We start from the raw sequence: 57671 nt of genomic DNA, 5'->3' as shown, positions 1-57671 counted from the left end.
TGGCCGTGTCCTGGCTGGTCAAGACGGTCGGCAGCGGGCTGTACCTGACCACCGGCACCCTGTTCTTCACCCGGGTCGTGGGCCTGCCCGTGCATCAGGTCGCCTCCGGTCTGACGATCGCCGGGACCGTCGCCCTGGCCGGTGCCGTGCCGCTGGGCGGACTGGCGGACCGGTTCGGCCCACGGCGGACGTACACCGTCCTGCTCGGCGTCCAGTTCGTCACGATGGCGGCGCTGGCCTTCGCCCGTACGTTCCCGGCGATGCTGGCGTCGATGCTGGTGTTCCTCGTCGCCGAGCAGGGCAGCACCGCGGCCCGCGGCGCCCTCGTCGCCACCGTCGGCGAGGGCACCGAACGGGTCCGGCTGCGGGCCTATCTGCGGGTGGTGACCAACATCGGCATCACGATCGGCGCGGCGGCCTCGGCCCTGGTGGTCCAGGCGGACTCCCGGACCGGTTACACCGTCCTGCTGTGGTGCACGGCGCTGACCTACGCGGGAGCGGCGGTGCCGCTGCGGTGGCTGGAGGCGCCCCCGTCCCGGCCGGCCCCGACGGCGGCGCGCACCGGTTCCGGCCGGCAGGTCCTGCGCGACGGGCGGTACGCGGCCCTCACCCTGATCTGCGGTGTGCTGTCCCTCCAGGCCCAGGTGCTGTCGTTCGCCGTGCCGCTGTGGGTGATCGGGCACACCGAGGCCCCGCCGCTTCTGGTGTCCGGCGTCGTGGCGGTCAACACGGTGATGGTGATCTGTCTGCAGATCCGGTTCAGCCGTGGTGCCGAGGACGACCGCCGGGCCGCCCTGATGTGCCGGGGCTCGGGGATCGCGCTGTTCGCCGCGTGCGCGCTGATGTCGTTCACCGGCGGGCTCGGCGGCGAGGCGGCGACGGTGGTGCTGCTGCTGTTCGCCGTGGCCCTCACGCTCGGCGAACTCTGGCTGTCGGCGGGCTCGTTCGGGCTGAGCTTCTCTCTGGCCCCGGAGGGCATGCACGGCCAGTACCAGGGTTTCTTCTCCCTGGGCCGCGGCGCGGCGGCCGCGGTGGCGCCGGCACTGATCGCGGCGCTCTGCCTCGGCGGGCACCCCCGGGAGGGGTGGCTGCTGCTGGGCGCCTTGTTCGCCGTGGCCGGGGCGGCGGCTCCGGCGGTGCTGCGGATGCGGGCACCGGTGGCGCACGAGGGGTCTTTGACGACCGCCACGAAGTAGACGGCAGGCGTTCGGAGCGGCCCCGAGGTGCCTTGGGCCGCTCCGAACGAAGGCCGCTTCGAGCCCGGCCGCTTCGAGCCCGGCCGCTCCAGGTCCCGGCCGGTCGGTCCCGGCCGGTCGGTCCCGGCCGGTCAGGCTCGGCCGGTCAGGCTCGGCCGGTCAGGCTCGGTGTTCCGTCTCGGTGTCGGTCGGGGCCGGGCCCGTCAGGGCGTCGCTGTGGGGGGAGCGGGTTTTGACCGCCACGGGGACGGGGGGTCCGGGGGCGGTCTCGGTGTCCGGGTACAGCAGGGCGTGGCGTCTGCGGGCCTCGGCCGCGGCCTCCGCGCGCGACACCGCGGTGTGGTCGGCCCGGCCGTCCGCCCGCAGGGTGGTGACCAGGCACAGACCGTCGAGCAGTCGCGCGTCACGCACATACCGGGCGGCGCCTGGCGTTCCGGACGGCACCGCGAGACACGGCCCGGAGGCGGTGTCGAACGCGATGGCGTTCAGGCCCTCGGCGCGCAGCCGCGCGCCGGCCGACCGGCGCCGCGGGCCCGACGGGAAGCACCACACGTCGGTGTCCCGGCGTACGACGACCGCGGCCGCCGCCGGACCCGTCCCGACGACCGTCCCGCCCTGCGGGGCCCCGCTCCAGGGAAAGGGACGGCACAGCAGCCGCACCCCCGAGCGCTCCGCCCAGTCCACGGCGCCCTCGTGGACGACCTTGGCGCCGTGCCGGGACATCCGGCGGACCCCCTCGTAGCCGATCCGGGGCAGGGTCCGTGCCCGGGGCACGAGGTAGGGGTCGGCGGTGCACACCCCGGGCACGTCGGAGAACAGCTCGCAGGTGTCCGCGCCGAGCGTCGCGGCCGCCGCCACCGCGGACAGGTCGGAGCTGTTGCGGCCCAGCATGACGGTCCGCCCGGCCGCGTCGACCGCCTGCCCGCCGGGGACGACCGCGACCGGGCAGGCGGCCAGGGCCGCGGCCAGGCCCCGGGGACTGGCCGAGACCAGCTCCGCCCGGTCGCCGGGCCCCTCGGCGAGGAGGCCGGTGGCCGCGGCCGGCAACGGGGTCCCGGGCAGTCCCTCGGCGTCGAGGGCGGCCGCGAGCAGGGCGACGCTGACCGTCTCGCCCGCGGTCAGGAGCATCGCGGCGGCCGGGGCGGGCGGGTCGGCGGCCAGTGCGTCCAGGGTCTGCCGCAGCCGTCCCGTCGTACCGGACATCGCGCTCACGACGACGACCAGCGGGCGCCCGTCCTCGGCGTGGCGGCGGACCGCGTACCGGGCGACGCGGCGGTAGCCGTCGAGGTCGGCGAAGGCGGAACCGCCGAACTTCAGCACCAGCGGCCGGAGTTCCGGCGCGGGACCGCCGCTCATGCGAGCCAGCCGTTCTTCGCGGCGAGCGCGACGATCTGCAGCGCGTTCAGCGCGGCGCCCACCCAGAGGTTGTCGGCGACCACCCACAGGGCGAGGGCCCGATGGTCCTCCGGATCGACACGGACGCGGCCGACATGGACCAGCGCCCGGTCCTCGCGCCGGGCGAAGACCGTCCGGGGCATGGGGTACGAGGGGCTGTGCGCGCGCCGGTGGACGCGCAGGCCCGGCGTCGCCTCCAGCGCGTCCTCGACCGCCGCGGCCGTGACCGGCTCGCGCAGCCGCAGGTGGACGGCCTCGGAGTGGCAGTCGAAGACCGGTACCCGTACCGCGGTGGCGCTCACCCGCAGGTCCGGCAGACCGAGGATCTTGCGCGGCTCGCGCACGAGCTTGCGTTCCTCGTGGGTGAACCCGTCCTCGTCCGGCAGTCCGATCTCGGGGACGAGGTTGAAGGCGAGCGGCTGTCCGAAGCGCCCGCCCGGGGCGCCCTGCGCCGCGGGGTCGTCCAGGACCGCCCTCGACCCGTCCGCCAGTTCCCGCAGGCCGCGCACCCCGCCGCCGGAGGCCGCCTGGTAGGTCGCCACCACGACGCTCTCCAGGCCCGCCAGTTCGTGCACCGGGTGCAGGGCGCGCACCAGCTGGATCGTGGAGCAGTTGGGGTTCGCCACGAGTCCCGGGGCGGGGCGGTCGTCGAGCGCGCCCGGGTTGACCTGGGGCACCACGAGCGGGACGTCGGTCCGCATCCGGAACGCCGAGCTGTTGTCGACGACCAGCACCCCCGCCGAGGCCAGCCGCTCCGCCTGACGGGCACTCACCTCGGCGCCGGCGGAGAGGACCGCGACGTCCAGGTCCCCGGGGTCCAGCTCGTCGAGGGTGACCAGGTCCGCGAGCGGCAGGGACAGTCCCAGCTCGCCGCCCAGGTCCCGGCCGGCGCTGCGCGCCGATGCCACGGGCACCACCCGTTCCACGGGCACGATCCCGCCGTCGAGCAGGGCCAGGCATTCCCGTCCCACCGCTCCGGTGGCGCCGACTACCGCGATGCGCAGCATTCCCGTCCTCCTGCCGGCCCCGTGCGGGGCTCAGTACGTGGTCGCGTCCGGCGACCGGCCCCGGAAGGCCCGCCGGTACGCGTGGGGGGTGGTGCCGAGGAAGTGCACGAACTGGTACCGCAGGGCGGCCGCGTTGGCGAATCCCGTACGGGCCGCCACGGCCTCCATCGTCTCGTCGGTGTTCTCCAGCAACCGCTGGGCGCTCAGCACCCGCTGGGCCAGCAGCCACCGGTAGGGCGTGGTGCCCGTCTCCGCCCGGAAGCGGCGGGCGAACGTGCGCGGCGACATGCAGGCCCGCGCGGACAGCTGCTCGACGCTCATCTCCTGGTCCAGGTTCTGTTCGGCCCAGGTCAGCACCTCGCGCACGCCGTCCTCCCCGTACTGCGCCACCGGCCGCTCGATGTACTGGGCCTGGCCGCCCTCCCGGTGCGGGGGAACCACCATGCGCCGGGCGATGGCGTTGGCGACGTCGCTGCCCTGGAGCTTGCGCACGAGGTGGAGGCAGGCGTCGATCCCCGCGGAGGTGCCGGCCGAGGTGAGGATCGGGTCCTCGTCGACGTACAGCACGCCCGGTTCGACACGGGCCTTCGGATAGCGCTCCGTGAGGGCCTCGGCGTAGCGCCAGTGGGTGGTGCAGCGGCGGCCGTCGAGCAGCCCCGCGGCGCCCAGGACGAAGGCCCCGACACAGACGCTGACCACCCGGGCCCCGCGGGCCACCGCCTGGCGCAGGGCCTCCAGCAGGGCGGGCGGAAAGTCCCGGGTGTGGTAGTCGTCGCCGACCGGGATGGCGATGAGGTCGGCCTCCTCCAGCCGGTCGAGGCCGTAGGGCGTGCTGATGGTGAATCCGGGCACCGCGCGCACCGAGGGGGATTCCGCGGCGACGAGCGCGAAGTCGTACGCGGGCAGCCCCTCTTCGCGGCGGTCGATCCCGAAGACCTCACAGACGACGCCGAGCTCGAAGGGATGGACGTTGTCGAGCAGGACCGCGGCTACGTTCTTCAGCATGTTTTCCAATGTGGCAGTAATGCATGGTCTTCTGACAGTCAGTCCGCTGTCGTCTGGCCGGATCGGCCCTCATACTCACGGCAGGGCCCCGGGGGCCGCCGGGCCTTCACCGGCGGCGCTCAGGGGTGCGAGACATCGTCGACGGGCCGGCCGATGGACACGATCCCGCTGCGGATGCCCATGACGACGGCCTGCGTCCGATCGGACGCGCCGACCTTCATGAAGACCGCGGACAGATGGTTCTTCACCGTCTTCTCGGATATCCCGAGCGCCTTGGCCACCCGCCGGTTCGAGTTCCCCTGGGAGATGAGCACGAGGATCTGGCGCTCGCGGGCCGTGAGCACGGCGAGGGCCTGCGGCGGCGCCGGCGCCTCCACGGCGGGCGGCGGAGCACCGCGGCGGCCGTCGGCCCGCAGGTCCTCGATCAGCTGCTCCTGGGCCTCCAGGGCGTCCTGGGCCTCGCCCAGGGCCTTGTGCACCCTGGCGACTCCCTCGGCCAGGGCCGTCACGGGCTGGGCCGGTGCCCCGCAGACCGCGCAGCACTGCCGCGTCCTCGCTCCCTCGACCGACCCGTGCACAAGTGGCGACATCGGATGAACTCCCTCCACCGGGGGTGAATTGAACGAGACCGCTCTGCTCCGTAGGACCGAGGACGGGGGAAACGGACGACGACGCCCGGGTCAGGAAGGAAGCTGTGCGTGGATCGCCACCGTCTTGCACCGCGTGTACTCGCGCAGCGCCTCCAGTCCCTTCTCCACTCCGATTCCCGAGCGCCGGTAGCCGCCGAAGGGCAGCTCGACTCCCCCGGCCGCGCTGTAGTTGTTCACGAACACCTGCCCCGCTCTCAGCCGCCCGGCGAGCCAGTGGGCCCGGGTCACGTCGGAGGTCCAGACTCCGGCGGCCAGCCCGTACGTGGTGTGTTCCGCGAGGGCGAGCGCCTCCTCCAGCGAGTCGAAGACCGAGACGCACAGGACCGGGCCGAAGATCTCCTCCTCGAACACCCTTTGTCCGGGGACGACTTGGTCGAGGATCGTGGGCTCCACGAAGAACCCCCTGGTGTACGTCTCCCCCTCGGGGACGCCGCCGCCGGTCCGCAGCACGGCGTCCCGCCGGCCCCCGGCGAGGTGGCCGAGCACCCGCTCGCGCTGGCGCGCGGAGATGAGCGGTCCCATGTCGGGATCGGCCGCGCCCGGTCCGATGGTCAGGGCGCGGAACCGTTCGACGAGCGCGTCCACCAGGTCGGCGTGGACGGAGCGGTGGACGAGCAGCCGGCTGCCGGCCGAGCAGTTCTGCCCCGCGTGCTCGGTGATCGACTCCACGATCTGCGGGACCGCGAGGGCGGCGTCGTAGTCGGGGAACACCAGGTGCGGGGACTTCCCGCCGAGCTCCAGGGTGACCGGCACGATGGAGCGCGCCGCCGCGGTCATCACGGCCTCGCCGACCTCGCGCGAGCCGGTGAAGGCCAGCCGGTCCAGGCCGGGATGGGCGGCGAGCGCGGCGCCCGCCTCCGCTCCGTAGCCGGGTACGACGTTGAGGGCGCCCGGCGGCAGCCCCGCCTCCTCGGCGATCTCCACCAGCCTCAGCGAGGTGAGCGGGGCGTCCTCGGCCGGTTTGAGGACACAGCAGTTCCCGGCCGCGAGGGCGGGTGCCAGGGTCCGGGCGGCGATCTGCAGCGGGTAGTTCCAGGGGATGATGTGCCCGCACACTCCGTAGGGTTCGCGCAGCGTGAAGGCGGGCCGGTCAGGACGCAGCTGGATGGTCTCGCCGCCCAGCGCCTCCACCGCTCCCGCGTAGAACTCGAAGTAGCGGGCGGCGACGTCGGCGTCGGCCCGGGCCTGGCGCAGCGGCTTGCCGGTGTCGAGCGTCTCCAGGGCGGCGAGTTCCTCGCGCCTCTCGCGCAGGAGCGCGGCGACGCGGTGGCAGACGCGCGAGCGCTCCACCGGTGTGGTGAAGCGCCACACGCTCTCGTGGGTGTGGCGGGCCGCTTCCACGGCCGCCCGGACCTCGGCCGGGCCGCAGCGGGCCACGCGCGCGACGGTCCGGGCGTCGGAGGGATCGAGCACGTCGATCCACCGGTCGGTGGCCACCCGCTTCCCCGCGATGACGGCCGGGTGTTCCGGTATCGGTGCATCACTCACGGGTGCATCCAGCTCCTTGGCGTGGGGGCGCGCTGCTTTCGGCGGTTCAGTGGGTCATCGAGCCGGCGATGACCCGTTCGAGGTCGCGTGCTGTGACGTCGCGCGGGCAGCACACCAGCAGCCGCCGCTGCTTGAGCGCGCCGTCGACGAGTCCGGGCAGGTCCTTCGCCGAGTAGCCGAAGTCCCGCAGCCCGGTGGGTCCTCCGGTGTCGGCCACGATGCCCAGCAGCGTGGCCGGAAGGACGTCCGAGCCGTTCGCCACGGTGACGCCGGCGAGGTTCGCGCCGAGCAGCTCGGCCGCGCGCAGATGGCGTTCGGGCGCGGTGGGATAGGTGAACTCGAAGGCCGCGGCGGCGGTGGCGACGACCGCCGCCCCGTGCGGGACCATCGCGTGGCCGACCTCGTACCCGGCGGGCCGGAAGTCCCGCACCAGGCCGGCCACCGGATAGGCGCAGGCGTGCGGGATGTGTGTCCCCGCGTTGCCGAATCCCATCCCGGCGAAGCTCGCCGCCCGGCTCATGCCCGTACGGGCCTCCAGGTCTGCGGAGTTGAGGACGGCGCGCCTGAGGTAGCGCCCGACCAGTTCCAGGGCCTGTTCCGCCCACACGTCGCTGATCGGATTGGCTCCGATGTACAACGGGCGGTCCCCGGGCGTGGGATAGGGAGGACGCCGGTCGTAGGGGCGGGCCGTGTACGACTCGCAGGCGTGGGTCAGCACGTCGTAGCCCGAGGAGGCGGTGACGGCCGGGGGCAGGGTCAGCGTGTTCGCCGGGTCGACGAGCGCCAGGGAGGGCATGAGCCTGAGGTCGCTGATGCCCGTCTTCACGTTCAGGTCCGTGACGCCGAGGGCGACCATGGCGGTGCACTCGCTGCCGCTGCCGGCCGTGGTCGGCACCGCCACCAGGGGCCGCAGTGGGCCGGGGATCCGGGCCCCGGCGCCGATCGGGGCGTTCAGATAGTCGCGCACCGGGCGTCCGGGGTGGCTGAGCAGCAGGTTCAGCATCTTGGCGGTGTCGATCGAGCTGCCGCCGCCGAGTCCGACGAAGCCGTCCACCGCGAGGTCGCGGAGTTCGCGGGCCGCCTCGGTGACGCTGGTGTCGGTGGGCTCCACCCGGGCCCGGTCGAAGAGCGTGACCGAGATGCCCTCCTGCTCGATGTGCTTGGCCACCCGGGCGGGCAGGCCGAGGGAGGCCAGGACGGGATCGGTCACCAGCAGCACCGACGCGACGCCGGCCGCGCGCAGTGCGTGTCCGATCTCCCCGGTGGCGCCGACGCCGAATTTCAGCGGCGGAGCCTGCCAGCTCACGATGCGTTCGTGCTCCGGCAGATCTCCGCCCCACCCGCGCGATTCCACAGTCCGTCCCCGCCTTCATCGGCCTGACTTGGAAAACCGGTCGGAAAAATTGGTTTTCGAACGGCGACGCGCACCCCCCGGACGTCTCGGCCGGCTCGGCGAATCGACGTCACCTTCATACAGAATTTCGACCGGGCGTGGGCCACAGTAGCCAGTCGTCCTTGGCGCCGCCATAGGTCCCTTGCCCTATGACAGAAACGGCTCAATCACAACCACCGGCGCATATCGGAAGCCAGTGGACCAACACCCCGGCTCCGCCCTCGTCGGCGGCCCGGCCGCGGACGGCCGCCGGGGCGGCGACTGGCAGGAAATCGTGGTCGGCTGTCAGTTCCGCCACTGTCGCCGGAGGCGTCCCGGCCAGCAGAGTTGAGTCATGAAGTCCACTGGGCGGCAGTACGTGATCGTCGTAGACGGCTACCACATCAGGGACGGGGACGACCGGGGCTTCGCCAGCGCCTTCCGGGCCCGGGGCGTGCTCCCGGTCACCGTCATGAGCACCCCGCGGCCCCTGGCGAAATTCGTCAAGAAAAACATCTGGTACCCCGACGACTTCGAGGCCGTGCACTATTACGACGGCGACTTCGAAGCAATGGTAAAACTTGTGGAATCCTATGACCCGGTGGCGATCGTCACCGGCAACGAGAGCGGTGTCGAATTCGCCGCCCGCCTCGTCGAACGCCTGATGCCGCAGTTCCAGAACGTACCCGGCAGTGCCAAATGCCAGCGCCACAAAGGGGAGATGGCGCGGGCCCTGGAGCGGGCCGGAGTACCGGGCCCGCGCACCCTGTCGACCGCCGACCCCGCCGAGGCCGCCGCCTGGATCGAGGCGAACGGGCTCACCGGCCGGCCGCTCGTCCTGAAGCCGCCGCACAGCGCCGGGACGGACAACGTGCACCTCGTGCCGGCCGGCGGCGAGTGGCTCGGCCACTTCACCCACATCCTCGGCCAGGTCAACGGGTTCGAACTGCGCAACGACACCGTCATCGTGCAGGAGTTCCTGGAGGGACCCGAGTACATCGTCGACCTGTACTCGGTCGACGGGCGGCACGGTCTGGTCGACACCTGCGTCTACGCCAAGCACGACCGGGGCCCGCGCATCGGCATCTACGACGTCGCCGACTTCCTGGCCCCCGACCACCCCGACGTGAAGGTCCTCGCGCCCTACGTGATGCGCGCCGCCGACGCCGCCGGTATCCGCAACGGCTCCACCCACGCCGAGGCGATCATGACGCCGGACGGGCCCCGCCTGGTGGAGCTGGCGGCCCGCTACTCGGGCAGCTGCATGATGATCTCCGGCTCCCTGGCCACCGGCGACAACCAGATCGAACGCACCGTACGGCACGTCCTCGACGGGGAGTTCGTGCCGTCGTTCGACCTCGTCCGGCAGGTCCGCACGCTCTGGCTCTGCTCGGACCTGGCCGGCCCGGTGCGGAACATGGAGATCCTCCGGGCGATCGCGGACCTGCCCACCACGTACTCCATGGCGCTCCCGCCCGAGGGCCGGGACATGCCGGTCACCAACGACGTGACCACCAGCCTCGGCTGGGTCGTCCAGGGCGCCGACGACTGGGACGCCATCGAGAAGGACTCGGCCCGCATCCGCGAGCTGGAACGGGCGTGGAACGCGGCCCGCGCCGAGGACGCGGCCGGCGAGGGGAGGACCGCCTGACATGCCGGGCCAGTCCAACGGGGCCCCCGTACCCCACCTTCTGCTCGTCTGCCCCCGCCACGACGTCCTCGGCAAGTTCGTCGGCCTGCCCGTCGCCCTCACCGTGGTCCACCGCCCCGGCGGGGACCGGGAGCTGGAGGCCTCGCTCTCCCTCGACGTGGTCGACGCCGACTTCACCGACGCCGACGCCCTGCTCGCCGTCGCCCGCGAGGTGCACGCCCGGCGCCCCGTGGACGCGGTGCTCGGGCTCACCGAACTCTCGCTGCACCCGGTCAGCGTGGTCGCCGAGGCACTCGGCGCCCGCGGCAACCCGCCCGCCACCCTCGCCCTGACCCAGGACAAGGCCGCCATGCGCGCCCGCCTGCGGGACCGGGGGCTCGGCACGGTGGCCCACCGGGTGTGCGCGGGCGTCGAGGAGGCCCGCGCGCTGATCCGGGGCTGCCCTGCCGGGGTGGTCCTCAAGCCCGTCGACGGCAACGGCGGCACGGGCGTCCATCTCGCGCGCACCGAGGAGGAGCTGGACCGGGCGTGGGCCTGGGCCAGCGGCGCCAGAACCGGATTCGCCTGGCCGCAGGGCGAGTCGCCGTCCCGTGTACTGGCCGAGGAGTTCCTCACCGGACGGGAGTTCAGCGTCGAGTCGCTGTCCGCCGCCGGGCGCCACCGGGTCCTCGCGGTCACCCGCAAGCACACCTCGGGCGCCCCGCACTTCGTGGAGACCGGCCACGACCTGCCCGCGCCGCTGCCGCCCGACCGCTACCGGGCCGTCGCCGACGCGGCGGTGGACGCCCTGGACGCGGTCGGCTACGCCTGGGGCCCCTGCCACACCGAGGTGATGCTCGCCGAGGACGGCGAGCGCGCCACCGTCGTCGAGATCAACGCCCGCCAGGGCGGCGACCAGATCTGGGAGCTGGTCCACCACGTCACCGGCGTCGACCTGCTGCAGGGCGCCGTCCTCGCCCTCGCGCACGGCGTGCTGCCGGGACCGGCCACGGGCCTCGCGGGCGGTGCCTCGATCCGCTACCTCACCCCCCGGCCCGGCCGGGTCACCGAGGTCACGGGCGTCGCCGAGGCCCTGGCCGTGGAGGGCGTCATCCGGATCGGCGAACTCCCCTCCGTGGGGGACGAACTGGCGCCGCTCGGGGACTCCTGGAACCGGGCCGGGCACGTCGTCGCCGCGGGCCCCGACCCGAAGAGCGCCGCCGACGCGGCGGACACGGCGGCCGCGCTCCTCGGCGTCCGCACCGACGGGAGGGGGACGCGGTGACCGCCGGGAAGGGAGAGGGGGTGCGGCTCGCCGGGACCGCCGCGACGCGGGCGAAGGACACCCGGGGGACGCGCTCCGGCCGGTTCCTCGCGGGCCGGGGGCCGGCGTACGTCGTCATCCTCGGCCGCTTCGTCACCAACATCGGCTTCTTCATGGTGGTGCCGTTCCTCGCGGTGCACCTGACCCGGGACGAAGGGCTGAGCAGCTTCCGGACCGGTGTGCTCTTCGCCGTCATGGAGTTCACCCGGCGCGGCCTCGGCATCCCGTCCGGCTGGGTCAGCGACCGCTTCGGCGCCGCCCGGATCCTGACCCTGGGGCTGGCCGTCGAGGCGGGCGCGTACGTCGTGTTCACGGTGGCGGGCGGCAGCTTCGCCGTCTGGGGCGCGGCGGTCGCGCTGCTCGGCGTCGGCGGCTCCCTCAACAACAACGGCGCCCGCAGCGTCCTCGCCTCCAGCAGGTCCGGCGGGGTCGCGGCCGATCTCAGCCGCTACTACGTGTCCATCAACGGGGCCGCCCTGATCGGCCCGTTGATCGGCACCGCGCTGATGGCGGCCGGCGCGATGAAGGCCGGGTTCCTCGTCGCGGCCGCGCTGCACCTGGGGTTCGCGGCGGTCTCCGCGGTGCTGCTGCGCGGGCTGCACGCCGTGAACGCGGCGCCGATCAGACCGGCCGCCATGGCCGAGGCGCTGCGCGACCGCCCGCTGATGGTCTTCTGCGCGCTCGCGGTCGGCGGCTGGTTCCTCGTCACGCAGTACCGGGTCGCGCTGCCGCTGACCGTCGTCCACCAGAAACTCTCCTCCGACCTGGTCGGCGTGCTCACCGCCGGCAACGCCGTCGTGGTGATGGTGACCGTGTGGCTGATCGGCGCCCGCGTCGAGAAGCGCTCCACCCTCGGCCGCCTCGACCTGTTCACGGTCTCCGGGGTGCTGCTCGGCGGCGGCTGGCTGCTGTGCTCGGTCGACGGGATCAGCCCGGTCGTCGCCGCCGTCGTCGTCACCTCGATCGGGGAGTCGCTCTTCTGCGGCGTGGTCGACGCGGTCGTCGCGGGCCTCGCGACCGAGGGCCGCACCGGCCTGTACCTGGGCTACTCCACGATGGCCTGGGGCGTCGGCGGCATGCTGGGCGGCTTCGTCGGCGGCGGCTTCGACCTGGCCGCCGACCGGGGCGCGCTGCCCCTGTTCTGGCTGGTGCTGGCCCTCGTCGGGCTCGGGTACGGGGCGGGCACCCGCGGGGTGCGCCGCTCGCTCGCCGACGCGGTCGACCGACGCCGGGCCGCCGGCACCGTGCCGGACGCCACCACCTCCCCGTCGGCCTGACCGGCTCCCGGGCGCCCCGCTCCACGCGCCCGGGAGCCCGTACGCAACGACCCGGAACACCCACCCGAACACCGACCGAGAAGGAGGCCGCATGCCGCCCAAGGCGTTGCGCGCACGGGTACGCGAACTGATGGGCCGGGCTCAGGAGGACCTGCGGGACCTGGTCGCGCACCGGTCCGTCGCCGACCCCCGGCAGTACCCGGTGGAGGAGTGCGAGAGTGCCGCCGGCCTGGTCGCCCGGCTGTTCACCGAGGCCGGCGTCCCCGCGATGCGGCTGCTGGACACACCGGACGGCAGCAAGGCGGTGTTCGGTCATCTGCCGGCCGCGCCCGGCTTCCCCACCGTCCTGCTCTACAGCCACTACGACGTCCAGCCACCGCTCGACGAGCCCGCCTGGACCACCCCGGTGTGGACCCTGACCGAGCGCGCCGACGGCCGCTGGTACGGGCGCGGGGCCGCCGACTGCAAGGGCAACATCGTCATGCAGCTCACCGCGCTGCGGGCGCTCGGCGACCCGGCCCGGCTCGGGGTGGGCGTGAAGATCGTCTCCGAGGGCGCCGAGGAGCAGAGCACCGGCGGCCTCGCCGCCCTGATCCGGGAGAATCCCAAGCTCCTGTACGCCGACACCGTGCTCGTGTGCGACACGGGCAACTCCGCGGCCGGGGTGCCCACGACCACCACCGACCTGCGGGGTGTCGTGCACGCCACCGTCGCCGTCCGCTCACTGGCCGGGCCGGTGCACTCGGGATCGTTCGGCGGGCCCGCCCCCGACCCGCTCAACGCGCTGATCGCGATGCTCGCCACGCTGCACGACGCCGAGGGCAACACCACGGTGGACGGCCTCGACAACAGCGGGCGCTGGCAGGGCGCGGAGTATCCCGTCGACCGCTACCGCCGGGACATCGGGGTGCGGGACGGCGTCCGGCTGGCAGGCGACGGCAGCGTGGCGGACATGCTGTGGGCCAGGCCCGCCCTGACTGTCGTCGGCATCGACTGCCCGCCGGTGGTCGGCTCGGCCCCGGCCGTGCTCGGCGAGGTCACCGCCAAGCTCAATCTGCGCATCCCCTACGGCACCGAACCGGACGCCGCCTGGGAGGCGCTGCGGACCCATCTGACCCGGGCGGCCCCCTGGGGCGTCGAGGTGGAGACGGTCCGGATCTCCTCCAGCCGCCCCTTCCGGGCCCGCACCGACGGCCCGGCGTACGCGCAGCTGACCGGGGCGCTGCGGGAGGCCTTCGGGCAGGAGCCGACGACGGCGGGGCAGGGCGGTTCCATCCCCACCTGCGACGCGCTCCAGGAGACCTTCCCGGACGCGGAGATAGCGCTGATCGGCGTCGAGGAGCCGCAGTGCCTGATCCACGCGCCCGACGAGAGCGTGGACCCCGAGGAGATCGAACGCATGGCACTGGCCCTCGCGCTCTTCCTGGAGTCCGCGGGAGGGCGGCCGTGAGCGGACTGACGGAACATCATGTGACGTTCGGCGAGGCCGACATGGCGGATCATCTGAGCCGGCTCGGCCGGGCCGCCCCTGACCTGCACGCGTGCGTCGACCCGGCACGGGCCCGCGCCTTCGCCCGGCTGCCGGCCGCCGGATTCCGCGACGACTTCGACGAGGACGCGGCCGGCGGCCGGGGTTCCTCCTACATCCGCGCGCAGGCCCGCAACCTCACCGCGCGCGCCCGGGGCATCCACCACCTGCTGTCCCTGGTGCCCGCCCGGACCGACCGCCGGCCCTCCGTCGTCGTGGACGTGCTCGGCGGCGACGGCCTGGTCCGCCGGGTCGCGGACGCCGGACGCCTGACCGGTCTGTCCGTGCTGACCTGCGACGCCTCCCCCCACATGGTCCGCGCCGCCTGGGCTGCGGGCTGTCCGGCGCTCGTGCAGCGCGCCGACCGGCTGCTCCTGCGGGACGGCAGTGCCGACACGGTCCTCGTCGCCTACGGATCGCACCACATCGCCGCCGACGAGCGCGCCGAACTCGTCCACGAGGCGTACCGGGTGCTGCGGCCCGGCGGTGTGCTGCTGCTGCACGACTTCCTCGTCGGGTCCCCGATGGACACCTGGTTCCGGGACGTCGTCGACCCGTACTCGCGGACCGGTCACGACTTCGAGCACTTCACCCGGGAGGAGCTGCGGGGCTATCTGACGAAGGCGGGCTTCGACTCGGGCGAGGTGACCGAGATGGCCGATCCCTACACCGCGACCGGGGCCACGGCCGGGGAGGCCGAACGGGAACTGGGACGCTATCTGCTGGACATGTACGGTCTCGCCGGGATCGAGGAGGGGCACCCGGCGGACGCGGCCCGCCACACCCTGGAGCTGGCCGGCACGATCTTCCGCGAGCGGCGCCCCGACGGCACCGTGGAGTCCCGCTCCCTCGCCCACGATCCGGCGGCCGGAACCTGGACCTGCACGGTACCGAGGACGGCCGTCCTGGCGATCGGCCGGAAGTCCTCCTGAGACCCGCCCGCCACGCCTTGTCGGGCCCGGCACCCTGCCCGGCCCGACAGGGCGCCCGGCGTACGCCGGGCGGGGACCGGAGCGGGCAGCGCGAAGCCCCGGCGGCCGCCCGGGAGGGCGGCGGCCGGGGCGCGGTCGCGAGGTGGCCGCAAGGTGGTCGGGGCGCGGGTCGGTCGGGAGCGGTCGGGGTCGCGGGGCCGTCAGGCGGGATCGCCGGGCTTGGCGTCGGCCAGACCTGTGAGGGCCTGGGCGAAGACCTCGCGGGCCCGTCGGAACACCTGCTCGCGCCAGCGGGCGTCCTCCGCGGGACAGAACGCGGCGCGGATCAGTTCCTTGAGGCCGGAGCGGACCGCCTCGGCGGGCGGGAGGTGCCGGTGCAGCCAGGTGTCGGCGCACAGCGCCAGCAGCACCTCCGGCCCCGGCCGGGTGCCGAACTCCAGGGTGATCGCGGTGAGCAGACCGCCCGCGCCGAGGCCGTCGGCGACCGCGGTCGCCGTGTTGCCCACGATCGGGGTGGAGGAGGAGGTGCCCTCCTCGGAGGCGGTGAGCGCGTCGCCGTACCACCGGTGCGCCCGCTCACGGGCGCCGGCGTCACGGCCGCCGCGGAAGATGGGCTCGCCCGCGCCGCGCTCGCCGAGACCGGTGTGCAGGTCGATGTAGCCGACGTGGGCGGCACCGGCGATCTGTTCGGCGACCACCGTCTCGAACACCCGACGGGACCAGGAGGGGGCGTGTCCCCCGTAGAACAGCCCGTCGGGATGGCGGTACTGGCCCCGGGTCACGGCCTCCTGGAGGTGCTGGGGGCCGAGCCGTTCGCGCAGCGCGGTGAGCGCGGTGACCAGCGCGCCGGGGTCGAAGGCGGCCGCGTCCGGCGGCACCAGGGTGCGGTGCACCGCGTCGTAGGCGTCGTTGTGCGGCGGGGCCGCGTGGTCGACGAAGTTCCGGTTGAGGTCGACGTTGTCCTCGTTGACACGCCGCAGGTGGGCGAAGCCGTAGGGGTTGAGGGAATGGACGAGCAGGACGCCGGTCCCGGCCCCGGCGGCGGCCCTCGCGACGCCCTCCCCGAGCAGGACGCCGGTCTGGAGGGCCGAGCCGCAGAAGCCCTCGACGCCATGGGTCCCGGAGACCGTCACCAGGAGCTTCGTCGCCGAGGGTGGCCCCAAGTAGGCGGTGTCCACGCAGAGTTCACCGCCGTCGGGCCCGAGGTGCCCCGGCAGGGCGAAGGTCCGCAGCCGTGCGCCGGCCTCCTCGGCGGCGCCCAGGAAAGCGGCGCGGGCCCGGGAGTAGTCGGGGGGAAAGGTGTCCGCCATGCTGCCTCGCGTTCCTGGAGAGCCTGACCTGCCTGGACCGTCCGGAGCCGTACGCCGGGAGACGGAGGCGGCGCCCGTCCGGGGCGCCGGGAACCGTCCGCCGGCACGGCTCAGTTCCTGCCGGAGGGCAACGGCACCCCCAGGGCCGTGAGGATCGCGTCGGCCCCGGCCCGTGTGGGCACGTCCAGCAGGCACAGCACCCGGTCCCCCGGCCGCGTGTGCTCGGCGAAGTACCGGTTGGCCTCGGGCACGTGGCTCAGCGGCCGTTCCCGGTAGAGGTCGAGCGGACGGCCGATGCCCGGGAAGACCCCGCGCACCGGGTCGAACGCTGCCCGGGGGGCCAGCGCCGCGGCCACCTCGGCCGCCAGGCCCTCCCGGCTGTCGTCCTTGCCCGCGAGGTCCGGGTACAGGGTGATGTCCGGGTGACCGCTGAACGCCGCCATCGCGCAGTACGCCACCGGGTTGTACGTCTTCAGCGCGATCACCTCGGGGAACGGGCGGCCCTCGGCGAGCAGCCGGGCGAAGTGCAGCGCCCAGCTCTCCTTGAAGACGGTGGCGCCCCGGTACGCGTCCCCCACGAACTGGATCATGATGTGCAGACAGGGCCGCCCGGACGGGAGCTCCGCCCAGCGGGAGGTCAGCAGCGACACGACGCGGTCGCGCTCGCGGTCCACCCCCGCGACGACGTGGTCGGCGTCGGTCAGCATCTCGCGGCGGAGCGTGAACAGTTGGCGGGTGTGGAGTCCCGGCATGGCGAGGACCAGACCGTCCACGATCCACTTCTCGGTCGCGGTCGGCAGCTCCCGGCCGGGCGGCAGGGCCAGTACCTCGGCCCCGGGCCGCCCGCCGGGCCGTGCGGCACGGTCGTCGTCGGCCACCGCTGCCCCGCTCAGACCTCGGACGCGGTGGGCAGCGGGATCTGGGCGTCGCTCTTGCCGAGCACGGTGAGCTGGTGCAGTTCGACGAAGTAGAGCTTCCACAGCCAGTAGACGTTGTGGAGGTGCTCGACGACCCTGCGCTCGTCGGCCTCGGAGTGGATCAGCGTGGACAGCACGCGCCACACGAAGTCGTCGTGGTCGTCGTCGAGGTCCGTGTTGACGTGGGCGCGGGCGCCCTTGACGTTCTCCTCGCCGAGGACGTCCCCGAGGTTGTCCAGCCAGTCGGGCTGGGTGCGCGTGGTGACGTACTCGACGAAGTACACGCTGGTGATCAGCGCCATCGGGCTGTCCTCGAACTCCATGCCGAACTGGAGGTATCCGGTGAGGAGTTTGGTGGAGAGCAGGGGTTCCGTGGAGTAGATCTGGTCCTTGGTGACCCCGACCTTGGCGAGGTCGGCGGCGAACAGCCGGTCGTGCAGCATCTCGTCGTCGGTGTAGTGCGCCCACGCCTTGGCCTGCACCGGGTCGACCTTGGTGAAGTACTTGATGGCCAGCGCGTCCACGGTCCGCTTGCGCCGCAGCCGCAGGATCGTCTCGATGTTGTGGCGCTTGTAGTAGTCGAGGTTCAGCTCCGAGGCGTTCTTCTGGTGCTGGGCGTAGGGGACCGTCTCGTAGAAGTCCTTGATGAAGGTGTCGAGGACCGCGTCGACCTTCTTGCGCAGTTCGGGGTTGGTCGTCATGGCGTGCTTCCCTCCTTGGGGTCAGTGGCAGCCGCAGCCCGCGCTGGAGACGCGCCGCATCCGGCCGCGGCGCACCGCCTTGCGGGCGCCGAGGACGGCGGTTCCGTCCGATGTCAGCAGGGAGCTGCGGGGGCAGAGGAAGGCCAGGGCGAAGCGCGTGGCCGGCGTGATCCCCAGGCCCAGGTTCACGACGCCGCCGGTGGCGCCGTACACCTCGTTGGGGCCGCAGTTCGCCGGGACGATCTCCGTGATGGTGTTGATCCCGAAGCCGAGTTCCCAGATGACGCGGTAGCGCGGATCGTCGGTGAGGAGTTTCTCCAGCTCCACGGCGGCCGGGGCCGCGCCGGGTGTCTGCGGGGTGACGTCCTCGATGCTCCCGGCGGCCACCCGCAGCGTCACGGCCTCGGTGACGAGCGGGGTGAGCGCCTCGAACAGCCGCCGCTGGTCGGCGCCGTCGGCCGGGTCGCGGTGGCGGTGGACGATCGGCCAGCCGCGCAGGGTCAGGTCCCCGCGGAGGCCGAGCAGCCGGGCTCCGGGGTCGAAGGTGGTGATCTCGGCGGCGGTGACGCTCAGTTTGCCCGACGGGAAGATCTGCTGGTCGCCCTCGTCCAGGACGCCCGCCTGCTGGTTCCACACGCAGGCGCCCGCCGTGTGGTCGAACTCGGCCTCGGTGCCGGAGACGTCGTCGACGATCGTCAGCCGGTCGCTGTCCCCCACCAGGTCGAAGAAATCCTCGGCCACGCGGGCGTGTTCGGCGGCGTCGGTACGGGCGGCGGTGCGCAGGAAGGCATGGACGTGCTCCTCGGTCAGCGGGGTGGACCCGGCCGGCAGCACGGCCAGTCGGCGCCCGCCCAGTTCCCGCGGGGTCGGCGAATCGAGGAACTGCCCGGGGCAGACCGCCAGCACGCTCGCGTCCTCGGGGACGCTCCGCTCGATCAGTTCGCCGAGGCGGGTGCCGGGGGAAAGCGTCAGCCGGAGCACACGGGAACGGCCGTCGCCGGAACGCAGGGAAAGGGATTCGCCGCATTGTTCGTTCGTGATCAGACAGAATGTCCCGGCCGGCCGGCCGAACTGGTCGAAGTCGTTCGTCGTGAGTTCCAGCGGTGGCACGGGAAACTCCCTCGGGAGGAGAGAACTCGGGAGGAGAAATGGGGAACCCCGCGGCGGGGCGTCGTGAACACCCCGCCGCGGGTCGGTACTCAGCCCAGGAGCGTGCCCAGGTAGTTGCGGTTCTTCTGCACCTTGATCTTCTTCATGGGGAGTCACCTCCTGTTGGGTTGATTTCCTTGCGTACACCCCGGCCGGGCGGTCGCGACCCGCTATGCGAAGAACACGACCCTCTCCACGGTGGGGTGGTCCGGGTGGCCGATCACCGCGACGCCGTTGCTCGTCAGCACGCGGGTGTCCGGCGAGATGATGTCCAGGTGGTACTGGGTGTACGGGGTGAGCCCGAGGCCGAAGTGCAGGCACCCCTCGGTGCCGCCGTACACCTCGTTCATGGCGTGGTTGCCGGGCAGGATGTCGTGCGCGGTGTTGAGGGCGTGGCCGATCTCCCAGACGATCCGGTACCGGGAGTCCACCGCGAACATCTGTTCCAGCATCGCCACGGCCGGCGCGGCCCCCGCGTCCAGCGCCCGCAGCCGGGTGATCCGGCCGTCCTCGACGGTGGCCCTGATCGCGTGGTCGCGCATGGCCCAGAGCTCGGCGTGGATACGGGCCTGGTCGGCGCGGGAGAAGGAGGGGGTGCCGTTGTGCAGGATCGGGTAGCCGCGCAGCGTGATCTCGCCCTCGAGCGGCAGCTTCAGCGCCTCGTCGAACTCCCTGATCTCCACGGGCAGCACGCTGATCTCGCCGGACGGGACGATCTGCTGGTCGCCCCAGTCGAGCGGTCCGGCCTGCTGGTTCCACACCAGGCCCTCGCGCAGATGGTCGAGGGTGGCGCGGGTGCCGTGCACCGGGTCGACGTACACGAGCTGGTCGGAGTCCTCGGCGAGTTCGAAGAAGGTGTCGCAGAACGCCGCCTGCTCGGCCGCCGAGGTCCGTTCCATGACCCCGAGGAAGTGCCGGATCTCGTCGAGGGTGGTCGGCGTCGAGTTGCACGCCATGCCCATGATCTTCCGCCGGCCCACCAGGGCGGGGTCCGGTGACGCGAAGAACCTGTGGGGCGAGACCACGAGGACGTGCGCGGGTTCCGGGATCCGCTTCTCGAGAATGTCCTCGAACCGGTCCCCGGAATCCAGGGTGATGGTGAGAAATTCCCGGTACGGCGCCGTCTCGACGAGTTCGATCCGGTCCACCAGTTCGGAATTCGTGATCAGACAGAAGGTGCTTCCGGTGGCTTCACCGAATTGGCTGAAGCGGCCGGGATCAATGGCTATCTGCGCGGACACGATCACTCCCGTCATGACCTTTGCTCGTTTTCTCGGCGTTGCCTCCAATGTGACGGGTCGTGGGGTCCTCGGGGTATAGGACGATGGTCCCTGCACGCTCTTTCGGGACTGGTACTTCCGGGCTTTTCGCGATGTCCGGGCCGTGCGGCTATTCCGTGCGCCGGCCCAGCTGTGCGGAAGGGTCCGCCCCTCCGCACGCGGAAGGGGCCGGCCCCTCGGCGGACGAGGGGCCGGCCCGGTGGTGCGGGCGGAGGGGTTTGCGGGTTGGATCAGCGGGTCCGGGCGACGACCACGGGGGCGGCCGGGGCCCGGCGGGCCACCGCGTGTCGGACTCCGGTGCCGGTGAAGGCCAGTGCGGCGGCGGCGACCAGGCCCAGCAGGACGAGCCCGGCCCCGTAGTCGCCGTAGGCCCCGTAGAGCACGCCCATGACCAGGGGCGGCAGGAATCCGCCCAGGCCGCCCGCGGCGCCGACGATGCCGGTGACCGAACCGACCTGGCCGTCCGGAGCCAGCAGCGCCACCAGGGCGAAGACCGCTCCGCTGCCCGCGCCGAGGGCGGCGCCCATGGCGAGGAAGGCGATGGTGCCGACCGGGGCCAGCGAGGGGGTCAGCGACTGCACGGCCGCTCCGGCGAGCAGGACGCTCAGCGATCCGGTGAGGACACGGACCGGTCCGACCCGGTCCGACAGCCAGCCGCCGACCGGCCGCATCGCCACGGCCAGCAGCACGAATCCGGCCATGCGGTCCGCAGCGTCGGCCTGGGGCAGCCCGTAGCCGGTCTTGAGGTAGGTCGGCAGGTAGACGGAGAAGGCCACGTAGCCGCCGAACGCGACCGCGTACAGGGCCGAGGCCTGCCAGGTGATGCCGAGCCGTACGGTCGCGGCCAGCCGGCGGGACGGCGGCTCGGCGGGAACGACGCGCCCCGGGGCGTCGCGCAGCAGGAGCGCGGCCGTCACCGCGTACACGGCCAGCACACCGGCGGTGATCAGGAACGGAGTGGCCAGCCCGTGCGCGTCCACCAGCTTCACCGTGGTCAGGGCGCTGACGGCGGTGCCGCCCATGCCCGCGCCGAAGACGCCGATGGCCAGGCCCCTGCGCTCGGGCGGGAACCAGGCGCTGACGAGCGGCACCCCGACGGCGAAGGCGGTGCCGCCGATGCCGAGGAAGAAGCCGCCGGCCAGCAGGGCCGCCAGCGAGTCGTGTCCGGCGAGGCCGAGGTAGAGGACCGGGACGATGGTGGCGGCCGAGACCAGCGGGAACATCACCCGGCCGCCGAACCGGTCGGTGAGGGCGCCGACCGGGATGCGGCCCAGCGATCCGACCACGACCGGGACCGCCACCAGCAGCGACTGCTGGAAGGAGGACAGACCGAGGGAGTCCTTGAAACGCGGGCCGAGCGGGCTGAGCAGCGCCCACGCCCAGAAGTTCACCGCGAAGCCGACGGTGGCCAGCCCCAGCATCAGCCAGGCCCGCCCGGCCACGACCCCGGGCCCCGCTTCCGCGCTCCGGCCCGGGGGCTGCTCCGGAGCCCGTTCCGGGTCCGGGGTCCGTTCTCTCGACGGCTGTCGCATCTCGCCCGCTCCTTCGCTCGCGCCGGTCGGGCCCGGTCGTCCCCCGGTCCCGCGGGGCGGGTGACCGTTCACATGGCCCACCGCCCGAAGCCAGAATCCGCGCGCCGGGGGCTCCGCGACGTGGGCCACCCGGCCCCCGGTGACCGGCCGATGGGCCATCCCGGAGCGGCCGACCGGCCCGCCCGCTCCGGACGGACGTGACCCTTCCGCTCGTACGTGCGAGCGTGGAGGGACCCAAGTGGGGGAACCCCAAAGACAGTTGTCCCGCACGGCCCGCCCGCGGACAACGGCGGCCGTTCCCCACGGCCACCGGGCACAGATCACCGTCACCGGGCAGCGCCCCGCGTGACCCCGTTCCCCCTCCCCCCATGCACGGAGGCCCCACCCATGCTGCGAGGCATCGACGTCAGCGCCTACCAGTCGTCCGATTACCGCACCACCGGCCTCTCCTTCGTCTTCGTCAAGGCGACGGAAGGCCGCTCGTACGTCAACCCGAAGCTCACCGCCCAGGTGCGGACCGCCCGTGACGCGGACTGCGTCGTCGGCCTCTACCACTTCCTGTGGCCCGGCAACATCACCGCCCAGGCCGAGTACTTCGTGGGCAAGGCCCCCGAGCGGGCGGGAGACCTGCTCGCGGTCGACTGGGAGACCACCAGAGAGGGCACCCACGCGAGCAACGCCGAGAAGGACCGCTTCATCCGCAAGGTGAAGGAACTCCGCCCCGACAACCGCGTGGTTCTCTACACGAACCGGGACTTCTGGCTCAACGTGGACACCACCTCGTACGCGGGCGACGGTCTGTGGATCGCCGACTACGTGACCGCGGGCGAGCCCCGCATCAGGGCGAAGTGGCGCTTCCACCAGTACACCTCCGAGCCGGTGGACCGGGATGTGGCGGACTTCACGAGCAAGGCGGCCCTGCGCGCCTGGGCGGAGAGCGCGTAGGCGCGGGGCCCGCTCATGCCGAGGGGGCGCCCGCCGGACCTCCGGCGGGCGCCCCCTCGGACGGTGTCACTACTTGCTCAGGTGGGTCCAGAACTCGTCGAACGAGAGGACCTTGTCGCCGTTGAGGTCGCGGCTGGCGATGACGGCCTCGGCCACCGACTCGGTGACGTTCCAGTCGCCGCCCTGGGCGAGCGCGGTCTTGAACTCGGCCGCGGTGATGAATCCGTCACCGTCCGAATCGATCCGCTCGAACTGCTTGCGTGCTTCCTCGATGTCGGCCACCGGTCCGCCCCTTCGTTGTGCTTCGGTCATGCGTTGCCGCGTTTGCGTGCGGAGGTCAGATTAACGGTCCGCCTGAGCGCGCAGTGCCGCGACCACCCATGCGAACTCCTCACGGTGGGCCGACAGCGGGTCCATGCCCCGGACCAGGGCGCTCAGCTCCCGGAACCGGGCCATCTCGGCATGGGCCGCGGACTCCATGCGGGCCAGCACGGAGGCCCGGTCCAGGTCCCCGAGGAGCTCCGCCAGCACCGCGTCCGCCTCCGGGCCCTCGGGGTCCACGCCCCGCTCCAGTGCCTCGCCCGCCAGGTGGACCAGCCGGCTCATGAACCACACCGAGGTGCCCGGCGCCGCGTCCGGTCCCCGTCCCGCCGCGTTGAACTCGATCGTCTCGCGCATCCGGGCGCGGAAGCCGCGGTCCTGGATCAGCTCGGCCAGCTCCACCCAGGCGTCCACCTGCTCGGGGGTCGGGTCGTCCGGCAGGTCCCCGACGTCGAACCGCAGCCGGGTGCGGATGTCGGGGTCGGCGGTGTCCAGTCCGCCGAACGTCTCCTCCATGAAGTCGTCGATGATGCGCCCGCGTTCCGCGGCCGAGAGCCGCGCCAGCTTGTTCATGAGTGTCGTCTCCTGTGCGCTCGAACCACGTCGTGCCACGGTCGACAGCACCGCCCGGGTCACCTTCAGCGACCTGATCTGGGCGTCGAGCGCGGCCACGTGGGCGGCCGCCACCTCGGCCACCGTGGTCTCGCCGCCGAGGACCCGGCGCACGTCGTCGAGCCCCAGCCCCAGTTCGCGCAGGGTCCGGATCAGCTCCAGCCGGGCCACGGAGGCGGCGTCGTACAGCCGGTAGCCGCCCGCCGACCTGCCCGCAGGGGGCAGCGCGCCCTCGTCCGACCAGTAGCGGATGGTCCGGACGCTCAGGCCGGTGCTCCGCGACAGTTCGCCGATGGTGAGGAATCCGGTGCCGTCGTCGATCATGTCTGCGAGTCTGGCCCTTCCAGTGGGTGGAGACTCAAGCGACGGGAGAGGGTCGTGTCCGGCACTCTGCGCGGCATCCTGGAAGCGGCGGCCCGCGGGGTCTTCCCGCCGCCCGACGGCGGCGTCACGGTCGTGCGCCAGCACTCCCCCCGGGACGCCGGCGTCCTCGCCTTCACCGCGCACTCCGTCGTCTTCACCGACGAGGACGAGGGCTGGGTGCGCGCCGCGCTCGGAGCCCTCGACTGCGACGGGCTCGCCGCGGCCATGAACCCCCGGTTCCTCGCCGGGTTCATGGAGCGGACGGGCCGCGCGAACGACACGGTCGACCAGCTGTCCGTCGCCGGCCCGCTGTCCGGCCCGCCGCCGCTCGCGCTCACGGAGACCGACGTCCTCGCCCACCCCCGGATCGCGACGTCCCGCCGGCGGCGCGACGAGGTACGGGCGTGGACCGCGGACGGCGGGCTGCTCGTCCTCGGACGGGGCGTCGGGGGCCGGCTGGAGGCCGCGGTCGAGGTGGACGAGGACGCCCGGCACCGGGGTCTGGGCCGGGCGCTCGCCACGGCGGCGCGGCACCTGACGACGGAGGCGGTCTGGGCCCAGGTGGCCGCGGGGAACGCCCGCAGCGCGCGGGCGTTCCAGGCGGCGGGCTACCGCCCGGTCGGGGCGGAGGCGCTGCTCATCGCGCGGGAGGGCTGACAGCACTCCCGCGCGCCCGCCACCCCCGCTCGCCGGCCGGAAGGGCAGGACGGGCGGGCCGGGCCGGACGGGCCCTAGCGGAAGATGCCGGTGTGGCCGAGCGAGTACCGGCCGGGCTGGGGGTACACGGCGAGGCCGTGCGGTCCGCTGCCGACGTGGATACGGGCGATCTGGTCGCCGGTGCGCGTGTCGATGGCGTACACCTCCGAGTTGTAGCGGCCGGACAGCCACAGGACCTTGCCGTCGGCCGAGACGCCGCCCATGTCGGGGCTGCCGCCGTCGGGCAGGTGCCACTTCTTGGTGAGGCGGTTCTGCGTGAAGTCGAAGATGGAGATGGTGCCTTCGCCGCGGTTGGAGATGTACATCTCGCGCGAGTCCCGGCTGACGTACAGACCGTGGGCGCCCTTGCCGGTGTGCAGCAGGGTGGGCTGGGTGAACTTGTCGCCGTCGAGGATCCACACGCCGTCGGCCATCATGTCCGCGATGTAGAACCGCTTGCCGTCCGGGGAGATCTTCACGTCCTGCGGCATCGCCCCGTGGAACGGCAGTTTCTGCTGGCCGATCACCTTCATCCGCTCGGTGTCGACCTTGAGGAGTTCGCCGCTGAACTCGCAGGACACGATGAAGTAGCGGCCGTCCGGGGAGAAGTCGGCGTGGTTGACGCCGTAACAGCTGACCGGCTCCGTCTTCACGGTCTTCATGGTGTGCGCGTCGCGGAAGACCAGCTCGCGGTCGAGGGAGGCCATCACGATCGCGTACTTGCCGTTGGGCGTGAAGTAGAGGTTGTACGGGTCGTGCACGTCGACCGGTTCGCCCGCCTTGCCGGTCTTCGGATCGATGGGCGTGAGGGTGTTGCCCCGGTCGTTGTTGACCCACAGGGTCTTCAGGTCCCAGGAGGGGACGACGTGCTGGGGCTGGACGCCGACCGGGATCGTCTCGATGACCTTGTACGTGTGCGGGTCGATGACCGACACGGTGTTGGAGTTGGTGTTGGGCACGTAGACGCGCGAGGGGAAGTCCTTGACCACCGGGGAGAGCCGGTTCGGGCGGTCGGCGGCGTAGACGTCGGCCGGGTCCAGCAGGGGCGGCATCCCGGGCAGGCCCTGGACGGCCGGCTTCTTCACCGGGGCCGGCCGGACGGCCGCCTCGGTGGTGCGGTGGGCCTTCCGGGCGTGGTCGCCGGAGGTCCCGGCGCAGCCGGAGAGGGCGGCGAACGCGGTGAGGGCGGTGCCGGCGATCAGCGCGCGGCGCAGGGGGGAGGGTGGCGTCAGCATCAGCTCAGCAGCTCCGTGGTGGTGACCGCGCCGAGGCCGCGGCGGTGGAGTTCGTGCAGGAGGGCGGGGAGGGCGGCGACCGTGTCGGCGTATCCGAAGTGCAGGCTCACGACGGAGCCGGGGCGGACCTCGGCGAGCACCTTGCGGGTGACGGCGGCCGCCCCCGGCGAGGTGTAGTCGAGGGAGTCGACGTCGTAGGAGAGCGTGTGCGGGTAGCCCGCGTCACGGGCGAGGCGCTGGACCAGGGGCGAGGCCCGGGGACTGCGGGAGGGGCGGAACCAGGTGCCGATCGAGCCGGTGAGCCGCTTCAACCGGTCCGCGCAGCCCCGGATCTCCGCGGCCGCCTCCGTCTCCGTCATGGCGTTGATGTCGAGGTGGCGGAGGGTGTGGTTGCCGAGGTCGTGGCCGCCGTCGAGGATGCGGCGGGCGAGGTCCGGGTGCTCGTCCAGCCAGGTGCCGACGGCGAGGACGGTGATCCGGGCGCCCGCCTTCTCCGCCTCGCCGAGCAGCGCCTTCGCCACGGCCGGGTCGCCCTGGCCGTGGAAGGTGAGGGCCACGCGGGACGGGTGGGTGCGGGGGCCGTGGGTGATCTCGGGGGGCTGGGCGGGATAGCCGCGGGGGGCGGGGGCGGTCGCGGGGGTGCCGTGGGTCGCCGTGGCGGAGGGTGCGCTGGGCGCGGCCGGGGGTGCCGTGAGTCCCTGGGCGTGGGCGGTCCGCGCGGCGGAACAGCCCGCGGCCGCTCCGGCGGCGAGGGTTCCTGCGGTGAGCGCGAGTCCCGTGAGCAGGGCAGCACGCCGGGGCGGGGCGGAGGCTGCGTGGTCTTCGGCGGGCGTGGTCACCGGACCATTTAAGGGCGAATCAGCCGAAAAACCGGCGATTGACCCAACAGGGTGGTGGTGCGGGTCGCCGCCCGGCCCCCTTCCGCGCCGCGCCCGGCCCCTCGCGGGCGGCGCTCGCACCCCTCGCGCGCACCGGCGGGCGCGCCGGGGCGTGCGGGCGGCCACGGGTTGCGCGGTACGGGACGGGGGCGCCCCTCCGCGGCGGCTGCCCGCCGTGGGGGGCACAGGGTTCTCAAGGCCGGTGCACAGGAGGGAAAGTGGAGGGGGAAGCCCTGTTTTGGATCAGTCGGCCGGGTCTGCGATAGTCGGCGGTGCGACCTCCACCCATTGACCCGGGCCACGGTTGTCGCAGGTGGCGCGGTTCACACCCCAATTCGTTCCGCGACACCCCGCAAGCCCCGGCTGCCACGCGGCCGGGGCTCACGCGTGCCCGGGGCGGGGTCCGTACGGGCAGGGCGGCGGGCACGGACGGGGCGATGCGGGCCGGCGCGGGTCGATGCAGGCCGGTGCGGGTCGATGCAGCCCAATGCGGGCCGATGCGGGCCGGTGCGGTTCAGCGCTCGACGACGCGCATCTCGAACCAGGTGGTCTTGCCGCGGGGCAGCAGGTCGACACCCCAGCGGTCGGAGAGCTTGTCGACGAGGAAGAGACCCCGGCCGCTCACGTCCATCTCCTGGACCGGCATGAGACAGGGAAGACCCCGGGAGGGGTCGCGGACCTCGATACGGATCCAGCCGCGACGGCGGCGCATACGGAGTCCGAACACCCGGGCGCCGGTGTGCCGCACGGCGTTGCCCACGAGTTCGGAGACGAGTAAGACCGCGTCCTCGGTCATCTTGGGGGACAGACCCCAGTGGCGCAGGACCACGACCTGGGTGAGCCGGCGCGCGGTGGCCGCGGACTCCGGGCGGGACGGCAACGGCACCTCTCCCTCGGTGGGATTGCCGAACAACTCCAGTGCCTTCAGCGCCCGTTCGTCCTCGACCGCAGGTGTCCAGCGCGCCGCGGTCGCACTCCCGTGCCGCCGCGGCTGTTCCATACCCTCCAGCCCCGCCATGCCCCCCATCATGGCCGCCCAGAGACCCTTTCGGGGCCGTTCCACAGGATTGGGCCCCCCGGAACGGAGCGTTCCGCTGCACTCGATCGGCATATGCCGCAGGCAGTTCGGAGGCGGCGACAGCCCGCCCGACCTGCCCGGACGGGCCGGTCGAGGGCAATCGCCGCCTCCTCACGCCGAGACGCTCTTAAGGGTGCCTTAAGGCTGGGATAAAACGCCCCAACGGGGGATCAGAGGAACTTGGCCTTGCCGGGCCCTTCCTCCACGAAGCTCCGCATGCCCCGCTCGCGGTCCTCGGTCGCGAACAGACCGGCGAACCAGTTCCGTTCGATGGCCAGTCCGGTCTCGATGTCCGTCTCCAGACCCGCGTCGACCGACTCCTTCGCGGCCCGCAGCGCGATGGCCGGACCCTGGGCGAGCCGGGCGGCCCACGCGTGCGCGGCGGTGTAGACCTCGTCCGCCGGGACCACCCGGTCGACCAGACCGAGCGTGAGGGCCTCGTCGGCCTTGACCATGCGGCCGGTGAAGATGAGGTCCTTCGCCTTGGAGGGACCGATCAGCCGGGAGAGGCGCTGGGTGCCGCCGGCGCCGGGGATCAGACCGAGCAGGATCTCGGGCTGGCCGAGCTTGGCGTTGTCCCCGGCGATGCGGTAGTCGGCGCACAGGGCCAGTTCGCAGCCGCCCCCGAGCGCGTACCCGGTGACGGCGGCGACGACGGGCTTGGGGATGCGGGCGACGGCGGTGAAGGAGTCCTGCAGGGCCCGGGACCGCACGACCATCGCGGCGTGGTCCATGGCCTGCATCTCCTTGATGTCCGCGCCCGCCGCGAACACCTTCTCCCCGCCGTACAGCACCACGGCACGGACGTCCGGCCGGGTCGTGGCCTCCTCGGCCAGCTCCTTGAGGCGGTCCTGCGTCGCCACGTCCAGGGCGTTCATGGGAGGGCGGTCCAGGCGGATGGTGCCCACGCCTTCGGCCACTTCGAGATGCACAGTCATGGAAGCAGGTTAGTGGCCGTTAACGGCAACGGGCCGGGTGTGCTGAGTCACAGCACACCCGGCCCGTCGGGAAGCGGTCACGCGGTCCGGCCGGACGCGGTCACCCGGCCGCCTCGGCGGGGGTCACGCGGTCCGGTCGGGCGACGTCACTTGGTCCAGTCGGCCCAGGACATGTTCCAGCCGTTGAGGCCGTTGGCCGGGTCGACCGTCTTGTCGTGGGAGTGCTTCACGATCACCACGTCGCCGATCATCGAGTTGTCGAAGAACCAGGCCGAGGGGACCTTGCTGTCGTAGCCGCCGCGCACGTCGCGCAGACCGACGCAGCCGTGGCTGGCGTTGTAGTTGCCGAAGGCGCCGCCACCCCAGTAGTTGCCGTGGATGAAGGTTCCCGAGTCGGTCAGGCGCTGGGCGTGCGGCACGTCCTTGATGTCGTACTCGCCGCCGTAGCCGACCGTCTCGCCGTTCATACGGGTCACCTTGAGGCGCTCGCTGATGACCATCTGGCCGTTCCAGGTGTCGTAACCCGGCTTGCCCGTGGTGATCGGGAGGGTGCGCAGGACCTTGCCGTCACGCTTGACGACCATCTTGTGGGTCTTGGCGTCGACGGTGCTGACCTGGCTGCGGCCGATCGTGAACTTCACGGTCCTGGCCTGCTTGCCGTAGACACCGGGGCGTCCCTCGACACCGTCGAGGTTCAGGGTGACGGTGACCTTGGTGCCGGCCGCCCAGTAGTGCTCGGGGCGGAAGTCGAGGCGGTCGTTGCCGAACCAGTGGCCCTCGACGTCGACCGCGGGCTCGGTCTTGAAGGTGATGGCCTTGCGGACGGCGTCGGGGTGCGTGATGCCCCGGGTGAAGCGGACCGAGAAGGGCATCCCGACGCCCACCTTGGAGCCGTCCTCCGGCTGGTAGATGCCGACGAACGTGTTCTTCGGGGTCAGCGTGGTGAACGCGGCCTCCTCGGCCGCCTCACGGCCGGCCGAGTCCTTGGCGACCGCGTGGACCTTGTACTTGGTGGCCGCGGCGAGGTGGGTCGAGGGCGTCCAGGTCGCGCCGCCGTCCGTGATGCTGCCGTTGACAGCGTTGCCCTTGGAGTCCTGCACCTCGACCGAGGTGAGCTTGCCCTTGGCAGCCGTCACCTTGAGGGCGCCGCTGGTCTTCACGTCCTTCGCGCCGTCCTTCGGCGCGACGGTCACCACGGCCTGCGAGACCTTCGTGTCCGCCGTACCGCTGGAGCTCTTGCCCTTGCCGTCACCGGGGCCGGACCCCTTGTCCGAATCCTCGCCCCCGCCGCAGGCGGCCACCGCGAGCATCAGAACTCCCAGCAGCAGCGCCAGGATTCCCTTGCTCGTGCGTGTCCGCGCGCCAACCGACGCCCCCGATATCGGTCGCCCGTTCAAAATTGTCTCTCCCCTCGCACGGCCTGATCAGGCCCGCACTCCAGCGCGTCCCACGCGCGTATCGCGCTAATTAATCACACGACCAGCGACGATGGATGCCCGGGAAGGTCACCGTTCAGTCCCAACTTCGGCCGTACCGGGCGCGGCTGGAGCCCGCCCAGCACATACCCGTATATCCGCCTACTTCACCGCCCCGCCCGCTTTCCACTCCTTCCAGCCCATGTTCCAGCCGCCCAGTCCGTTGTCCGGGGCCACCGTCTTGTCCTTGCTGTGGACCACCTCGATGACGTCCCCGACGAGGCTGCGGTCGAAGAACCAGCCCGCGGGGGTGTCGGAACTGCCGCCCTTCACATCGCGCAGACCCACGCAGCCGTGGCTGACGTTGGTGTTGCCGAAGGCGTCCGGCGCCCAGTAGTTGCCGTGCAGGAAGGTGCCGGAGTCGGTCAGGCGCATCGCGTGCGGCACGTCCGGGATGTCGTACTCACCGCCGAAACCCACGGTCCGGCTGTTCATCCGGGTCACCTCGAGCATCTCGGTGACGACCATCTTCCCGTTGTACGTCGTCGTCTTCGGCGCCCCGGCCGTGATCGGCACCGTGGCGAGGAGGTTGCCGTCCCGGCGCACCTGCATGGTGTGGGCGCTGGCGTCGACGAGGGACCTCTGGTCGCGGCCGACGGTGAACGAGAAGGTCCTGGACTGGAGTCCGTACACCCCCGGCGACCCCTCGACGTCGCGCAGCCGCAGCGCCACGGTGACCTTCGTGCCCGGCTTCCAGTACCGCTCGGGACGGAAGTCGACGCGGCCGCCGCCGAACCAGTGCGCGCGGATGTCGACGGCGGGCCGCGCGGACACGCGGATCGCACGCTCGACGGCCGCCCGGTTCACGATCTCCCGGTTGAACTCCAGGGAGACGATCATCCCGGTGCCGACGACGGAGCGGTCCTCCGGCGTCACGTACCCGATGAACCGTTCGTCGGGGACGGCCGTGGTGAACGTGGTGTGGCGGGCCGAGCGGTGCCCGTCGCCGTCCAGGGCCACCGCGTCCACGGTGTACTTGGCGGCCAGCGCGAGCCGCGCCCCGTCCGGTCTCCAGGACAGGCCGTCCTCGCTGATGTGCCCCGCGACCGGGGACTCCCGGGCGTCCTGGGACTTGACGACCTTCACGGACTCCAGGCGCCCGCCGGGCACCCGCACCAGCAGGGCCTCCTGCGGCCGCACGCCCTTGCTGTTGTCGTCGGGCGAGACGTGGATGGCGTCCTTCGGGGACCGCGGTTTGCCGAACGCCTCCCCGATGCCGTGCGAGGTGCAGCCGGCGGCTCCCGCCAGCAGACCGGCCCAGGTCAGTACGGCGGCCAGCGCGGCCCCTGCGCGCCGCGCGCGCGTCTGTACGTGCTTCACAACGGACCCAACGACGCCGCCCCTCCGGGGAAACGTGAGTGCGAGCCCGGCTCTGGGCAGAACAGTGGGGAGGACGACGCGCCGAGGGGCCGCGGCCGGGACGCCGTGCACCCTTTTTCCGTGTCGTTCCGCGAGCCGTGGGAGGCTGACCGGTGTCGAGCGCACCCGAGCAGGAGGCGGTCCAGGAGGGACGCGCCGCGGGCGGCGGGCTGCCCGCGCAGACCGTCACGGACCCGGCGGGACCGTCCGCCGCCGCACCCGCGGCGGCACCCCCGGCCGCGGACCCGGTCGTGGAGCCGGCCGCTCCCGCGCTGAACGGCTCGCGGCGGCCTTCGGCACCGCCCGTCGCCGCCTGGCCGGGTGCCCCGACCCCCCTCGGGGCGCGCTTCCGGGTGGGGCCCGACGGCACCACCGGCACCAACTTCGCCCTGTGGGCGGGCGGCGCGGAGGCCGTCGACCTGTGCCTCTTCGACGACGACGGCACGGAGACCCGGGTCCCGCTGACCGAACTCACCCACGAGATCTGGCACGGCTTCGTGCCCGGAGTGCTCCCCGGGCGCCGCTACGGCTTCCGGGTGCACGGCCGCTGGGACCCGTGGACCGGCGCCCGCTGGAACCCCGCGAAGCTGCTCCTCGACCCGTACGCCCGGGCCGTGGACGGCGACTTCACCCTGCCGCCCGAGGTGTACGGGCACGTCCGCGACTGGCCCCAGCAGCAGGTCGCCGACACCGTGCGCGACGACCGCGACTCGGCGCCGCTGGTCCCCAAGGGCGTGGTCGTCCAGGACGACGACGACTGGTCGGACGACCACCGCCCCAAGACCCCGTGGGCGGATTCGGTCATCTACGAACTGCACGTCCGCGGATTCACCCGGCTGCACCCGGGGATCCCCGGGGAACTGCGCGGCACGTACGCGGGACTGGCGCACCCCGCCGCGATCGAGCACCTGGTGAATCTCGGGGTGACGGCGGTGGAGCTGCTGCCGGTGCACCAGTTCGCGCACGAGGACCATCTGCTGCGCCGGGGCCTGAAGAACTACTGGGGCTACAACTCGATCGGCTACTTCGCCCCGCACGCCGGCTACGCCGCCTCCGGCACCCGGGGCCAGCAGGTCGGCGAGTTCAAGCGGATGGTGCGCGCGCTGCACGCGGCGGGCATCGAGGTCATCCTCGACGTGGTCTACAACCACACCGCCGAGGCCGGCGAGCTCGGCCCGATGCTGTCGCTGCGCGGGATCGACAACCGGGGGTACTACCGGCTCCAGCAGGACGCCCGCCGCTACGCCGACTACACGGGCTGCGGCAACACCCTGCACGTCGTGCAGCCGCAGGTGCTGCGGCTCATCACCGACTCGCTGCGCTACTGGGTCACCGAGATGGGCGTCGACGGCTTCCGCTTCGACCTGGCCGCCGCCCTGGCCCGGTCCATGCACGACGTCGACATGCTCTCGCCGTTCCTCGCGGTCATCGCCCAGGATCCGGTGCTGCGCCGGGTCAAGCTGATCGCCGAACCGTGGGACGTGGGCTCCGGCGGCTACCAGGTCGGCGCCTTCCCGCCGCTGTGGACGGAGTGGAACGACCGCTACCGCAACGCCGTACGGGACTTCTGGCGCGGGGCGCTGCCCGACGTGCGGGACCTCGGCTACCGGCTGAGCGGATCGAGCGACCTGTACGCCTGGGGCGGCCGGCGCCCGTACGCCTCCGTCAACTTCGTGACCGCGCACGACGGTTTCACGCTGCGCGACCTGGTGTCGTACGAGCGCAAGCACAACGAGGCCAACGGGGAGGGCAACCGGGACGGCACGGACGACAACCGGGCCTGGAACGGCGGGACCGAGGGCGAGAGCGGGGACGACGGGCTGCGGGCGCTGCGGCGGCGCCAGCTGCGGAACCTGCTGACGACGCTGCTGCTGTCCACGGGCGTGCCGATGCTGGTCGCCGGGGACGAGTTCGGGCGCACCCAGGGCGGCAACAACAACGCCTACTGCCAGGACAACGAGATCAGCTGGGTCGACTGGTCGCAGCTCGACGACCCGCACTGGCGGGCCCTGTTCGAGCTGACGTCCCGGCTGATCGCGCTGCGACACGCGCATCCGGTGCTGCGCCGCCGGGCGTTCTTCTCCGGGCGGGCCCACTCGGCCGACGGGCTGCGGGACCTGGCCTGGTTCACCGCCCGGGGCACCGAGATGACGGAACGGGACTGGTACGCGCCCGCGGCGACCCTGGGCATGTATCTGTCCGGCCGGGACATCCCGGGCCGGGACGCGCGGGGTCTTCCGGTCGTCGACGACAGTTTCCTCGCCGTGCTGCACGCCGGGGACCGGCCGGTGTCCTTCGAACTGCCCGGGAGTCCCTGGGCCGGCGGGTACGAGGTGGTCGTGGACACCTCGCGCGAGGAGCAGGCCGAGGCACCCGCCGTCACGCACCGGGCGGGTACGGCGATCACGGTGCCGGCCCGGTCCGTCCTGCTGCTGCGGGTCCGCTGAGGGCGGCGGGATCGCCGGGGGCCGGGGGCGCGGTCGCGTCAGCCGAGGATGCCGCGCTCGTACGCCGTGGCCACCGCCGCCGCGCGGTCCTTGACGCCCAACTTGCCGTACACATGGGTGAGATGGGTCTTCACGGTCGCCTCGCTGATGAACAGTTCGCGGGCGATCTCGCGGTTGGAGGTGCCCCTGGCGACCAGGACCAGCACCTCGCGCTCGCGGGCCGAGAGGGACTCGGCCGGGGCGGGCGCGCGCACGGCCGAGACCAGGCGGGAGGCGACGGCCGGGGACAGGACGGTCCGGCCCTCCGCGGCGGCCCGGACCGCGGTGAACAGGTCCTCGCGGGGCGCGTCCTTGAGCAGATAGCCGGTGGCGCCCGCCTCGATCGCGGGCAGGGTGTCGGAGTCGGTGTCGTACGTGGTCAGGACGAGGACCCGGGCGCGGCAGCGGCGCCTGGTCAGTTCGGCGATGGCGTCCACTCCCCCGCCGCCCGGCATCCGCAGGTCCATCAGGATCACGTCCGGGTCGAGGGCGGCGGCCCGGTCGAGGGCCTCGACCCCGTTCGCCGCCTCGCCGACGACGGTGAAGCCGGGTGCGGACGCGAACATGCCGCGCAGTCCGTCGCGTACGACGGGATGGTCGTCGACGATCAGCAGCGAGATTCGGGCGTCATCGGTCATGGCGTACCAACGGTACGCGAGCGGAGAGCGCGGTGCCGTGGCCCGGTTCGGACTCCACGGCGAGGTGTCCGGCGATGCGTTCGGCGCGGGCGCGCATGCCGTCGAGCCCGAATCCGCCGGTGCCGTTGCGGGCGGGGACGGCGACCGGGTCGAAGCCCCGGCCGTCGTCGCGGACGTCGAGGGTGACCTCGTCGCCCATGAAGCTCAGGGTCACGCCGACCCGGGTGGCCGCCGCGTGCCGGGCGGTGTTGGAGAGGGCCTCCTGGGTGATGCGCAGCAGGGTGGCAGCGATCTCGTCGTGGAGCTGCTCACCGGTGCCGGTGACGGTGAACTCGCAGCGCACACCGGTGCGTTCGCCCCATTCGGCGACCGTCTTCTTCAGCGCCTCCGGCAGGCCGTCGTCGGCCAGCGCCACCGGGGCCAGGTTGTGCACCGAGCGGCGGGCCTCGCCGAGACTGTGCCGGGCGAGCGCGGAGGCGCGTTCGACGTGGACACGGGCGCCGGCGAGGTCGGGGACGGCGGCCACCACCTGGAGCTGGGCGATGATGCCGGTCAGGCCCTGGGCGAGGGTGTCGTGGATCTCGGCGGCCAGCCGGCGGCGCTCCTCGGCCACCCCGGCCTCCCGTGCCTGGACGAGGAGTTGGGCGTGCAGGGCGACGTTCTCGTCGAGGGCCTGCCGGAGCGCGGTGTTGGCCGCCTCCAGTGCCGAGATGGTCTCGGCCCGTTCGCGGGAGCGCCGCTCCTCCTGCTCGGTGAGGTGGGCGACCGCCGTCTGGAGGCCGGAGTTGGCGGCCAGGAGCGCGCCGAACGCGGCCCACTGGGAGACGCCCTCCGGCGGCAGCCCTCCGCACTGCGCGCCCGCCACCGTGATCGCGCCGGCGAACAGCCCGAGTCTGCGCCACATGCCCGGGATCAGCTCGTCGGCGTCCATGTATCCGGCGGAGGCGTAGAAGGCGAAGAAGCCGCTGCTCAGGGTGAGGGTGAAGGCGATCGCCCAGCGGACCGCGTAGTACGCCGTCCCGGCCGCCGAGGGGACCCTGCCGCGGGCCGGGCGGCGGGGGCGGGTGAGCTGCCACCACAGCTGGAGCAGGACGGCGGCGGCGACCAGGGCCGCGTCCAGTTCCCACTCGGCGCGGCCCTCCACCTGACCGGTGCCGACCAGCGCCAGGACGACGCTGATGCCCAGCAGTCCGTAAGGCCCCCAGGTGTGCAGTTGTTCCAGCCGCCGCTCGATCGGCCCGTCCCCCGCGTCCATGCCCCCAGTCTGCACCGGCCCTCCCCTACTCCCACCGGAACCAGCGGGCGGCCCCGGCCGTGAGCAGCACCGTCCAGGCGGCCATGACCCCCAGGTGGGTCCAGCCCGGCCAACTCCCGGCCGCAGCACGGTTCAGGGCCTGCGCGGCGGCGCCGAACGGGGTGCAGCCGACGATCCGGGCGAGGGTGTGCGGCATCGACTGCACCGGGAGCCACACACCCGCGCAGAACATCGTCGGGAAGAACACGGCCGATCCGATCGCCCCCGCGATCTTCGTCGTCCGGGACAGCGCGGAGATCACCGCGCCGAGGGCGAGCGCGGCCAGGACCGCGAGGAGCAGGGCGAGGAGATAGCCGTACGGCTGCCGGGGCAGGCGCACGGCGAAGGCGAGCCGGCCGACGAGGAGGGCGCACAGGGCGGAGAGCAGGGCCGCCGCGCCGTAGACCAGCATCTGCGCGGACAGCAGGGCCGACGGCCGCACCGGCGTGGTGGACATCCGGCGCAGGATGCCGCGCTCACGGTAGCCGGTGAGGTTCTGCGGCATCGACTGCACCCCGCCGACGATCATGCCGAGCAGCACGGCGATCGGGACGTAGACGTCGATCGTGCGCAGGCCGCCCAGTTCGGCGCGGTGGTGGCGCAGCGCCGGGACGGAGCCCAGGATCACCAGGAGCAGGGTCGGGAAGGCCAGGATCCAGAACAGGGCGCCCGGTTCACGGCGGAAGAGCCGCAACTCGGCGCGCAGTACGGCGGTGTTCACGCGGTGACCTCCGTCAGGTCGAGGAACGCGTCGTCCAGGGTGGCGTCGGTGACGCGGAGCTGGTGGGCGGTGACGCGGTGGCGGGCGAGCAGGGTGATGACCGCGTTGACGGTCTCGTCGGTGCCGGACAGGGTGACGCGGCCGTCCTTGCTGGCGACGGAGGCGAGCGCGGGCAGTGCCGCGAGGTCACGGTCGTCCAGCGGGGCGGACGGGGTGAAGCTGATGACGGTGGAGCCGGCGGAGCGGCGGATCAGCCCGGCCGGGGTGTCCAGGGCCGCCACGCGCCCCTTGTCGATGACCGCGATCCGGTCGCACAGCCGCTGGGCCTCCTCCATGAAGTGCGTGACCAGCAGGACGGTGACACCTTGGTCGCGGACGTCCTCGATGAGCTCCCAGGTGTCCCGGCGGGCCCGCGGGTCGAGCCCGGTGGTGAGCTCGTCGAGCACGACCACGCGCGGGCCGCCGATCAGCGCGAGCGCGATGAACAGGCGCTGCTTCTGGCCGCCGGAGAGCTTGCCGAAGCCGGTGCCGAGGCGTCCGGTCAGGCCGAGGCGTTCGGCGAGCGGACGCCAGTCTGCGGGGTTCGGGTAGAACGCGGAGTACAGCTCCAGTGCCTCGCGCACGGTGAGTTTCGGCTGGAGCCCGCTCTCCTGGAGCTGGGCGCCGAGGACGCGGCTGGTGGCCTCGTGGTCCGCGAAGGGGTCGAGCCCCGCGACCCGGACGCGGCCGGCGTCGGGGACCCGCAGCCCCTCGACGCATTCGACGGTGGTGGTCTTGCCGGCGCCGTTCGGGCCGAGGATCCCGAAGATCTCGCCCTCCTCGACGGCGAAGGAGACGTCGTCGACGACGGCCCGGCCGCCGTAGGACTTGCGCAGTCCGCTCACTTCGATGACTGACATGCCCGAAGCCTCCCAGCGGGACCCGCGCCCCCGCATCGACCGTCCCGCTCGGAACGGCATCGGCCGATCGGTTGATGCGCCGGTACGACCCCGCGGCCGGCGGGCCCCGGAGCCGGGCCTTCCGCCCGCCCCAGGTGCGCCGAAAACTCGGTGGGCACTGTCAGTGGTGAAACGTAGGCTCGCTCGTGATGACCACTCCCGATGCAGCCGCCCCCGACCTGCCCCGCCGTTCGACCGTACGCAGTCTGCTGCGCCTGTGGCCGTATGTACGCCCGGTGCGGGCGCGGCTGTTCGGCGCGGCGCTCGTCGCGGTGGTCGCGTCGTGTCTCTCGCTCGTGTTCCCGCTGATCCTGAAGTGGATGGTGGACGGGCCGGTCGCCGGGCACGACCCGGCGGGGGTGTGGCTCGGGGCGCTCTGCCTTTTGCTGCTCGGCTTCGCGGAGGCCGGTCTGTTCGGGCTGCGCCGCTGGCTGGTGGCCCGTCCGCTGTCCGGGGTCGAGGCGGGGATGCGGGCCGGTCTGTACCGCCATCTGCAACGGCTGCCGGTCGCCTTCCACGACCGCTGGGCCTCGGGCCAGCTGCTGTCCCGGGCGACCACCGATCTGATGCTGGTCCGCATGTTCCTGGCGTTCCCGCTGACGTTCCTGCTGGTCAACAGCGTGACCATCCTCGCGGGCATCGCCATCATGCTGGCCCAGCAGTGGACCCTCGGGCTCGTGCTCCTGGCACCCGCGCTCCCCGTCATGGTCGTCTGCTGGTTGTTCGAGCGGCGCTACTCGCAGGTGGCGCGACGGGCGCAGGACCAGGTCGGCGACCTGACGACGGTGGTCGAGGAGAGCGTGCTCGGCATCCGCATCATCAAGGGGTTCGGGCGCCACCGCAGCCAGGCGCGCGCCTTCCGGGAGCTGTCCCGGACGCTGCGCGGCACGGAGCTGGTCAAGGCCCGGCTGCTCGCCTCGATCTGGGGTGTCATCGTCACGCTGCCCGAGTTCGCGATCGGTGCCGCCCTCGTCCTCGGCACGGTCCAGGTCGCCGACGGCCGGCTGTCCGCCGGCACGCTGGTGGCGTTCCTGTCGACCGCGCTCGCGCTGCGCTGGCCCGTCGACTCGATCGGCTTCCTGCTCGCGATGAGCCAGGAGGCGGCGACGGCGACGGAGCGGTACTTCGAGGTCATGGACGCGACACCGGAGTCGGACGAGGCGCCCGCGTCGGCCGCTTCGGTGCGAGTGCCGGAGTCCGCGGCCGGTGACCAGGACACGACGGGCGCGCGTGACGCCGGGCAGGGCTCCCGCGCGGCCGACGACGAGGGCGGGCTGCGCTTCCACGGTGTCGGGTTCCGCTATCCCGACGCCCCCGCGGACGCGCCCCCCGTGCTGGACCGCATCGACCTGCATGTACGTCCCGGCGAGAGCATGGCGCTCGTCGGCGCCACCGGCACCGGCAAGACCACCCTCACCGCGCTCGTGCCCCGTCTGCACGAGGTGACTTCGGGCCGGATCACCCTGGACGGCCGGGACATCGCCGAGATGCCCCGCGAGGAACTGCGGGAACTGGTCGCCGTCGCCTTCGAGGAACCCACCCTCTTCTCGGCCACGGTCGGCGAGAACGTCCTGATGGGCGCCGACGACACCGCGGGACCCGCGGAGCTGGACCGGGCCCTCGCCGTCGCCCAGGCCGACTTCGCGCACGGGCTGCCCCAGGGCACCGGGACCCAGGTCGGCGAACAGGGCCTCAGCCTCTCCGGCGGGCAGCGGCAGCGGCTCGCGCTGGCCCGCGCGGTGGTGGGCCGGCCGCGCTTCCTGGTCCTCGACGACCCGCTGTCGGCCCTGGACGTGCACACCGAGGCGGCCGTCGAGGCCGCGCTGCGCCGGGTGCTGGCCCAGACGACCGCGCTGATCGTGGCGCACCGCCCCTCCACGGTCCTGCTGGCCGACCGGGTGGCCCTGATCTCCGGCGGCCGGGTCGCCGCGGTCGGCACCCACCACGAACTGCTGCGCACCCATGCCGAGTACGCCCATCTGATGTCGGGCGCTGAGGAGGACGACCGATGACGGCGGCGCCCACGACCACCGCACCGGACAAGGAACCCGGCGGCAGGGACCCCGAGGCCGTGGAACCGAAGGCGTACGAGGACCCCTTCGACCACGACACCCTGCCCGCTCCCCCGGGCGCGACGGCGACGCTGCTGCGCTCGCTGCTCGCCCCGCTGCGGGGCCGGGTGGCCGTGACGGCCGTGCTGCTGCTGCTCCAGCAGGCCGCCGTGCAGGTGGGCCCGCTGCTGGTGGCGTACGCCATCGACCGGGCCGTACCCGCGTTCCGGCAGGACGACCACGGCCCGCTGATCGCCGTCGGCGTCGCCTATCTGCTGTCCGCGGCGGCCTCCGGCATCCTCCAGTACGCCTTCATCATCGCCTCGGCCCGGGTCAACCAGGACGTGCTGCTCGATCTGCGCGGCCGGATCTTCCGGCACGCCCAGGCGCTCAGCGTCGACTTCCACGAGCGCTACACCTCGGGACGGCTGATCTCCCGCTCCACGACCGACGTCGAGTCGCTGCGCGAACTGCTCAGCGAGGGGCTCCAGGAACTCGTCACCGTCATCCTGTCCTTCGTCTACATCTCGGCGATGCTGCTCTGGCTGGACCTGGGTCTCGGCGCGGTCGCGGTGGTCTCCTTCGTGCCGCTGTACCTGCTCGTCCGCCGCTACCGGCGCCGGGCGGGCGAGATCTTCGCCGTCCGCTCGACGGCGATCGCCTCGGTGATCGTGAAGTTCGCGGAGACGATGAACGGCATCCGCCCGGTGCGCGCGTTCCGCCGGGAGGCCGCGAACGAGGCCGAGTTCGGTGTGCTCAACCGGCGGCACGAGCGGACGAACGGCGACGCCCTGCTGGAGATGGCCCAGTACGTCGTCGGTTCCCGGCTCGTCGCCAACACGGCGGTCGCGGGGATCGTCCTGTGGGGCGCCTACCGGGTCGCGTCGGGCTCGCTGGCGCTCGGTGTGCTCGCCGCCGCGGTCCTGTATCTGCGCCGGCTCTACGACCCCATCGACCGGCTCGGGATGTTCCTGAACTCCTACCAGTCCGCGGCGGCCTCGCTGGAGAAGATCGCCGGTCTGCTGGCCCAGACACCGTCCGTGCCGGAGCCCTCGGTACCCGGGCGGCTGCCGGAGCTCGCCTCCGAGCACCCGGGCCGCGAGGTCGTGTTCGACGCGGTCCGCTTCGCGTACCGCACCGGCGGGGAGGTCCTGCCCGCCTTCTCGCTCACCCTGCCCGCCGGGCAGACGGTGGCCGTCGTCGGCTCGACCGGCGCCGGCAAGTCGACACTGGCCAAGCTCCTGGCCCGGTTCTACGACCCCACCGAGGGACGGGTGCTGCTCGACGGCGTCGATCTGCGCGAGCTGCCGGTGCCCGAACTGCGGCGCGGGGTGGTGATGGTGACCCAGGAGGCGTTCCTGTTCTCGGGCACGGTCGCCGAGAACATCGCGATCGGCCGCCCCGAGGCGTCCCGCGAGGACATCGAGCAGGCGGCGAAGGCGATCGGCGCGCACGATTTCATCAGCGCGCTGCCCGACGGCTACGACACGGACGTGCGCAAGCGCGGCGGCCGGATCTCCGCGGGCCAGCGCCAGCTCGTCGCCTTCGCGCGGGCCCTGCTCGCCGACCCGGCCGTCCTGATCCTCGACGAGGCGACCAGTTCCCTGGACATCCCTGGCGAACGGGCCGTGCAGCGCGCCATGTCGACGGTTCTGCGCGGGCGTACGGCGGTGGTCATCGCGCACCGGCTGTCGACGGTGGCGATCGCCGACCGGGTGCTGGTGATGGAGCACGGGCGGATCGTCGAGGACGGCACGCCCGACGAACTCGTGTCGGGCACCGGCCGGTTCGCGGATCTGCACCGTGCCTGGCGCGACAGCCTCGTCTGACGCGGGGGCCACGGCGGCGGAGGGGACGGAAGAGGACGGATGACCGACACGTACGCGGATCCGGGGACGCCGGACCGCCGGGGCGGCTGGCGGTTCCTGTGGTGGCTGGTCGCCCGGCAGGCGCGCCGGTCGCTCACCGGGGCGGTGGTCTCCGTCGTGTGGATGGGGCTGACCGCGCTGACGCCGTACCTGCTGTCCCGGGCGATCGACGACGGGCTGACACCGGGCGACGGGCGGGCGCTGGCGGGCTGGACGGCCGCCGTGTTCGCCGCCGGGGCCTTCAACGCCGGTCTCGGGGTCGTGCGGCACCGCACGATGACCAAGATCCGGATGGACGCCAACTTCCGCACGGTCAAGCTGGTCGTCGAGCACGCGGCCCGGCTCGGGGCCTCGCTCTCGCGGCAGATCGGCACGGGGGAGATCGTCACGGTCGGCGTCGGCGACGTGGACACGATCAGCACCTCGCTGACGGTCGTCGGGCCCGGTCTGGCCGCCGTCGTCACCTATGGCGTGGTGGCCGCGCTGCTGCTGCCGGTCTCGGTGCAGCTCTCCGCGGTGATCCTGCTCGGGGTCCCGCTGACGGCCGGGCTCGTCGGTCCGCTCACGGTCCGCCTCCAGGGGACCGAGACGGGCTACCGCGAGAGGCAGGCCGTCCTGACCGCGCGGATCGGCGATCTCGCGGGCGGTCTGCGGGTCCTGAACGGCCTGGGCGGCAAGGGGTTGTTCGCGGACGCGTTCCGCCGGGACTCGCGGACGCTGCGCGACCAGGGCTACCGGGTCGGCGCGGTGACGAGCTGGATCCAGGCGCTGCGCACGGGGATGCCGTCGATCCTGCTGGCCGCGGTCACCTGGCTCGCCGCCCGGCTGGCCGCCCAGGGGGAGATCACCATCGGCCAGCTGGTCTCCGTGTACGGCTATGTCGCGGTCCTCGTCCTGCCGGTGTACTTCTTCGTGGACTGCGGCTACGAACTCTCCCGGGCCGTGGTCGCCGCGCGGCGCGTCGTACGGTTCCTGTCCCTGGCGCCCGCCGCCTCCCATCCCGACGCCCAGGACGCCCCCGGCTCCCCGGCCGTGCTGCACGATCCGGAGTCCGGGGTCCGGGTGGTCCCGGGGCGGCTGACCGTGCTGGCCGGGGCCCGCCCCGAGCAGTCCGCGGCCGTCGTCGACCGGCTCGGCCGGTACGCGGAGTCGGACGTGACCTGGGGCGGCGCCCGGCTCGACCGGGTCGCGCTGCCCCGGGTGCGCGAGCGGATCCTGGTCGCCGAACCCGAGGCCGACCTGTTCGCCGGCACCCTGCGCGACCTGGTGCGCGCACGCCGGGACCCGTCCGGGAAGGCCGTCGACGCGGCCGTGCGCGCGGCCGCCGCCGACGACGTCGTCCTCGGGCTGCCGGACGGTCTGGACACGGCCGTCGACGCACAGGGCCGGAACCTGTCCGGCGGCCAGCGCCAGCGGGTCCGGCTCGTGCGCGCGCTCCTCGCGGATCCCGAGGTGCTGCTCGCGCCGGAGCCGACCTCGGCGCTCGACGCCCACACCGAGGCGACCGTCGCGGCCCGGCTGCGCGCCGCCCGCGCGGGCCGTACGACGGTCGTGACCAGCACGTCCCCGCTGGTCCTCGACCACGCCGACACCGTCCTCTTCCTGGTCGACGGCAAGGTCGCGGCCGCCGGCACCCACCGTGAACTCCTGCGCGCTGAACCGGGATACCGGTCGCTGGTGGCCCGCGACACGGAGCCGGAGGAGGACGCGGCGACAGAAGCGGACGGGGACGCCAATCCCGTGGCGGGCGTGGACGAGGGGGCCGTGCTGTGAGGAGCCACCTGCCGGTGGCCGGGCGTGCCGAGGTGCGGCGGGCGGCGGGCCGGCTGATCCGGGCGGACGGGCGGGTGTTCGCCGCCGTGCTCGCCCTGAACGCGCTGGCCGCCGCGGCCGGTCTGGTCGGCCCCTGGCTGCTCGGACGGATGATCGACGACGTGCGCGCGGGCGCCGGGGTGGCGGCGGTGGACGGGCCGGCGCTCGTCATCCTCGTCGCCGCCCTGGTCCAGCTGCTGCTGTCGCGCTGGGCCGGCCACGTGGGGTACCGCTTCGGTGAGCGGACCCTCGCGCGGGTGCGGGAGGAGTTCGTGGAGCGGACCCTGTCGCTGCCCGCGTCGGTCGTGGAGCGCGCGGGCACCGGCGATCTGACGGCCCGCGGCACCGCCGACGTCACGGTGGTGGGCAGCACCCTGCGCGACACGGGACCGCAGCTGCTGATCGCCGGTGCGCAGGCCCTGTTCGTCGTCGTCGCCGTCTTCGTCATCGACCCGCTGCTCGGCGTCTGCGGGGTGCTGGGCCTGACCGGCATCGTCTTCGCGCTGCGCTGGTATCTGCGCCGGGCGCGCACCGCCTATCTCGCCCAGGGCGCCGCGACCTCGGACGTCGCCGAGATCCTCACGGCCACTGCGTCCGGCGCCCGCACGGTGGAGGCGTTCGGGCTGCGCGGGCGCCGGATCCGGGCGAGCCGGGACGCGCTGGAGGTCTCCCGGGTGACGCGGATGCGGACGCTGTTCCTGCGCAACGTGTTCTTCCCGGCCGTGGAGGTCTCCTACGTCGTGCCGGTCGTGGCCGTGCTCCTGGTCGGCGGCGCGCTGCACGCGCGGGGGACGCTGAGCCTCGGCACCGTGGTCGCCGCGACGCTGTATCTGCACCGGCTCGCCGAACCGCTCGACCAGATCCTGAACCAGGTGGAGCAACTGCAGAGCAGCGGGGCCTCGTTCGCCCGCGTGGAGGGTCTGGCGGGCGCCCCGCGCACCGTCCCGGCCGGCGGCTCCCCGGTGCCGCGGGACGACCGGATCGACGTGACCGGTGTGCGCTACGCGTACGACCGCGGCCGCGAGGTGCTGCGCGGGGTCGATCTGACGGTGCGGCCCGGGGAGCGGCTCGCCCTGGTGGGCCCCTCCGGCGCCGGGAAGACCACGCTGGGCCGGCTGCTGGCCGGTGTGGACGCCCCGGGCGACGGGACGGTGACGGTGGGGCGGGTCCCGGTCGTCGCGCTGGACCCGGAGCAGCTGCGCCGGCACGTCGTCCTCGTCACCCAGGAGCACCACGTGTTCCTGGGGACGCTCCGGGACAACCTGCTGATCGCCGAACCGGGCGCGGACGAGGCCGCGTTGTGGGCGGCGCTCGCCGCGGTCGGCGCCGAGGACTGGGCCGGGGAGCTCCCGGACGGGCTGGACACCGAGCTGGGGCCGCGGGCCGTGCCCGTCGACGGTTCCCGGGCCCAGCAGCTGGCGCTGGCCCGGGTGGTGCTGGCCGACCCGCACACCCTGATCCTCGACGAGGCGACGGCGCTGCTCGACCCGACGACCGCGCGGCACACGGAGCGGGCGCTGGCGACCGTGCTGGAGGGGCGGACCGTGATCGCGATCGCGCACCGGCTGCACACCGCCCACGACGCGGACCGGGTGGCGGTCATGGAGGACGGCCGGGTGACCGAACTGGGCACGCACGACGACCTGGTGGCGGCCGGGGGACCGTACGCGGCGCTGTGGCACTCCTGGCACGGCGACCGGGACCCGGCGGACACCTAGGGCGTGTGCGAGGGCCCGTGCGGGCGTCCGTGCCGGGCCGGGCGGATCCTCGCCGGATCAGCCGGAGCCGTCTCCGCCGGCGGGCGTCCGTGCCGGGCCGCGCGGGTCGGTACGGGGATCCGCGCCAGGCCCCGCGGACTCTCGCCGGATCAGCCGGAGCCGTCTCCGCCGGCGGGCGTCCGTGCCGGGCCGCGCGGGTCGGTACGGGGATCCGCGTCAGGCCCCGCGGACTCTCGCCGGATCAGCGGGAGCCGTCTCCGCCGGCGGGGTTCTCGCGTGACTCCCGGGTGGCCTGTTCGTCGGCCCGGCGGCGCTGTTCGGCCAGGGCCGTCTCCAGGTCCTCGTCGGCCCGGCGCTGCAACTCCTCGGGGCCGGGCCCCGGACCGGCGGGCGCCTCGGGCCCGGGGGCGGGCTCCGGGGCGAGGAGGCGGTCGTACAGCCAGCGGCAGGCCGCGTCCTCGTCGGCGAAGTGCTCGAAGACCTCGCGGACGCCCCGCTCGTGGACGCCCACGGTCCAGTCCCCGGCGCGGCCCGCGAGGAAGTAGCGGTCGGCCGCGCGGTGGTCGCCGGGGCAGTCCGCGATCTCGTAGAGCGCGGCGGGGACCCCCGCTTCCACGAGGGCCCGGCACAGCGCGAACCGGTCCATGCGCTCGCCCTTCCGGCGGGGCGGAGCCGGCCCGGCCCTCGCCGGGGCCGGCTTCCGCACGCGGTCGCGCGCCACCGTGGGTGGGCGCGGGGTCAGCCGTTCGTCCGGACCAGCGTGCCGTTGCTCACGAGGTCGGCCACCGAGGTGCGCGGGATGTCCGGGCAGAACTTGCTCGACGTCACGTACTGGGTGCCGAGCCCCGGCTGCTCGAACCCGGGGGCGGTCCTGCCGGCGCAGACCGTCACGTCCTTGGCCAGCCGGTACGAGTGGTAGTTGTACGGGTAGCGCGGGTCGGCCGTGTTGAGGCTGGACGGCGGGATCGCGCGCTTGCCGTACTTCGTGCCCTTCGGGGCCAGGAAGCGCCCCGCCTCGCTGCCGAAGCGGTCGAGCCGCAGGCCGGCGTGGAGCACCAGCGGGGCGGCGACGACCGACCCGTTGCGGTGGGTGAACCCGTCGTCCGGCGGGTAACGCCAGTCGCCCTGGCCCGAGTCGGCGGCGGGGTCCCACCACCGGTCGAGGAACTGCACGGCGGTGAGTCCGCCGAGCCGGTCGTAGCGGTCGAGGATCCTGCCGACGATGCCCCGGTTCGGCAGGAACCGGGGTCCGAGGCGCCAGTCGCCGCAGAAGTAGTCGCGGCGCAGCCGCGGCTCGATGGGGTCCGGCACGAGTCCCCGGCACACGCGCGAGGGGTCAAAGGCCGCGTGCTCGTCGGCCGGCTTCACGTGTCCGGGGGCCGGCTTCGGCTCCGGGGTGGCGGACAGCGCGTGGACGCCGGCCGGGCTGCCGCCGGCCGGGCTCTCGGGCGCCGCGGACGAGACGGAGGCCCCGAGCGCCAGGGAGCCGGTCAGGCCTCCCAGCGCCGCCAGGCTCGCACACCAATGTGACCTTCTCACCAAACCTCCTGCGGAGTTCGTGTCCGGATCGCACCGACTCGCCCGGTCGAGGGCGTCCGGTACCGACCGGAATGCCGTGGATCACTCAAACCGCAGGGGTGCTGGGCGGGCGAGCGGACGTGCCGGAAGCCGCCCGAAAGGGTCAGGGCTTCATTCCGTTGCTGACGGCGGGCCGGTCATCTGGCGGTACGCGGATTCCGGCCCGAGCCGCGCGCGTGCCGGACGCCGAAGCGGAAGGCGTCGCACCGCCGTCACCGGAACCGTCGCGCCGTCACCGCGGCACATCAAGACGAACTTCCGAAGGACAGTCCGTATATCGAACTTGATTATCCGGACAACGAACCGTTTCCGGCCATTTTCATGACGCGGTCCTGACAGAAAGGGTTATCTCCTGCCACTCTTCCCTCGGCAACTTCACAGCAACCTCACAGCAAATCCGCTGTGTTGTGCCGTACGACCCCATGCACCTGGTTCCGCGTACGCCCAGTTCTGCCCGGACGGGTCACTCCATCGTCCGGTCTCCCCTGGCCGCGCGACCCGCGGCCATGCAGAAGGAGTCAGTGTTGAGCACCAGTTCTCCCCACAGACGCACCTCCCACACCACCAAGCGCCGCGTCGCCGGAGTCGCCCTCGTCGGCGTCTCCGCGCTGCTGGCCGCGGCCGTCCAGTCGGGCGCCGCGAGCGCCGCCCCCGAGCAGGCCCCCCGGGCGGGCAGGGTCAACCCGGGCGCCGTCACCATGAAGCTCAGCGCCTCGCAGCGCGCCGAGCTGATACGCGACGCCGACGCGGCCAAGGCCACGACCGCCCGGGACCTCCGTCTCGGCGCGGGCGAGAGCCTCGTCGCCCGTGACGTCATGAAGGACGCCGACGGCACGGTCCACACCCGCTACGAGCGCACGTACCAGGGACTTCCCGTCCTCGGCGGCGACCTTGTCGTCGACACCTCGAAGTCCGGCCGGACCGGTCACGTCTACAAGGCGACGAACGCGTCCCTGAAGGTCGCCACCCTCAAGCCCACGGTCGCCGCCGGCTCGGCGGAGAAGCAGGCGCTGTCCGCCGCGAAGGCCGCCGGTTCGAAGCGCACGGCCGCCGACCGCGCGCCGCGCAAGGTGATCTGGGCGGCGAGCGGCAGGCCGACCCTGGCCTACGAGACCGTCGTCGGCGGCTTCCAGGACGACGGCACGCCCAACGAGCTGCACGTCATCACCGACGCGGCCACCGGCAAGAAGCTCTACGAGTACCAGGGCATCGAGACCGGCATCGGCAACACCCAGTACAGCGGCCAGGTGACCCTGACGACCACCCAGTCGGGCTCCACCTACACGCTCAACGACGGCGCGCGCGGCAACCACAAGACGTACAACCTGAACCGGGGGACGTCCGGCACCGGCACGCTCTTCTCGCAGTCGAGCGACACCTGGGGCAACGGCACCACCTCGAACGCCGCCACGGCCGGCGCGGACGCCCACTACGGCGCCGCGGAGACCTGGGACTTCTACAAGAACACCTTCGGGCGCAGCGGCATCAAGAACAACGGCGTGGGGGCGTACTCGCGCGTCCACTACGGCAACGCGTACGTCAACGCGTTCTGGGACGACAGCTGCTTCTGCATGACCTACGGCGACGGGTCCGGGAACGCCGACCCGCTGACCGCGCTGGACGTCGCGGGCCACGAGATGAGCCACGGTGTCACCTCCAACACCGCGGCACCGGCGTGGAGTTCTACGCCAACAACTCGACCGACGTGGGCGACTACCTCATCGGCGAGAAGATCGACATCAACGGCGACGGCACCCCGCTGCGCTACATGGACAAGCCGAGCAAGGACGGCGGCTCCAAGGACAGCTGGTACTCGGGTGTCGGCAACCTCGACGTGCACTACTCGTCGGGTGTCGCCAACCACTTCTTCTACCTGCTGAGCGAGGGCAGCGGCGCCAAGGTCATCAACGGCGTCAGCTACAACTCCCCCACCTCCGACGGGCTTCCGGTCACCGGCATCGGCCGCGACAAGGCCCTGCAGATCTGGTACCGCGCGCTCACCACGAAGTTCACCTCGACCACCAACTACGCCTCCGCGCGCACCGGCACGCTCGCGGCGGCGGGTGAGCTGTACGGCACGACGAGCGCCGAGTACACGGCGGTGGCCAACGCCTGGGCCGCGGTGAACGTCGGTTCGCGTCCCGGCGGTGGCGGCGGTGGCGGTACGTCGTTCGAGAACACGGCCGACGTATCGATTCCGGACAACGGCCCGGCGGTCACCTCCTCGATCACGGTCAGCGGACGCACCGGCAACGCCCCCTCGAACCTCGCGGTCGGCGTGAACGTCGTGCACACCTGGCGCGGTGACCTGCAGATCGATCTGGTCGCTCCCGACGGCTCGACCTACCGTCTCAAGAGCACCAGCGGGTCCGACTCGGCGGACAACGTGAACACGACCTACACGGTCGACGCGTCCTCCGAAGTCGCCAACGGAACCTGGAAACTGAAGGTCCAGGACAAGGCGGCCCAGGACACCGGCTACATCGACAGCTGGAAGCTGACCTTCCCGTAGACCGCTTCCCGCCGCGGCGAGGTTCCGCGCGCGGGCCGCGCACCGGGCGCCGTCCCGGGGGTTCGACTCCCCCGGGACGGCGCCCTTCTTTGCCCGTCACGAGGTTTGCGTTGACCCGTGCTTGACGGCACCCGGTCCGGCGCCGGAGAACCCAACTGTTCACCTGATCGACGATTTTCGGCCAAGGTCCTTAAGGGCTCCTGACATGTACGCGCCTGGGATGGCACGCTTCACCCGCACGGCTCACCCGCACCGCAACTTCACAACCGTTCGTCCGGCCCCCACGCCGCTCGGACGTCCCCACAAGAAGGAGCTTGCGTGACTCCCCTCTACGCGCGTCACAAGCGCACCACTCTGGCCATCGCCACCGCTGTCGCCGCCGGAGCCCTGCTCGCCACCGGTCTGACCACCGGTGCCGCCGCCCAGACGGCGACTCTTCCCGCCGGCAAGACCACCCCCCTGGCCGGTTCGCCCGTCCTGCTCTCCGCCTCCGCACGCACCGCCCTGATCCAGAAGGCCGACGCCGCCAAGGCGGAGACGGCCCAGGAGATAGGCCTCGGAGCCAAGGAGAAGCTGGTCGTCAGAGACGTCGTCAAGGACGCCGACGGCACGGTCCACACCCGTTACGAGCGCACGTACAACGGACTTCCGGTCCTCGGCGGCGACCTCGTCGTGCACGAGAGCAAGGCCGGCAGGACCGAGGGCGTGACCAAGGCGACCAAGACGTCCATCAAGGTCGCCTCCCTCAAGCCGCTGGTCACCACGGCCAAGGCCGAGAAGCAGGCGCTGACCGTCGCCAAGGCGGCGGGCTCGGCCAAGACCACCGCCGACCAGGCCCCCCGCAAGGTGATCTGGGCCGCCACCGGCAAGCCGACCCTCGCCTACGAGACCGTCGTCGGCGGCCTCCAGGACGACGGCACCCCCAACGAGCTGCACGTCATCACCGACGCGGCCACCGGCAAGAAGCTCTACGAGTACCAGGGCATCGAGACCGGCACCGGCAAGACCCTCTACTCGGGCACGGTCACCCTCAACACGACCCTGTCCGGCTCGACGTACAGCCTGACCGACAGCACCCGCGGCAACCACAAGACGTACAACAAGTCGCACGGCACGAGCTCCTCCGCGGGCACGCTGTTCACCGACGCGGACGACGTCTGGGGCACCGGCGCGGCCTCCAGCTCCACCACCGACCAGACCGCGGCCGCCGACGCCGCCTACGGCGCACAGGTGACCTGGGACTTCTACAAGAACACCTTCGGCCGCAGCGGCATCAAGAACAACGGCGTCGGAGCGTACTCGCGCGTCCACTACGGCAACGCGTACGTCAACGCGTTCTGGGACGACAGCTGCTTCTGCATGACCTACGGCGACGGCTCGGGCAACACGCACCCGCTGACCTCGCTGGACGTCGCCGGCCACGAGATGAGCCACGGCGTCACCGCCAACACGGCGGGCCTGAACTACTCGGGCGAGTCCGGCGGTCTGAACGAGGCCACCTCGGACATCTTCGGCACCGGTGTCGAGTTCTACGCGGCGAACTCCTCCGACGTGGGCGACTACCTCATCGGCGAGAAGATCAACATCAACGGCGACGGCACCCCGCTGCGCTACATGGACCAGCCCAGCAAGGACGGCGGCTCCGCCAACTACTGGTCCTCCAGCGTCGGCAACCTCGACGTGCACTACTCGTCCGGCGTCGCGAACCACTTCTTCTACCTCCTCTCGGAGGGCAGCGGTTCGAAGACGATCAACGGCGTCAGCTACAACTCCCCGACCTACAACGGCTCGACGGTCACCGGCATCGGCCGGGCCAAGGCCCTGCAGATCTGGTACAAGGCGCTGACGACGTACATGACGTCGACGACGAACTACAAGGCGGCCCGCACGGCCACCCTGTCGGCGGCGTCCGCGCTGTACGGCTCCAGCAGCACCGAGTACGCGACGGTGGCGGCGGCCTGGACCGCGGTCAACGTCAGCTAGCGGAAGGTCTTCGGACCGAGGCGGCACCCGGCACGGAACCGTGCCGGGTGCCGCCTTACCCTTGCCCCCATGCCGTACACGTACGAGGACGTGGGCGCGACCCGCGAGGACCGCTGCCCCCCGGGCTTCCACCGACTGCACGTCCGTTCCCGCATCGGCGAGGGCGAGGCCGTGTTCCGGCGCGCCTCCGAGGCCCTGATGACCTGGGAACTGCACCGGGCCATGGGGATCCGCATGGTCAGCGACGCCGACAAGGCGGCCCCCGGCGTCGACGTCACGGTCGGCATCGGCCTGATCAAGGCGCCCTGCCGCATAGTCTGGACCGCCGAGGAACCCCGGCGCACCGCGTGGGCCTACGGGACGCTGAGCGGCCATCCCGAGTGCGGCGAAGAAGCTTTCGTCGTCAACCGCACCGGCGACGGCACCGTCTGGCTGACGGTCAGCGCCTTCAGCCGGGCGGCCAAGTGGTACGCCCGCGCGGGCGGCGCCGCGACCCGCGGCCTCCAGCGCGCCTACGCCCAGCGCTGCGGCAAGGTCATGCGCCGGCTCTGCGCCGGCCTGGAGAGCTGAAGCCGCCCCGGTCCGGTCCGCACGGCAGGAAGGGGCGGGCCGTGCGCACGGCCCGCCCCTTCCACCGCGGTCAGGTCCGCGGACCTCAGCGCATCAGCAGGCCCGCGCCCTCCCCGGTCTCCTCGGAGGGGACCGCCACCAGGCCCAGTTCCGCGCCGGAGGCCAGCAGGCGGTGGGACGGCAGGATCCGGACCGTGTAGCCGAAGGAGCCCGTGCGGTCGAGGGCCAGCGGGCCCTCGTACGCCCAGCGGCCCTCCAGGTCGGGTCCGCCGGCCGGTTTCAGCGGGACGCACACCGCGTCCGCGATCCGGTCGTCCCCGTCCACCCGGCCCGCGACCGCCTGCACCTCCACGTCATCCGGGGCGAGGTCGCCGAGGCCGACGCGCACCCGCAGCGACAGCGTGGTGCCGAGCTCGGCCGTCTCGGTCGCCGAGGACGCCTCCACATGGTCGACACTGATCCGCGGCCAGGCGGCGCGGACCCGGGACTTCCAGGCCGCCAGCTCCGTGGCCGCCTCGGCGGTCAGGGAACGGTGGGCGTGGGCCGCGGGCGCGTACAGGCGCTCCACGTACTCGCGCACCATCCGGCCCGCCAGGACCTTCGGGCCGAGGTGGGTCAGGGTCCGGCGGACCATCTCGATCCACCGGTCGGGCAGCCCCTCCTGGCCCCGCTCGTAGAAGCGCGGCGCCACCCGCTGTTCCAGGAGCTCGTACAGCGCCGCGGCCTCCAGTTCGTCCCGCCGGTCGTCGTCGGTCGCGGTGCCGTCCGCGGTCGGGATCGCCCAGCCGAAGTCCGGCTGGAACCATTCGTCCCACCAGCCGTCCAGGACGGACAGGTTGAGACAGCCGTTGAGCGCGGCCTTCATCCCGCTGGTCCCGCACGCCTCCAGCGGGCGCAGCGGGTTGTTGAGCCAGATGTCGCAGCCCGGGTAGAGCTTCTGCGCCATCGCCATGCCGTAGTCGGGCAGGAACACGATGCGGTGGCGCACCCGGGGGTCGTCCGCGAACCGGACCAGTTCCTGGATGAGCCGCTTGCCGCCGTCGTCCGCGGGGTGCGCCTTGCCCGCGACGACGATCTGGATCGGCCGCTCCGGGTGCAGCATCAGGTCCATGAGCCGGTCGCGGTCGCGCAGCATGAGGGTGAGCCGCTTGTACGAGGGGACGCGGCGCGCGAAGCCGATGGTGAGGACGTCGGGGTCGAGGACCCCGTCGATCCAGCCGAGTTCGGCCGTGCCCGCACCGCGCTGGCGCCAGGAGGCGCGCAGCCGGTCCCGTACCTCCGTCACGAGCTGTTCCCGCAGCACCCGGCGCAGGTCCCAGATCTCCTGGTCGGCGATCTCGGCCACCGCGTCCCAGCGGTCCGAGCCGCCGACGGTCAGCGCGTCCTCGGTGCGCCGCTCGCCGGCCTGCCGGGCGCCGAGCCGGAAGACCTCGGGCGCCACCCAGGTCGGCGCGTGGACGCCGTTGGTGACGGAGGTGATCGGCACCTCCTCGGGGTCGAAGCCCGGCCAGAGCCCGGAGAACATCTCCCGGCTGACCTGGCCGTGCAGCAGGGAGACCCCGTTGGCCCGCTGGCCCAGGCGCAGCCCCATCACGGCCATGTTGAAGAGGTTCGGCTCGCCTCCGGGATAGGTCTCCATGCCGAGGGCGAGGATGCGCTCGACCTCGATGCGCGGGAGTTCGGCGTCGGCGCCGAAGTGGCGGGCGACCACCTCGCGGTCGAAGCGGTCGATGCCGGCGGGCACCGGGGTGTGGGTGGTGAAGACCGTGCCGGCCCTGACCGCCTCCAGCGCCGAGTCGAAGTCCAGTCCCCGGTCGGCGAGTTCGGCGATGCGTTCCAGGCCGAGGAACCCCGCGTGCCCCTCGTTGGTGTGGAACACCTCGGGCTCCGGGTGCCCGGTCAGCCGGCAGTACGTCCGTACCGCCCGTACACCTCCTATGCCGAGGAGCATCTCCTGGAGCAGCCGGTGTTCGCTGCCGCCGCCGTAGAGCCGGTCGGTGACACCGCGTTCGCCGGCTCCGTTCTCCTCGACGTCGGAGTCGAGCATGAGCAGCGGGACGCGGCCGACCTGGGCCAGCCAGATCCGGGCGTGCAGCGCCCGGCCGCCGGGCAGGGCGAGGGACACCTGGGCGGGTGTGCCGTCGGCCTCGGTCAGGGGCACCACGGGCAGTTCGTTGGGGTCCAGGACCGGATAGTGCTCCTGCTGCCAGCCCTCGCGGGAGAGCGACTGGCGGAAGTAGCCGTGCCGGTAGAGCAGGCCCACGCCGATCAGCGGGGCGCCGAGGTCGCTGGCGGCCTTGAGATGGTCGCCGGCGAGGATGCCGAGGCCCCCGGAGTACTGCGGCAGCGCGGCGGTGATGCCGAACTCGGGCGAGAAGTAGGCGATGGCCGTGGGCAGGCCGGCGGTCTGCGTCTGGTACCAGCGGTCGCCGCTCAGATACTCGCGCAGATCGTCGCGGACCTCGGCGAGCCGGCCCAGGAATCGGCTGTCCTCGGTGAGTTCCGCGAGCCGCGCTGCCGGCACGCTGCCGAGCAGGCGTACGGGGTCGTCGCCGCACGCGGCCCAGCGCTCGGGGTCGACGGACCGGAAGAGGTCGCGGGTCTCTGCGTGCCAGGACCAGCGCAGGTTGCGGGCCAGGTCACTGAGCGGGTGAAGGGCTTCGGGGAGAACGGGTCGGACGGTGAATCTGCGGATCGCCTTCACGAATTCCACCTTCACGGAGGACGTACGCGGCTGAGGGACGCACGGCGTTGTGCGGCCTTCGTCACCCACGACGTTAGCGGCGCGGGTGCCTTCGCGACACGGCGCATCGCGGCGCGGCCCCCGATCGGGGCCGACCGTGTGACATCGGCGGGAAATCGACGCAACCTTCGCGGACACCGCACGGACGCCGTACGGACGGCGTGGCCGATTCTGCCCGCATGGGCGGTCTTGTGGTGCTTCGCACCGCACGAGAGGCTCACCGGGTGGCGCAGGGCCCGGCCTGCCCGGAGCGGGCGGTTCCGGCCCCGGTGCGCCGAGTTGAGGAGGGGAACTCAGGTCATGGCACGGACGAGGAAGTGGCGTCTGCGCTGGGCGGCGGGGGTCACCGCGATCATCACGGCCGCGGTGCTCTCGGCGGTGGCTCCGCCCGCGCAGGCGGCTCACCGGGGACGGATACTCGGCGCGGGGGAGCCCGGGTCCGTCGGCGGCAGCTACATCGTCACGCTCAGGGAAGGGATACGGGCTCCGTCGCCGGCCGCGGCGGCGGCGGTCGCCGGCCGGTACGGAGCGAGAATCAGCCAGACCTACGGCGCCGCGCTCCACGGCTTCGCGGTGCGGGCCGACCCGGGACAGGCCCGGCGGCTCGCGGCGGATCCCCGGGTGGCGTCCGTCGTCCCGGACACCCGGGTGACGTTCGACCGCCCCCCGGCCGCCGGCGCGGTTCAGAGCCGGGGGCAGGAGAACCCGCCGTCGTGGGGCCTGGACCGGATCGACCAGCCGGGCCGGAGGCTCGACCGGCGGTACATCCCGCCCGCGTCGGCCGGCCGGGGGGTGACCGTCTACGTCATCGACACCGGCATCCGCGTCACGCACCGGGGCTTCGGGGGCCGGGCGAGCTACGGCTGGGACTTCGTGGACGGCGACCGGACGGCCGAGGACGGCAACGGTCACGGCACCCAGGTCGCCGGGACGATCGCCGGGAGCGCCTACGGCGTGGCCAAGAAGGCCCGGCTCGTCGCCGTCCGCGTCCTCGACGACCACGGGGCCGGGACCACCGCCCAGGTCATCGCGGGCATCGACTGGGTGACCCGGCACGCCCGGAAGCCGGCCGTCGCCAATCTCAGCCTCGGCGGGTCCGCCGACGGCCGGCTCGACGCGGCCGTCCGGGCCTCCATCGCCTCCGGGGTCACGTACACGGTCGCGGCCGGCAACGCGGGGCGGCCGGCCGCGCTCTACTCCCCGGCCCGGGTCGCCCAGGCCCTGACGGTCGGCGCGACCGACCGGAGCGACGCGCGGGCGGGCTTCTCCGACACCGGATCCGCACTCGACCTCTTCGCACCGGGGGTGGACATCACGTCGACTTCGTACACCGGGGACACGGCCAAAGCCACCTGTTCCGGAACGTCGATGGCGAGCCCGCACGCGGCCGGCGCGGCCGCGCTGTATCTGGCGGACCATCCGCGCGCCAGGCCGGACCGCGTGGCGAAGGCGCTGGTGAGACAGGCGGTGCCGGGGAAGGTCTCCGGTGCGGGCCCGGGTTCGCCGAACCGGCTCCTGCACGTCGGCTGACCCTGGGGTGAAGCTCGTACGACCAGGGTGATTCGGCCACACGACACCGGCCTCGCCTGACCGGGACGAGGCCGGTCTTGTGTGTAGACATACGCGTGAGTAGTTAACAAAGTGCCGGAATGCCCACCCGCATAGGGTGGGAAGGCTCCTCCGGTACGCCCGCAGGCCCCACCTCCCCACACCCCATCCGCCCACCCACGTTGACGCGGACAGGAGCGGTCATGCCCGCCACGCACCACACGTCGCCACCCCCGACGACCACCCCCGACACCCCCCGCACCAGCACGGCCGAGGCCGGGCCCCGTACACCCGCGGCACCCGTCGCGCCCGCGACACCGGAGAAACGATCTCCCTCGGGAGCGTCCGCTCCCGGCGCGTCCGCGTCCGGCGCGCGCCGGACGCGCGCCGGTACCACCGGTCCGGGCTCCAATGCCCCGGCCGCCGGCTCACCGGCGACCGGCACTTCCGCCGACGCTTCACCGGAGCCCTCGTCCGCCGACGCGGCCGACGCGCGAACGTCCCCCCGTCGCGGCACCGCTCCCAGGAGCAAGACGGCCGGATCCGCTCCGAGAACGGCGAAGGCGGCGGTGCCGAAGGCGGCCAAGTCCGCCGCGCCGAAGACCGCCAAGGCCGCCCCGAAGTCGGCGAAGACCACCGCCAAGGCGGCCAAGTCCGCTCCCGAGCCGGTCAAGGCCGCCACGAGGACGAGCCGGGCGTCCGTCCCCGCCACCCGCACCCCCGACGCGGCCGACGGCCCGCTCGCCCCCGCCGCCCCGGTGACCGCCGTCGGGCGCATCCCCGTCCTCGACGTCCGCCCGCTCGTGCAGAACGGACGCCGTCCCGCGAAGGCGGTGGTCGGCGAGGAGTTCGAGGTCTCGGCCACGGTCTTCCGCGAGGGCCACGACGCCGTCGCCGCGAACGTCGTCCTGCGCGACCCGGAGGGCCGGCCCGGTCCCTGGGCGCCGATGCGCGAGCTGGCCCCCGGCACCGACCGCTGGGGCGCGAAGGTGAGCGCCGGCGCGGAGGGCCGCTGGACGTACGTGGTGGAGGCGTGGGGCGACCCGGTCACCACCTGGCGGCACCACGCGGGCATCAAGATCCCGGCCGGGCTGGACACCGAACTGGTGCTGGAGGAGGGCGCCCTGTTGTACGAGCGGGCGGCCGCCGGTCTGCCGGAAGGGACCCGGGCGGGCGGAAGCGGGCGGACGCTGGCCGCCGCCGTGGACGCGCTCCGGGACACCGACCGCCCCGTGGCCTCCCGGCTGGCCGCGGCCCTCACCCCGGAGGTGGACGCCGTCCTCGCGGAGCACCCGCTGCGCGAGCTGGTGACCTCCTCCGAACCCCTGCCGTTGCTGGTGGAGCGGGAGCGGGCGTTGTACGGGGCCTGGTACGAGTTCTTCCCGCGTTCGGAGGGCCCCTCGGGTTCGGAGAGCCTGTCGGGTCCGGAGGGCCTCTCGGGTCTGGAGAGCGGTGGGGTGGGCGGGCCGGTGCACGGGACGTTCCGGACCGCGGCGGAGCGGCTGCCGGCGATCGCGGACATGGGTTTCGACGTGGTCTACCTCCCGCCGATCCACCCGATCGGCACCAGCCACCGCAAGGGCCCGAACAACACGCTGTCGGCGGGGCCCGAGGATGT

General features: G+C 73.0%; 44 protein-coding genes and 1 pseudogene (1 of these 45 running past the window's edge). 18 read left to right on the top strand and 27 right to left on the bottom strand.

Going from position 1 to position 57671, the window contains the following annotated elements; genetic code table 11:
- Positions 1-1196: the 3' portion of an MFS transporter gene (locus IO36_RS23035; RefSeq protein WP_051900837.1), read on the top strand. Its footprint begins 76 nt before the window's first position; only the last 1196 of its 1272 coding nucleotides appear in the window; its start codon lies beyond the left edge, outside the window; the stop codon is at positions 1194-1196.
- Between the two features lie 159 nt (positions 1197-1355).
- Here IO36_RS23035 and IO36_RS23030 read toward each other — a convergent pair whose 3' ends face one another.
- From IO36_RS23030 to IO36_RS23005, 6 genes are all read right to left on the bottom strand, one after another.
- Positions 1356-2552 carry an amino acid kinase family protein gene (locus tag IO36_RS23030; protein WP_051900836.1) on the bottom strand — a complete coding sequence of 399 codons (1197 nt, stop codon included), beginning with the start codon at positions 2550-2552 and terminating at the stop codon, positions 1356-1358.
- Positions 2549-3598, bottom strand: coding sequence for an aspartate-semialdehyde dehydrogenase (locus tag IO36_RS23025; protein WP_037622566.1), 1050 nt, complete (start codon positions 3596-3598; stop codon positions 2549-2551). Before IO36_RS23025 ends, IO36_RS23030 begins: the two co-directional genes overlap by 4 nt.
- Before the next feature lie 30 nt (positions 3599-3628).
- Positions 3629-4603, bottom strand: a complete 975-nt coding sequence (locus IO36_RS23020; RefSeq protein WP_037622564.1) for a GlxA family transcriptional regulator — start codon at positions 4601-4603, stop codon at positions 3629-3631.
- A 119-nt stretch (positions 4604-4722) separates the two neighbouring features.
- Entirely contained in the window at positions 4723-5193 is a 471-nt protein-coding gene (locus tag IO36_RS23015) for a response regulator transcription factor (protein ID WP_158997434.1), read from the bottom strand.
- Positions 5194-5283: 90 nt separating this feature from the next.
- Positions 5284-6741: an aldehyde dehydrogenase family protein gene (locus tag IO36_RS23010; RefSeq protein WP_245173435.1), complete on the bottom strand. Its 1458-nt coding sequence runs from the start codon at positions 6739-6741 to the stop codon at positions 5284-5286.
- 46 nt (positions 6742-6787) lie between these two features.
- On the bottom strand, positions 6788-8047 hold the full coding sequence (locus tag IO36_RS23005) for a hydroxyacid-oxoacid transhydrogenase (protein WP_245173433.1): 1260 nt from the start codon (positions 8045-8047) through the stop codon (positions 6788-6790).
- 421 nt (positions 8048-8468) lie between these two features.
- Here IO36_RS23005 and IO36_RS23000 point away from each other — a divergent pair, with 421 nt between their 5' ends.
- The 5 genes from IO36_RS23000 to IO36_RS22980 all read left to right on the top strand — a co-directional run bounded on the left by IO36_RS23000 (position 8469) and on the right by IO36_RS22980 (position 14804).
- Positions 8469-9764, top strand: a complete 1296-nt coding sequence (locus IO36_RS23000) for an ATP-grasp domain-containing protein (protein WP_051900834.1) — start codon at positions 8469-8471, stop codon at positions 9762-9764.
- A 1-nt stretch (position 9765) separates the two neighbouring features.
- Positions 9766-11028, top strand: a complete 1263-nt coding sequence (locus IO36_RS22995; protein ID WP_051900833.1) for an ATP-grasp domain-containing protein — start codon at positions 9766-9768, stop codon at positions 11026-11028.
- Positions 11025-12344, top strand: coding sequence for an MFS transporter (locus tag IO36_RS22990; protein WP_037622563.1), 1320 nt, complete (start codon positions 11025-11027; stop codon positions 12342-12344). Before IO36_RS22995 ends, IO36_RS22990 begins: the two co-directional genes overlap by 4 nt.
- Positions 12345-12435: 91 nt before the next feature.
- A complete protein-coding gene (locus tag IO36_RS22985) occupies positions 12436-13794 on the top strand; it encodes a dipeptidase (protein ID WP_037622562.1) in 1359 nt (452 codons plus the stop codon).
- Positions 13791-14804, top strand: coding sequence for a class I SAM-dependent methyltransferase (locus tag IO36_RS22980; protein WP_245173431.1), 1014 nt, complete (start codon positions 13791-13793; stop codon positions 14802-14804). The genes IO36_RS22985 and IO36_RS22980 overlap by 4 nt, the downstream gene beginning before the upstream one ends.
- Positions 14805-15004: 200 nt before the next feature.
- Here the strand turns inward: IO36_RS22980 and IO36_RS22975 are convergent, their stop codons facing one another.
- The 6 genes from IO36_RS22975 to IO36_RS22950 form a co-directional block, all read right to left on the bottom strand.
- A complete protein-coding gene (locus tag IO36_RS22975; RefSeq protein WP_037622560.1) occupies positions 15005-16114 on the bottom strand; it encodes a M14 family metallopeptidase in 1110 nt (369 codons plus the stop codon).
- 110 nt (positions 16115-16224) lie between these two features.
- Positions 16225-16992 (bottom strand): hypothetical protein, encoded by a 768-nt coding sequence (locus tag IO36_RS22970; protein ID WP_037622558.1) that lies wholly within the window; start codon positions 16990-16992, stop codon positions 16225-16227.
- Positions 16993-17003: 11 nt separating this feature from the next.
- Positions 17004-17732 carry a hypothetical protein gene (locus IO36_RS22965; protein WP_037622557.1) on the bottom strand — a complete coding sequence of 243 codons (729 nt, stop codon included), beginning with the start codon at positions 17730-17732 and terminating at the stop codon, positions 17004-17006.
- Between the two features lie 21 nt (positions 17733-17753).
- On the bottom strand, positions 17754-18842 hold the full coding sequence (locus IO36_RS22960) for a hypothetical protein (RefSeq protein ID WP_051900832.1): 1089 nt from the start codon (positions 18840-18842) through the stop codon (positions 17754-17756).
- A 209-nt stretch (positions 18843-19051) separates the two neighbouring features.
- Positions 19052-20137 (bottom strand): hypothetical protein, encoded by a 1086-nt coding sequence (locus tag IO36_RS22955; RefSeq protein ID WP_037622555.1) that lies wholly within the window; start codon positions 20135-20137, stop codon positions 19052-19054.
- Positions 20138-20391: 254 nt separating this feature from the next.
- Positions 20392-21582, bottom strand: coding sequence for an MFS transporter (locus IO36_RS22950; RefSeq protein ID WP_037622701.1), 1191 nt, complete (start codon positions 21580-21582; stop codon positions 20392-20394).
- A 498-nt stretch (positions 21583-22080) separates the two neighbouring features.
- On the opposite strand from IO36_RS22950, the gene IO36_RS22945 reads away from it, so the two are divergent.
- Entirely contained in the window at positions 22081-22638 is a 558-nt protein-coding gene (locus tag IO36_RS22945) for a glycoside hydrolase family 25 protein (RefSeq protein WP_037622554.1), read from the top strand.
- Between the two features lie 69 nt (positions 22639-22707).
- Here IO36_RS22945 and IO36_RS22940 read toward each other — a convergent pair whose 3' ends face one another.
- On the bottom strand, positions 22708-22920 hold the full coding sequence (locus IO36_RS22940) for an EF-hand domain-containing protein (protein ID WP_037622552.1): 213 nt from the start codon (positions 22918-22920) through the stop codon (positions 22708-22710).
- 60 nt (positions 22921-22980) lie between these two features.
- On the bottom strand, positions 22981-23895 hold the full coding sequence (locus tag IO36_RS22935; protein WP_037622550.1) for a MerR family transcriptional regulator: 915 nt from the start codon (positions 23893-23895) through the stop codon (positions 22981-22983).
- A gap of 54 nt (positions 23896-23949) precedes the next feature.
- Between IO36_RS22935 and IO36_RS22930 the strand changes: the two genes are divergently transcribed.
- Positions 23950-24591 (top strand): GNAT family N-acetyltransferase, encoded by a 642-nt coding sequence (locus IO36_RS22930; protein WP_037622549.1) that lies wholly within the window; start codon positions 23950-23952, stop codon positions 24589-24591.
- 74 nt (positions 24592-24665) lie between these two features.
- Here IO36_RS22930 and IO36_RS22925 read toward each other — a convergent pair whose 3' ends face one another.
- From IO36_RS22925 to IO36_RS22900, 6 genes are all read right to left on the bottom strand, one after another.
- Positions 24666-25865 carry a YncE family protein gene (locus IO36_RS22925; protein WP_037622547.1) on the bottom strand — a complete coding sequence of 400 codons (1200 nt, stop codon included), beginning with the start codon at positions 25863-25865 and terminating at the stop codon, positions 24666-24668.
- Positions 25865-26704, bottom strand: coding sequence for a polysaccharide deacetylase family protein (locus IO36_RS22920; protein ID WP_037622546.1), 840 nt, complete (start codon positions 26702-26704; stop codon positions 25865-25867). Before IO36_RS22920 ends, IO36_RS22925 begins: the two co-directional genes overlap by 1 nt.
- Before the next feature lie 553 nt (positions 26705-27257).
- Positions 27258-27761, bottom strand: a complete 504-nt coding sequence (locus IO36_RS22915; RefSeq protein WP_037622544.1) for an ATP-binding protein — start codon at positions 27759-27761, stop codon at positions 27258-27260.
- Positions 27762-27991: 230 nt separating this feature from the next.
- Positions 27992-28759, bottom strand: coding sequence for an enoyl-CoA hydratase/isomerase family protein (locus tag IO36_RS22910; protein ID WP_037622542.1), 768 nt, complete (start codon positions 28757-28759; stop codon positions 27992-27994).
- 146 nt (positions 28760-28905) lie between these two features.
- Positions 28906-30156 carry a L,D-transpeptidase gene (locus tag IO36_RS22905; protein ID WP_037622540.1) on the bottom strand — a complete coding sequence of 417 codons (1251 nt, stop codon included), beginning with the start codon at positions 30154-30156 and terminating at the stop codon, positions 28906-28908.
- Between the two features lie 180 nt (positions 30157-30336).
- Positions 30337-31554: a L,D-transpeptidase gene (locus IO36_RS22900; protein ID WP_037622539.1), complete on the bottom strand. Its 1218-nt coding sequence runs from the start codon at positions 31552-31554 to the stop codon at positions 30337-30339.
- Between the two features lie 152 nt (positions 31555-31706).
- Between IO36_RS22900 and glgX the strand changes: the two genes are divergently transcribed.
- Positions 31707-34040 carry a glycogen debranching protein GlgX gene (gene glgX, locus IO36_RS22895; protein ID WP_037622537.1) on the top strand — a complete coding sequence of 778 codons (2334 nt, stop codon included), beginning with the start codon at positions 31707-31709 and terminating at the stop codon, positions 34038-34040.
- Positions 34041-34078: 38 nt separating this feature from the next.
- On the opposite strand, the gene IO36_RS22890 is transcribed toward glgX, so the two are convergent.
- Genes IO36_RS22890 through IO36_RS22875 form a run of 4 tightly spaced genes read right to left on the bottom strand, consistent with a single transcriptional unit; the run spans position 34079 to position 37631 of the window.
- On the bottom strand, positions 34079-34717 hold the full coding sequence (locus IO36_RS22890) for a response regulator (RefSeq protein ID WP_037622535.1): 639 nt from the start codon (positions 34715-34717) through the stop codon (positions 34079-34081).
- The gene (locus tag IO36_RS22885) at positions 34707-35972 is read right to left on the bottom strand and encodes a sensor histidine kinase (RefSeq protein ID WP_037622534.1); all 1266 of its coding nucleotides are present in this window, start codon (positions 35970-35972) and stop codon (positions 34707-34709) included. Before IO36_RS22885 ends, IO36_RS22890 begins: the two co-directional genes overlap by 11 nt.
- 25 nt (positions 35973-35997) lie before the next feature.
- Positions 35998-36732: an ABC transporter permease gene (locus IO36_RS22880; RefSeq protein ID WP_037622533.1), complete on the bottom strand. Its 735-nt coding sequence runs from the start codon at positions 36730-36732 to the stop codon at positions 35998-36000.
- Positions 36729-37631: an ABC transporter ATP-binding protein gene (locus tag IO36_RS22875; RefSeq protein ID WP_037622531.1), complete on the bottom strand. Its 903-nt coding sequence runs from the start codon at positions 37629-37631 to the stop codon at positions 36729-36731. The genes IO36_RS22880 and IO36_RS22875 overlap by 4 nt, the downstream gene beginning before the upstream one ends.
- A gap of 188 nt (positions 37632-37819) precedes the next feature.
- Between IO36_RS22875 and IO36_RS22870 the strand changes: the two genes are divergently transcribed.
- Genes IO36_RS22870 through IO36_RS22855 form a run of 4 tightly spaced genes read left to right on the top strand, consistent with a single transcriptional unit; the run spans position 37820 to position 45119 of the window.
- The gene (locus tag IO36_RS22870) at positions 37820-39682 is read left to right on the top strand and encodes an ABC transporter ATP-binding protein (RefSeq protein WP_037622529.1); all 1863 of its coding nucleotides are present in this window, start codon (positions 37820-37822) and stop codon (positions 39680-39682) included.
- The gene (locus tag IO36_RS22865; protein WP_037622528.1) at positions 39679-41550 is read left to right on the top strand and encodes an ABC transporter ATP-binding protein; all 1872 of its coding nucleotides are present in this window, start codon (positions 39679-39681) and stop codon (positions 41548-41550) included. The genes IO36_RS22870 and IO36_RS22865 overlap by 4 nt, the downstream gene beginning before the upstream one ends.
- A gap of 39 nt (positions 41551-41589) precedes the next feature.
- A complete protein-coding gene (locus IO36_RS22860; RefSeq protein WP_037622526.1) occupies positions 41590-43362 on the top strand; it encodes an ABC transporter transmembrane domain-containing protein in 1773 nt (590 codons plus the stop codon).
- Between the two features lie 14 nt (positions 43363-43376).
- The gene (locus IO36_RS22855) at positions 43377-45119 is read left to right on the top strand and encodes an ABC transporter ATP-binding protein (RefSeq protein ID WP_245173430.1); all 1743 of its coding nucleotides are present in this window, start codon (positions 43377-43379) and stop codon (positions 45117-45119) included.
- Positions 45120-45360: 241 nt separating this feature from the next.
- On the opposite strand, the gene IO36_RS22850 is transcribed toward IO36_RS22855, so the two are convergent.
- Both IO36_RS22850 and IO36_RS22845 read right to left on the bottom strand, forming a co-directional pair.
- Positions 45361-45765 carry a hypothetical protein gene (locus IO36_RS22850; protein WP_051900830.1) on the bottom strand — a complete coding sequence of 135 codons (405 nt, stop codon included), beginning with the start codon at positions 45763-45765 and terminating at the stop codon, positions 45361-45363.
- 92 nt (positions 45766-45857) lie between these two features.
- Positions 45858-46658, bottom strand: a complete 801-nt coding sequence (locus IO36_RS22845) for a TNT domain-containing protein (protein ID WP_051900829.1) — start codon at positions 46656-46658, stop codon at positions 45858-45860.
- 545 nt (positions 46659-47203) lie between these two features.
- On the opposite strand from IO36_RS22845, the pseudogene IO36_RS22840 reads away from it, so the two are divergent.
- The 3 genes and pseudogenes from IO36_RS22840 (at position 47204) to IO36_RS22830 (ending at position 51762) form a co-directional block, all read left to right on the top strand.
- Positions 47204-49209 (top strand): annotated as a pseudogene (locus IO36_RS22840) (M4 family metallopeptidase).
- Between the two features lie 318 nt (positions 49210-49527).
- Positions 49528-51192, top strand: coding sequence for a M4 family metallopeptidase (locus IO36_RS22835; protein ID WP_037622523.1), 1665 nt, complete (start codon positions 49528-49530; stop codon positions 51190-51192).
- A gap of 69 nt (positions 51193-51261) precedes the next feature.
- Entirely contained in the window at positions 51262-51762 is a 501-nt protein-coding gene (locus tag IO36_RS22830; RefSeq protein ID WP_037622522.1) for a DUF1990 family protein, read from the top strand.
- An 85-nt stretch (positions 51763-51847) separates the two neighbouring features.
- Here IO36_RS22830 and IO36_RS22825 read toward each other — a convergent pair whose 3' ends face one another.
- A complete protein-coding gene (locus IO36_RS22825) occupies positions 51848-54466 on the bottom strand; it encodes a glycosyltransferase family 1 protein (protein ID WP_037622520.1) in 2619 nt (872 codons plus the stop codon).
- A gap of 339 nt (positions 54467-54805) precedes the next feature.
- On the opposite strand from IO36_RS22825, the gene IO36_RS22820 reads away from it, so the two are divergent.
- Positions 54806-56035 (top strand): S8 family peptidase, encoded by a 1230-nt coding sequence (locus tag IO36_RS22820; protein ID WP_037622518.1) that lies wholly within the window; start codon positions 54806-54808, stop codon positions 56033-56035.
- Between the two features lie 221 nt (positions 56036-56256).
- A partial coding sequence (locus tag IO36_RS48285) for a maltotransferase domain-containing protein (protein WP_245173429.1) occupies positions 56257-57671 on the top strand: 1415 nt, incomplete at its 3' end.

It is taken from the genome of Streptomyces aureus (assembly GCF_000725495.1).
GTDB classification, from domain to species: domain Bacteria; phylum Actinomycetota; class Actinomycetes; order Streptomycetales; family Streptomycetaceae; genus Streptomyces; species Streptomyces aureus_B.
The sequence above is the reverse complement of the archived record's forward strand: the minus strand, read 5'-3'. Positions and strand labels throughout refer to the sequence as shown.

What these genes read in the sequence shown, in the direction of transcription:
- IO36_RS23030 (WP_051900836.1), bottom strand. Translation starts at nt 2,552, where the DNA reads ATGAGCGGCGGTCCCGCGCCGGAACTCCGGCCGCTGGTGCTGAAGTTC.
- IO36_RS23025 (WP_037622566.1), bottom strand. Translation starts at nt 3,598, where the DNA reads ATGCTGCGCATCGCGGTAGTCGGCGCCACCGGAGCGGTGGGACGGGAA.
- IO36_RS23020 (WP_037622564.1), bottom strand. Translation starts at nt 4,603, where the DNA reads ATGCTGAAGAACGTAGCCGCGGTCCTGCTCGACAACGTCCATCCCTTC.
- IO36_RS23015 (WP_158997434.1), bottom strand. Translation starts at nt 5,193, where the DNA reads ATGTCGCCACTTGTGCACGGGTCGGTCGAGGGAGCGAGGACGCGGCAG.
- IO36_RS23000 (WP_051900834.1), top strand. Translation starts at nt 8,469, where the DNA reads ATGAAGTCCACTGGGCGGCAGTACGTGATCGTCGTAGACGGCTACCAC.
- IO36_RS22995 (WP_051900833.1), top strand. Translation starts at nt 9,766, where the DNA reads ATGCCGGGCCAGTCCAACGGGGCCCCCGTACCCCACCTTCTGCTCGTC.
- IO36_RS22985 (WP_037622562.1), top strand. Translation starts at nt 12,436, where the DNA reads ATGCCGCCCAAGGCGTTGCGCGCACGGGTACGCGAACTGATGGGCCGG.
- IO36_RS22975 (WP_037622560.1), bottom strand. Translation starts at nt 16,114, where the DNA reads ATGGCGGACACCTTTCCCCCCGACTACTCCCGGGCCCGCGCCGCTTTC.
- IO36_RS22965 (WP_037622557.1), bottom strand. Translation starts at nt 17,732, where the DNA reads ATGACGACCAACCCCGAACTGCGCAAGAAGGTCGACGCGGTCCTCGAC.
- IO36_RS22955 (WP_037622555.1), bottom strand. Translation starts at nt 20,137, where the DNA reads ATGACGGGAGTGATCGTGTCCGCGCAGATAGCCATTGATCCCGGCCGC.
- IO36_RS22950 (WP_037622701.1), bottom strand. Translation starts at nt 21,582, where the DNA reads ATGCTGGGGCTGGCCACCGTCGGCTTCGCGGTGAACTTCTGGGCGTGG.
- IO36_RS22945 (WP_037622554.1), top strand. Translation starts at nt 22,081, where the DNA reads ATGCTGCGAGGCATCGACGTCAGCGCCTACCAGTCGTCCGATTACCGC.
- IO36_RS22935 (WP_037622550.1), bottom strand. Translation starts at nt 23,895, where the DNA reads ATGATCGACGACGGCACCGGATTCCTCACCATCGGCGAACTGTCGCGG.
- IO36_RS22925 (WP_037622547.1), bottom strand. Translation starts at nt 25,865, where the DNA reads ATGCTGACGCCACCCTCCCCCCTGCGCCGCGCGCTGATCGCCGGCACC.
- IO36_RS22915 (WP_037622544.1), bottom strand. Translation starts at nt 27,761, where the DNA reads ATGGCGGGGCTGGAGGGTATGGAACAGCCGCGGCGGCACGGGAGTGCG.
- IO36_RS22910 (WP_037622542.1), bottom strand. Translation starts at nt 28,759, where the DNA reads ATGACTGTGCATCTCGAAGTGGCCGAAGGCGTGGGCACCATCCGCCTG.
- IO36_RS22890 (WP_037622535.1), bottom strand. Translation starts at nt 34,717, where the DNA reads ATGACCGATGACGCCCGAATCTCGCTGCTGATCGTCGACGACCATCCC.
- IO36_RS22885 (WP_037622534.1), bottom strand. Translation starts at nt 35,972, where the DNA reads ATGGACGCGGGGGACGGGCCGATCGAGCGGCGGCTGGAACAACTGCAC.
- IO36_RS22875 (WP_037622531.1), bottom strand. Translation starts at nt 37,631, where the DNA reads ATGTCAGTCATCGAAGTGAGCGGACTGCGCAAGTCCTACGGCGGCCGG.
- IO36_RS22870 (WP_037622529.1), top strand. Translation starts at nt 37,820, where the DNA reads ATGACCACTCCCGATGCAGCCGCCCCCGACCTGCCCCGCCGTTCGACC.
- IO36_RS22865 (WP_037622528.1), top strand. Translation starts at nt 39,679, where the DNA reads ATGACGGCGGCGCCCACGACCACCGCACCGGACAAGGAACCCGGCGGC.
- IO36_RS22860 (WP_037622526.1), top strand. Translation starts at nt 41,590, where the DNA reads ATGACCGACACGTACGCGGATCCGGGGACGCCGGACCGCCGGGGCGGC.
- IO36_RS22850 (WP_051900830.1), bottom strand. Translation starts at nt 45,765, where the DNA reads ATGGACCGGTTCGCGCTGTGCCGGGCCCTCGTGGAAGCGGGGGTCCCC.
- IO36_RS22830 (WP_037622522.1), top strand. Translation starts at nt 51,262, where the DNA reads ATGCCGTACACGTACGAGGACGTGGGCGCGACCCGCGAGGACCGCTGC.
- IO36_RS22820 (WP_037622518.1), top strand. Translation starts at nt 54,806, where the DNA reads ATGGCACGGACGAGGAAGTGGCGTCTGCGCTGGGCGGCGGGGGTCACC.